This is a genomic window from Nocardia sp. NPDC051570, from assembly GCF_044454005.1.
Taxonomy (GTDB): Bacteria; Actinomycetota; Actinomycetes; order Mycobacteriales; family Mycobacteriaceae; genus Nocardia.
In genome coordinates this window covers 565,682-621,898 of record NZ_JBITDI010000004.1, presented here as the reverse complement: position 1 = coordinate 621,898, position 56,217 = coordinate 565,682, and the positions used below count along the sequence as shown (strand labels likewise).

Below are 56,217 nucleotides of genomic sequence, written 5' to 3'. Positions count from 1 at the left end.
CCCTCCGATTGCGGGTCTAGACTCGCCTCGACGGATGTGAACACCGACCACGGGGACGGAATCTCATGACCGACAATGAGGGGCGACCGCAGTTCGACCCCACCACAATGGATTTCGAGCGCGGCTATCGCGACGGCGTGCTGGTGGAGGGCCTCACCATGGAACGCATGCCCTGGGATACCGGGCAGCCGCAGCCGCTGTTGGTGAAATACGAGGCGGCAGGCCACATTTCGGGTGATGTCCTGGATGTGGGCTGCGGCCCGGGCGACAATGCCACCTATCTCGCCGACCACGGCTATCGGGTGACCGGGCTGGACGGCGCGCCGACGGCCATCGAGATGGCGCGTGCCCGCGCCGCCGAACGCGGCGTGCAGGTCGAATTCGGCGTCGCGGACGCCACCGAACTCACCGGCTACGACGGCCGCTTCGATACCGTGGTGAGCAGCAACCTCCTGCATTGCCTGGATCCCGAGGGGCGCCGGGCCAATGCCGCCGCGCTGCACCGGGTGCTGCGCCCGGGGGCGCGGCTGCTCCAGTTCTGCTTCCCCGAGGAATCGGTCGCCAAGGTGTTCTCGCCCTATCCGATCTCGGAAGCCGAACTACGCGAACTGTTCTCGGCGCCGCGGTGGAACCTGATCACGCTGGAGATCGATCGGGTCACGGCCATCATCCCGACCGCCGAGATGCTGGCGGCGTTGCGGGCCAACGGCTTCGAACCCGAACTGGACGATACGGGTGCGATGCTGTTGCCGACCTGGGTGCTAGAGGCGATTCGGAACTGACGCGGTCACGCCAGACCGGTCGGTTGTCCATATTCTTGGTTCATGAGCGTGCAGACCGACACCGAGGCCGGGCCGCTGCCGCGGGGCAGGCATCGGCTCAGCCGTGCGGAGGTGGAGTCGTCGCAGTATCGACGGCTGTGTGGGGCCGCGCTGGTCGCGGTGGGCGAAATCGGCTATGCCGCAACGACGGTCGCCGATATCGTGGCTCGCGCCCAGGTGGCCCGGCGCACGTTCTATGCGATGTTCGCCGGTAAGGATGAATGTTTCGCCGCCGCCTACGATTTCGGTGTCGAGCTGGGTCTGCGGCGGGTCGGGGAGGCGATCGGCGAGTGGGGCGGTGGCGATTTCGCCGCCCGCGTCCGCACCTCCTTCGAGGTCTACCTCGGCGTCCTCGCGGCGGCCCCGGCCGCCACGCGCGCGATCTATGTGGAATCACTGGTCGCGGGCGGTCCGCTGATCGCCCATCGCGCGCGGTTGCATCATCTGTTCGCCGAATACGTCCTGGGCAGCGCCCGCGCGGGCGTCGCGGCGGGCGATCTGCGGGCCGTCCCCGATCCGGGACTGATCGATATCCTCCTCGGCGGCATCGACGATCGAATCCGTGCCTGCCTCTACGACACCGGCGCCGCGGCCCTGCCGGCGCTGGCGCCGCTGTTCACCCGCACCGCCCTCGCCCTGTGCGATGCCCGGGCGTTGCCCACTTGATGGATCAGGACTCCATCACCGGGGCCGATTTGCGATAGGTCCGGGCGACCAGGGCCGCGCGCAGATACCAGAGCCCGCCGGGTTGGGTGGGGTCCATTCCGGTGAGCTGGCCGACGCGCTTGAGACGATAGTCGACCGTATTGGTGTGCACCTGCAGTTGGCGGGCGGTGCGCTGGCGAGACAGGCCCGTGGCCAGATGGCTGCGCAGCGTCTCGAGCAGATCGGGGTGGTCGTCGAGGGGATCGAGCAGGGCGCCGAGCCGGTCCAGACCGGGGCCGGGGCGGGTGAGCTGGTATTCCATCGCGAGATCGGCGAAGCGGTACAGGCCCGGATCGCTGCCCAGGCGCAGCACGGTGTCGAGCAGTTCGTGGGCGCGGTCGGCGCATTCGGGAATCTCGGCCGTGGGCGCGGCGACGACGGTCGCGGTGACGGGAACCTGTGCGGCCTCGGACAATCGGCCGATGAGCCGATCGAGTTCGTCCTCGGTGATCGAGTCGGCGGGGATGAGTACGGTGCCGCCGTCGACGCTCAGCAGCGACAGGGCGCGCCCGCCGCACCAGCGGGCCAGTTCGGTCTGTAACCGCCGAAGTTTGCGCCGCGCCACGACTTTGGTGTCCACGCCCGGATGGGTCTCGTCGCGATGGCGCGGCAGGCTCATGGCGAGTACCGCATAGGCCGAGGCGATCTCGATACCGCTCTCGCGGGCCATGGTCGAGGTGGGATGCCCGGACAGCAGCGCCGAGACCAGCGTGTGCACGGCAGTGTGATGTTCGCTCACCGCCGCCTGATGTTCGCGCACATAGGCCAGCGCGACCGCCGGGGTGATGGTGTCGAGCACGCGGAGCAGCAGCTGGGCCGGATCGGTGGGCCGCTCATGCGGTTCGGCCTGGGTCAGCAGCAGATCGAAGGCCAGCTTGAAACCCTCGTGCACGGCGTGGTGCACGGTATCGATCGGAATGCCCTCGCGCGCCCAGCCCGCCGCGGCCTGCTGCAGGAATTCGACCTTGTCGTCGGGCTGGCGGCCCTCGAGGACATCGATGGTCAGCTCCAGGCAGACCCGCGTGACCGCGGTGATATCGCCGCGTAGTGCGTCACCGGGCAGGGTGGCGCATGGCGCTACATGTGCGGCGAAGTGACCGACCAGTTGCCGCGACAGGTTCCGGACATCGTGCCTTGCGCGTCCGTTCATGGAGGGGCTCCGCACTCGCGTCTTCGGGGAACACGAACGTTCCCAGTAGCGGCCAACCCTATCGAGCACGCCCGCCGCTACGCAACCATCCGGCATGAAAGCGGCAGGGGTCCAGGGGTTTCGAGCTAGTCCGCGGAACCGTCCGAAATCGGATACGACCGATGGACGATCAGCGCCGCGGCCAGCAATCGTGAACCGTTCGGATCGGCCGGATCGAGCCCGGTCAGGTCCGCGATGCGGCGCATGCGATAGCTGAAGGTATTCGGGTGCACGTGGATCTCGGCGGCCGCGGCCTTGCGGTCGGCGCCGTGGCGCAGCTGCGCGTCCAGAGTCTCGATCAGGTGGGGGCTGCGCAGGAGCGGAGCGATGCGTTCGGCGAGGCGGTCGCGGGCGGGGCCGGGGCGGGTGAGCTGATACTCCAGCAGCAGGTCGTCGAGGCGGTACGTGCCGGTGGGGCGGCCGAGGGAGCGGGCCAGCTCGGCGAGCTCGGTGGCCTCGCGGGCGGCCTGTGGGAGGTATTCGCGTGCCGTGCCGGCGCTTTCGGCGGCGAATACCGGGACGCCGAACAGTTCGGCGAGTTCGGTGGGCAGCGTGGCGGATTCGATCGTGGACAGCGTGGTCCCTTCCGGCATCAGGGCGATTCCGGTGGTGCCGTCGAAGGTGTGCAGGGTGGTGGGACCCGTGAACCGATCCAGGATGGTTTGCAGCAGGCGGATTCGCCTGCGCGTGAGCAGGTCGGCCACCGGTGTGGGTCGTTCGTTGCGGTACAGGTGGATCACCAGGACCGTATAGCTCTGCGCCAGAGCGATATCCGCGCGGGCGGCCAGCTCCTCGGCGGGCAGGCCGTGCAGCAGCGCCGCGCACAGGGCGCGGCGGGCCTCGCGCTCGGCATGGTGGATCGACTGCTCGACCCCGGCATAGGACTCGACGGTGACCGTGGTGATGTGCATGAGCAGGTCCAGCAGCCGATCACCGAAGGCGACCAGTTCGTCGAATCCGTCCGGACCGGACGAGGCCACCGCTTCGTGGACGATCGTGCGCGCCGATCCGTGCACCGCCTCCAAGAGTAGACGTAACGGCAGCCGGTCCTCGGCATGCCGTTCCACCACGGGCGCAACGTATTTCGCCACCGCCTCGCGCGGGAACGGCTCGCCCCGCTCGACCGCGTGCAGGAAGGCGTGCGCGCAGCCGTGGATGGCCGGGAGCACCTCGACGAAGTGATTGTCCGGCAGATCCGCGGCCGGTGCGGTGGAGCCCAGGCCGGAGGCCAGGATGTGTTCGGCGAATTGGGGCAGCCGGTCGCGCAGGCGGGCGGCCAGGGCGGCCTCCCGGGGCGGCGGTGGGATTGCGGCCGTCATGGGGTGGATTGTGGTCGGAAACAGGACGACGGGCAACCCGGGTAGGGTTACCTCCCGGTGTGCTGTTCGATTGGGCAGCACCTTGTTTCCGGGCACAAACGCGACTGCCGAGAATGTGCGCGCGAGGGCAGTGACCGCGGCGGTGCGGCGGCTCTAGCGTCGGTATGGTGACGCACGCCGAAGTCGACGCCCGCCCGCTACGCCCCGATCGCGACCCGTTCTATCGCGCGCCCGAGGGTTTCGAGCGGCTGCCGCCGGGGGCGGTGCTGCGCAGCCGGGTGGTCGAGCTCGCGGCGTTCGGTGTTGTGCCGCTGCGAGTTTCGGCTTGGCAGGTGCTGTATCGGACTCGGGATGTGCACGGTGTGCCGGAGGCGGCGGTCACGACGGTGCTGTTGCCGCGTGGGGCGGCGGCGGGCGGTCCGCTGGTCTCGTTTCAATGCGCTATCGATGCCGTTGCGCCGCACTGCTTTCCGTCGTATGCGTTGCGGCGGGGCGCGCGGGCGCTCGGTGCGATTCCGCAGATCGAGTTGCCGTTGATCGCGGCCGCGCTGGCCCGGGGGTGGGCGGTGTCGGTGCCCGATCACGGGGGGAGCGATGGTCGGTTCGGGGTGCCGCGTGAACCGGGATATCGCGCGTTGGACGCGGTGCGGGCGGCACTGCGGTTTCCTCCACTGGCGCGCAATGCCGCGACATCCGTTGCGCTGTGGGGATATTCGGGTGGCGGACTGGCCACGGTGTGGGCGGCGGAACTCGCGGCGAGTTATGCGCCGGAACTGCGGATCGTCGGCGCGGTCGCGGGTTCGCCGGTGGGCGATCCGGGTGCGGCCTTCGTCCGCCTCGACGGCACCCTGTTCGCCGGATTCGCGATGGTATTCACCGCCGGGCTGCGCCGGGCCTATCCCGAACTGGACGCCGTGCTGCGCGCCCGGACGCGGCCGCGCTATCTGCACAGGCTCGCGAAAGCCGAAGCGGCGGCGACCTTTCCATTGCTGGCCCGGTTCGCGCTGCGGCGCGTCGACTGCCCGATCGGCATGGCGGCACTGGTCGCCCTGCCGGAGCTGCGGACCATCATCGACGATATCCGTCCCGGCGCCGTCGCACCGGCCATGCCGATGCTGGTGCTGCAGGGCGTCAACGACGAGGTGATCGCCGTCGGTGATGTGGACGCTCTGGTCGAGCGCTATGTGCGCGCGGGCGCCCGGGTGCGCTATCTGCGCGATCGCCTGAGCACCCATCTGCCCCTGCAGTTCCTCGGCCTTCCGGTGATGCTGGATTGGCTCGCGAACCGTTTCGCGGGTCTGCCCGCGACCGCCGGAACCGAGACGGTGTGGTCCGTCGCGACATCGCGGCGCGCACTCGCCGACCATGCGCGGCTGGCGGCGTTGAACCTGCGGATTATGACCGGCGGTGTGGTGGGGCGTGTTCCAGCCGTAGCGAAGGGTGGGGCAGGCCGCGGTAATCGGGCCGGGGAAATCCCGCGCGGGGCATGATGGGGCCATGACTGCGCACGACGAACTCATCGGCCTGGCCGAGAAGTATTGGGACACTGTGCTGGAGGCGTCGCCCAGCTCCGCGACGCTGCTGGGGGATCGGCGGTTCGACGATCGGATCGAGGATCTGTCGCTGGCGACCGAACAGCGGTTGATCGGGGTGTATCAGGATCTGCTGCAACAGGTTTCGGCCGTCGATCCGGCGACGCTGGCGGCCGAGGACCGCACCACCCGCAGCCTGTTGATCAACGAACTCGCCTCGACGGTCGACCATCTGTCCTGGCGCCCGGTGGAGATGGCGTCGGATCAGATGGACGGCGTGCATTCCATGGTGCTGACCCTGGCGCCGCAGACCAACGCGCCGACCCCGGAGAGCGCGCTGGCGCTGGTACAGCGCTTCCGGCAGTTCGACAGCCTGTTCGGCCAGGCGGCGGAGCGATTCCGGGCGGGTCTGGCCGCCGGGCGCACCCCGGCGCGGATCGTCATCGAGCGGTCGCTCAATCAGTTGGACGGATATCTGGCCTCCGATCCCGTGACCGACGCCTTCGCCACCTTCCCGGGACCGCCGGACTGGGACGGCGAAAAGCAGTGGCGCGCAACGCTGTCCGAGGTCGTGCGGGATGTGGTCCGCCCGGCGCTGCGCACCTATCGTGGAGTGCTGGCCGAGGAACTGCTGCCGGTCGCGCGGCCCGACGACAAGGCGGGCCTGTGCTGGCTGGGCGCCGACGGCGAGGATATCTACCGCCGCCTGCTGCGCCGCCACACCACCCTCGACGATCTGGGCGCGGACGAGATCCACGAGACCGGTCTGGCGGAGCTGGAGAAGCTGCGCGAGGAGCACTCCCGAATCGGCGCGAAGCTGTTCGGCCTCACCGATCAGGCCGAGATCTTCGCCCGGCTGCAGGGCGATCCGGAGCTGCACTACGTCAACGGCGAGGAGATCATGGTCGACGCGCGCGCCGCGCTGGCCGCCGCGAATGCCGAGATGGCCGACTGGTTCGGCCGCCTGCCGAAGGAATCGTGCGATATCGTCCCGATTCCGGAATTCCTCGCGGCGGACGCACCGGGCGCGTACTACTTCCCGCCCGCGGCCGACGGCTCCCGCCCGGGTACCTACTTCGTGAACCAGTACGATCCGGCCGGCCGCCCGCGCTATCAGACCGGCGCGATCGCCTACCACGAGGCCATTCCCGGTCATCACCTGCAGCTGACCATCGCCAATGAACTCGACCATCTGCCGCGCTTCCAGCGTCAGTCGTTCGCCAATACCGCCTTCGTCGAGGGCTGGGCGCTCTACACCGAACGCCTCGCCGACGAAATGGGTTTGTACGCGGACGATCTGGCGCGGATCGGCATGCTCGCGGCCGATTCGTTCCGGTCGTGCCGCCTGGTCGTCGACACCGGTCTGCACGCCAAGGGCTGGAGCCGTCAGCAGGCGATCGACTATATGGTCGCGAATGTGCCGATCGGCCGCACCGAGATCGAGAGCGAGATCGACCGCTATATCGCCATTCCCGGCCAGGCCGTCGGCTACAAGGTGGGGCAGCTCGAGATCCGCAGGCAGCGGGCGCAGGTGGCCGAGCGACTCGGGGATCGCTTCGATATCAAGGCATTCCACGACACCGTGCTCGGTGCGGGCTCGGTGAGCCTGCCGGTGCTGCGGGAGCTGGCGGCCACGCTCTAGCGCGACGAGAGTGGCTGCCACGTGAGCCGATCTCGTGGCAGCCACTCAGCGGTATTCGGCCAGCCTGGGCCGCACCCCCAGGAGCACGCCCGCCGCGATCAAGGCCGTCAGGCCGAACGGTATCCAGCCGGTCCAGCCGGTCAGCACGGATCCGCCCGCCCGGATCGCATCGTCGAAGCCGCGCTGGTTGATCGCGATGACCGCGTCCAATTCCTTGTTGTAGGCGGCGAAGTCGCTGTTGGAGCCGCCGGTGTCGAGCGAGATGGCCTGGCGCAGATCCGATATCGATCGCATGGCGCGGTCGTCGTGTTCGTAGGTCGCGAAGGCGGTGAGCGTGCGCCGGGCGGCGTCGCCCTCACCGGCGAAGGTGATGTTGCGCAACTCGTCACCGAACAGCCCACCGATACCGGAGTCGGTGGCGATCGCGCGATCCAGTGCCGGATAGTAGGTGGGGAGCGTGGTGGCCTTCAGATCCGCCAGCTCTTGGGATTTGGTCAGAAACGCCTGCGTGTACTGCGCGGCGCGGTCGGGATCGAGCAGATAGCGGCTCTCGTCGGCATTGGCGTCGTAGCCGATCGCGCGAGCCTGCTGCAGGGCGATCAGCGAGTCGAAGGCGTCCTGCTTGGCGACGCGCAGCTGGCCATCGGCGGCCGAATTCGTCACGGCGCCACCGAGGATCAGCCCCAGCGCCAGCGCGGTGGCCACCAGCAGCGGCGGGTTCAGGCGTCGGCGCACCGTGAGACGCAACATGATCTGCAAACCCGCCAGCGCGGCGAGCAGGCCGATGCCGAGGACCGCGAGCCAGATGAGTGCGGTTCGTGCGTCGCCGCGGGCGGCGGCGTAGGCGTCGCCGAGGACGTGATCGTTGGATTCGGTGAGTCGATGGGCCGTCGGCAGAATCGTGGCCATCAGGTCGGTGGCCTGCCGGTACAGATCCAGCACGGGGGGCGCGGGGCGGCCTGCCGGATCGTGTCCGTTGGCACTGAGCAGCATGACGTTCGCGGCCAGCGCCTCGTATCGGCCGAACTGATCGAGAACCGTGTCCAGGATGCGCTGCGCGTCGGGGTCCGCCCCGGCGAGCGCGGCGGCCTGGCGCAGATCGGCGTCGGCCTGGGTGCGGCGCTGATCGTAGGTGTTCAGCGCGTCCGCCCGCACCCGCGTCAGGCCCGAATCACCGCCAGCCAGAAGAACATTCGCCAGCTGTGCGTCCATATCGGCGAGCGCGAACGACAGATCCTCGGTAGCGGCGACTCCGGGCGCGATGCGCTGGCCGAGCAGGGTCGTGCCCGCGTGTACGCGATGCGCTCCGACCGCGACCACGATCGCGGTCGCCAGCGCGGCGAGGGCGGCGACGATCGCGAGCAGCCGGATCCAGCCCGGCCGGTCCGCGCGCGGCGGTAGCAGCGCGGCGGCATTGCCGAACGTGCGCGCTCGAGTCGCTGTGGCGGTCACCGTGATTCGCCTTCTATCAGACCCAGCTCAACGGGCGTATCGCATTGGCGCGATTGACCAGCTCCCGACGGGAGAGGTGATCGTCGGCCAGCCGAGCCAGGGCGCGGTAGTGGGTCTCCAGCGCATGCCGCAGCGGGCGCTCGTCGAATGGGCAGCCCAGAATCCGGGCATCGCCCGCGTCCGGCTCCGCGCCGGCGATCGTCAGGGCCGCCTCGAGGATCTGTATCGCGAAGCGCGCCTTGGTCTCCGGATCCGGATCCAGCGCGGTCAAGATCCGACCGGCCGCGACCAGATGCGGTCCGGATCCATGGCGCACCCGGATTCGAATCGCGGCCAGCCTGGCCTGCCGGTACTGTGCGGAGCTTTCCGGTACCGATTCGACGGCGGCGAGCGCGCCCTCGGTATCGCCGCGCGCCGATCGGGTGCGGGCCAGACCGAAAGCGGCACTGAGGTATCCGTGATCGGTCCGCCACACCAACTCGTACAGCGTTGCCGCGGCGTCGATCTCGCCCGCGCATTCACCGGCCGCCGCGAGCGCGAGCTTGGGAGCGGATTCGCCGGGCAGTGCGTCGTATACGGCGTCGAAGGATGCGCGGGCGGTCGCCGCGTCGTATGCCGCGAGGGCGGCCAGGCCGCGGTACCAGTCGCCGCGCCAGTCCCGTCCGATCTGCTCGTCGAGGGCATCGAGTTCGGCTGTGGCCGTGTCGATATCACCGATCTCGATGCGGGCCCGCACCCGGGCCAGCGTGACCTCGGTGGTCGCGGGCAGCGCGTCGCACGCGGAGATGACCCGGCGCGGATCGCCGCCGGCCAGACCGCCCAGCTGACCTGCGGCCGGATCCGCCGGATCCACCAGGGAAATCGGCAGGGCGGTCACCAACGCGGACGGATCGATGGCGACGGGCCAGTGCGGCATCTCGGCCCCGAATACCGTGCGCTCGGCGCCGAACAGCGTCGACAGCGCGGGCTTGGGTACGTCCTGTTCGGCCGCTACCACTTCGCGCAGCACACCGGTGAGCTGTTCGGCCATCTCGGCTGCGGAGCCGAAACGGTCCGAGGGTTCGGCCGCCGTGGCCCGGCGAAGCATTCGGTACAGCGACGGATGTCGTTGCAACACAGGGATGTCGGCGGCGGGTGGCAGGTCGTGCCGATAGCGTGTGCGGAAGTCGAAGTTGAAGGTCAGCACCGCCAGCGTGCGGCCCACGGTATAGAGATCGGATTCGATCGACGCGCCCTCGGTCTCCAGTTCGGGTGCGCAGTAGCCATCGGTCTTGAATCCGACGCTGTCCTCGTCCGCTATGTGCCGCACCGCGCCGAGATCGATGAGCTTCAGCTGCTCCTCGGACTGGATCACGTTGTCCGGCTTGAAATCACAGTAGAGCAGGCCCAGCGAATGCAGATGGCCCAGGGCGGGCAGGATCTCGAGCATATAGGCCAAACCCGCTGCGGGAGAAAGGGGTTCGAGCACACCCTCGTCGTTTCGCCGCGCCCGCAACTGTTTCAGCGAGACGCCACCGACGTACTCCATCACGATGTAGCCGGCGGGTTCGCCGGAGATCGGATCGGGATGTCGCACGAAGTTGTAGATGCGGACGATGGTGGGATGCTCCACGGTGGCCAGGAACTGCTGTTCGGCCAGTGCGGCCGCCAGTGCGTCGGCATCGCCGGTATCGAGCAGCCCCTTCAGCACCACCCAGCGGTCGCTGACATTGCGGTCGCGGGCCAGATAGATCCAGCCGAGGCCGCCGTGCGCGAGGCATCCGAGGATCTCGTACTGATCGGCGACCATATCGCCCGGGCGCAGTTTCGGAGTGAACGAGAACGCGGCGCCGCAGTGTGCGCAGAAACCCGCGTCGCGACCGGAGGCGCCGTCTCGGCCGCGGCCGACGGGACGATCGCAGCGGCTGCAGAACCGATCGTGTTCGGGCACCCGCGGATCGGCCAGGAGCGCCGTGGCCGGATCGCGGTAGGGCACCGGTGCGATTTCCACCAGCCCCGCGCCGAGGCGACCGCGAGTCGATCGCGCGGTACGGGTCGATCGGGTGCGAACGGTCCCGCGCCGCGACCGCCCGGTCGGACTCGAGCCCGCGGCGGCCGGTGTGGGAGCCAGCCCGCACACATCGCAATAACCGTCCTGAATGGTGCCGGTGCATTCCGGCTGATCGCAACGCGTCGTCATCCCTCATCCCACGAAAACCGGTGTGGGACTCGCACACCCAACCCGTACCGCACATGCTGCCAGAACCGGCCGTAAACAGGACGTAAGGATCGAGTCGGGCGTTCAGTTGTGATCCGGTGCCGACCGGGCGATTCGGTGCGGTGTGTCCGGCTGCGGCAAACAGCTGGCGTGCGGTTCAATAGAGCGGTACGACGAGTTCTGTCAGCATGCTCCGCCACAACAGCATCCGAGAGGACAACGAACGTGAGCATGGTTCTCGCCGCGGCGCACGACGTGTACACCACAGTGGTGGCCCAGGTCGGCAACCCGACCCCGGAGACGCCGCCGGCCGCCGACAAACTGCTCAAACTGGTCCGATACTTCACCTGGTTCGTCCTGCTCTCCGGCGTCACCGCGGTGACCTACGGCGGTGGCAAGTTCGCCTGGGAGAAGTGGAACGGTGGTGCTTTGGAATCGCCGAAGATGGTGGCCGGGGCCATGATCGGCGGCGCCACGGCCACCAGCGCCGGCACCATCATGAATGCGGTCATCGGCAGCTGAGCTCGGGCTCGCACCGGGATGACGAGCGGGGAGGCCGGAGCCTCCACTCACTCGTCATCCCGGCATGGGATCAGCCCTGGTTCAGCATGGTCCGCATCTGCTGGATCTCCGCCTGCTGGGCGGTAATGATCTGCTGTGCCAGCGTCTTCGCGTCCGGATTCGCGCCGCCCGAGAGTTCGGCGTTGGACATATCGATCGCGCCGCGGTGGTGATCGATCATCATCTGCATCCACAGGCGGTCGAATTCCGGGCCCGTGGAGTTCTGCAGGGTGGTCATCTGATCGTGCGACATCATGCCCGGCATATCGTGGCCCATCGTGGCGGCCGGGGCGGGTTTGCCGAAGGCGCGCAGCAGATCACTGATTCGCTGCATCTCGGGGGCTTGCGCCTTCTCGACATTCGCGGCCAGGGCGATCAGCTGCTGGTTCTGCGAGCGGGTCGGGACCAGATTCGCCATATCGACGGCCTGCGCGTGATGCGGATACATCATCTGCAGGAACGAGACGTCGGCGTCGTTGAAATCGCCGCGCGTCGCACTGGAACTCGTGCCGTGGTCCATACCCGACATGGGTGCGGTGGTCGTGGGGGCGGAATCGTTGCCGTTGGCACAGCCCGCGATCAGCAGTGCCGCGGCGATTCCGGTGCCCGCCAGGGTGATTCGGGTACGTGAGCCGAACATGGTTGTTCTCCTGGGGAATTGGTATCTGTCTGGATGAGGGCAGGGGAGAACCCGGCCCATCAGATCCGCAGGATCGACAACTCCGGTAGGGACAGCACGGTCCAGGGTGGTGGACGCGGGTGGCGGGCCAGCCGGGCGCGAGCGACCGGTCCGGCGGTATCGCCCGGATCGGCGCCGAGCCAGGCCAGCGCGACGAGCCCGAGGGCGAAAGCCAACGCCGACAGGACGAAGACGCAGGCATGCATGCCGGTGTGGCCCGCGCCGCAGCCGTCACAGGCCGGATCGGACGAGTGCGCGGCCGGCGGCATCGCCGCGTGGGCGGTCGACATCTGCGTCGTGGCCGCGTGCGAGACGGCCCCGGCGTGACCCGCGCCGAAGACCACCGCGTGCATGATCATGACCCCCGCGACCAGCACGAACAGCCCGAGAACTCTCAGTCGGCCGTAGGGCTGGGTCCGGTCTGTCACGCCGACAGTCTAGGGCCGTGCGCGGTAGATTTGCCGTCAGGTCGATTCGTCCGCTGTACCACCCGGAAGGGAGTCATCAGATGGTCAATCAACTCGATCCCGTGGTGTCGAGGTTCGTCGCCGCGGTGAATACCGGCGACAGCGCCGGATTCTCGGATCTGCTCACCCCGGACGTGACGATGTCGGATGACGGCAGCGATCGCGACGTGCGGGATTGGGTGGACAGCGAGATCTTCGGCAGTAATGCCCGGATGGATGTGGAGTCGGTGTCCGACGGCGGGCGTGCGCTGGTCGCGAATTACACCAACGATCGGTGGGGTGCGATGCGGACCGCGTGGCGGTTCACCGTAGCCGGGGACAAGATCGCCCGCTTCGAGACCGGGCAGGCATAGGGCCGGATCATCGTGTGCCGCCCGAACTTCGGGCATGCGCCTCACGGGGTAGCGATATCGATGACCAACCGGGCCGGATTGTCCGATGCGGTCACCGAGAACGCCGGGCGATCGGCATTCACGCCGATGAACGACTGGGTCGTGCCCTCGAAGACGTGGGTGTTGTACACGCCCGCGATCGAGGGCGCGCTCGGATCGGTCGCCGGATCCGGGCCCGCGTATTCGGTGACACCGCTGTCGAACGGATAGGCCGAGCCGAGGATCTGCACCTGCAGGATCGCGCGCCCGGCCACGGCGATCGGCTTACCGCTGCCGTCCTGTATCGCCCGATCGGTGTACCGCACGCGCCAGCCCGGGCCGCCGATACCGCCGAGTCGATAGACCACGCGATCGAATCCGGAATGATGGGCGATGCGGATATCGGTGACCGTCAGGCGCGCGTCCTGCGACGGCGTGCCCTGGACGGGCGTCGCCGCGGCGGGCGCGGATTCGGTGGTCACGGCCACCGACGTGCTGAGGGCGGGCTGCGACGAGCCGCTGGAGCAACCCGTCAGCAGCGCGAGCGCCGCGGTCATTGTCAAGACCAGCCTGTTACGCATGGGGCAGATGGTATGTGGTGTAACCAATGGGGTGGCCGCGACGACACGGCAACGATCTAGCACACTGTAGGCGTGGTGGAGGTCGACGACGTGCTGAGGCGATTGCGGCGCTATCCGGATGTGGAGGCGGTGAACCTCTACGCCGTCGATGCCGCCGATCGCCTGATCCTCGATGTCGCGGCCGAATCCCTGGCCACGGCGGGCAGCGGCCGTATCGCGGTCATCGACGACGGATACGGCGCGCTCACCCTCGGCGCGATCGCGGCGCACGAGCTGCGCGATGTCCGGGTACATCAGGACCTGTTGACGGGTGAACTGGCCCTGGCCAACAACGCCCGCGCGGTCGGACTGGCCGAGCGCTACGGCGCGCACGGGCTCGGGCCGCGGCTGCTCGAGGATGTCTCGGTGGTACTGCTGCGGCTGCCGCGCGCGCTGTCGGGATTGTCCGAGATCGCCGATGCGATAGCGCGTTACGCCGATCCGGACGTCGAGGTGTTCGCCGGGGCCCGCGACAAGTATCTGACGCCGGCCATGAACGAGGTGCTGTCCGAATCGTTCTCGTCGGTGCAGGCCAGCCGAGGCCGGCAGAAATCACGAACCCTGTTGGCGCAGCGGCCTAGACAGCTGGGCGAGCCGCCCTATCCGGTGCGCAAGTGGATCGATGAGCTGAACCTCGAGGTGGTCGCGCACGGCGCCGCGTTCTCCGGCTCCAAACTCGATATCGGCACCCGATTCCTGCTCGACCATCTGCGCCGGATGAAGCCCGATGCCCGCGACGGGATCGATCTGGGGTGCGGCACCGGCATTCTCGCGGTCACCCTCGCCAAGGCCCGCCCGCATCTGCGCGTGATCGGCACCGATCAGTCCGCGGCGGCGGTCGCCTCGGCCCGCGCCACCGCGGCCGCGAACGGGGTGGACGATCGCGTGACGGTGCTGCGCGACGACGCCATGTCCGAGATTCCCGACCACAGCGCCGATCTGGTGGTCTGCAATCCGCCCTTCCACATCGGCGCGGCCGTGCATACCGGTTCGGCGATCAAGATGTTCTCCGAGACCGGGCGGGTACTGCGGCCGGGCGGCGAGCTGTGGACGGTCTACAACTCCCATCTCAACTATCGCGGCGTGATGGAACGCATGGTCGGCCGGACCGAGGTAATCGGCCGCAACCGCAAGTTCACGGTGACGCGGTCGGTGCGCGGTCTGCGCGATGCGCGGGCGGAGTGAGTAAACAAATAATGCGACCGATCGTTTAGATTGTTAGCCTCGTGCTATGACATTTCGTTCTGGAGTTCTGATGGTCGGGCTCGCGGCCGCCGCTGTCGTACCGGTGCCCGCCGTGGCCGATGCGGGCCCGGTCCCGCAGGCCGATTACACCGCGTCGGCGACGCGCTGGATGTCGGCATGGAACATCACCGATCCCGATCGGCGGCTCGAGGTGCTGGCCTCGGTGTTCGCGCCGGACGGGCGGTATATCAATCCGCTGTTCACCGCGGTCGGGCCCGAGCAGATCAATGCGCGGATCGGAGAACAGCTGCGCATGAATCCGGGGTTCTACCAAAGCGTTTCGGGGCAGGTGTTCACCTATGGGCGGTCGGCGGCCTTCCGCTGGGAGATGGCATCGCCCAGCGTGCATCACGGCGGCTGGGACGGCGCGGCCTACGACGAGCACGGCATGGTGACCCAGATGGTCGGCGGTTTCGATCACTGAAGTCCCCCGGGGCAGGCGCGGTAGAGTCCTGATTGTCCGATTTCTGTCCGGTTCGGGAACTTGCTTCCTGGACTGGACGTTGGATACTCAGAACGGCCACGACGGACGTGGATCGCGAACCTCGGAAAGGCACGAGAACGGTGCGCACCTCAAGCAACCCGATCTTCAAGAACCTGCCGCGTCAGCAAGGCGGTGGATACGCGGGATTCGGTTCGGCGGCTGCGGGCGCCGGACAATACGCTCAGTACGGCCAGCAGCCGTACGGCTACGAGCAGCAGTATCAGCCCTCTCAGACGGCCCCGGCGACGCGGCCGATGACCATCGATGACGTCGTCACCAAGACCGGCATCACGCTCGGTGTGGTGACCGTCGCGGCCATCCTGTCCTACGGTCTGACCTCGGCCAACCACTCGCTCGCCCCGCTGTTCGTGGTGGTCGGCGGCCTGGTCGGCTTCGTGCTGGTGATGATCGCGACGTTCGGGCGCAAGCAGGACAATCCGGCGATCGTGCTGAGCTATGCGGCCGCCGAGGGTCTGTTCCTGGGTGCGTTGTCGTTCATGTTCACCAATGTCGCGTTCGGCGGTGTCGGCGGTTCGGGCCTGATCGCCCAGGCCGTGCTCGGCACCTTCGGTGTGTTCTTCGGCATGCTGGTGGTCTACAAGACCGGCGCGATCCGCGTGACACCGCGGTTCACCCGCATGATGTTCGGCGCCATGATCGGCGTGCTGGTGCTCATGCTGGGCAACCTGATCGCGGCGCTGTTCACCCCCGGCGGTTTCGGTCTGCGCAGCGGCGGCACGATTTCGATCATCTTCAGCCTGGTCGTCATCGCCATCGCGGCCTTCAGCTTCCTGCTCGACTTCGACGCCGCCGATCAGCTGATCCGCGCCCAGGCGCCGGAGAAGGCGGCCTGGGGTGTGGCACTGGGTCTGACCGTCACCCTGGTCTGGCTGTACCTCGAGATCCTGCGGCTGCTGAGTTATCTACAGAACGACTAGCAGCAGGACTGATAGACCGGCATACGGTGGCCATCGGGAATTCCCGGTGGCCACCGTCGTATTCGACGGGCAAGATGAAATGTCATGGGCGACACCGTGAATGGTTCCTGGCCGATCGGGCTGCCGCATTCCCTCGACTATCCCGATGTCGCCGTGGGCGCGGTGCTGGCGGGCTCGGCGCGACGCTTCGGCGACCGCATCGCCTTCCGGCATCGCGAACGATCCCTGAGCTTCGCCGAGCTGTGGCGCGCGGCCTGCCGGTTGGCGAACGGGCTGCGCGGCAAGGGTATCGGCCCCGGCGCGCGGGTGGCGGTCGCGATGCCGAACTGCCTGGAGTTCCCGATCGCCTACTACGGCATCGGGTTGGCGGGCGCCACCTTCGTGCCGATCAATCCCGCGCTGCCGGGTGACCGGATCGCCGCGCAGGTGCGCGATGCGAATGCGGTCCTGGTCGTGACCGCGGCGCAGGTCGCCGAATTATGTTCCGGCGCATCCGATCAGGCACCCCCGGTCGAGATCGATACCCGCCGCGATCTCGCGCATATCGCCTACACCGGCGGTACGACCGGCCTGCCCAAGGGGGTGGAGCTGACCCATCGCAATGTCGTGTGCAATATCGTGCAGCACGGCTGCTGGCATCACGGCGCGGTGCCCGCACTCGACGCGGACGGCGGCGTGATCCTCGATCAGATCGGCCCGCCCGAACAGTGGCCGGTCCGGCTCGGTACCGGCGTGGCCGTCGGCGTGGCGCCGTTCTTCCACGCGATGGGCACCCTGGCCGGAATGAGCGTTCCGGTGCTCGCGGGGATGACCACGATCCTGCACGACTCCTTCGACGCCGCCGCCTATCTCGCCGATGTCGAGCGGTACGGGGCGACCTACGTTCTCGGCGCGCCCGCCATGCATCACCGGCTGCTGCGCTGTCCGGATCTCGCCGTCCGTGATCTGTCCTCGGTGCGCGCCGTCGGATCCGGTGGCGCGCCGCTGCCCACGCCGACCTTCCAGGCGCTGCGGCAGGCGTTTCCGGAGGCGACGGTGGGCGAAGGGTACGGGCTGAGCGAAGTCAGCATGGGCGCGACGAATCAGCCCTCGCACCGGTCGGGGTTGCGCAAGTCCGGCACCGTGGGTGTGCCGATCTTCGATACCGAGATCAAGGTTGTCGCAGGCGATTCCGGTGCGGCGTTGCCGACGGGTGCGCGCGGCGAGGTCTGGATCCGCGGGCCGCAGGTCATGCGGGGATATCATCGTCAGCCCGAGGCGACTGCGGAAGTGTTGCGCGACGGCTGGTTTCGCACCGGTGATATCGGTGTCTTGGACGAGCATGGCTATCTGTCCATCGTCGACCGCATCAAGGATGTGCTGCTCTACAACGGCTACAACGTGTATCCGCGTGAGCTGGAGGAGCTGCTGTTGTCGCGGCCCGGGGTCGTCGCGGCGGCGGTGGTGGGCCGGGCGCATCCCGAATCCGGGGAGGTGCCGGTCGCTTTCGTGGTTCCGGTGCCGGAATCCATGCCGGATGCCGCGGCGTTGATGGCGGCGGTCAACGCCCGGGTGGCGCCCTATCAGCGCCTGCGCGAGGTGCGCTTCCTCGACGAGCTGCCGGTGTCCCCGGCCGGGAAGACGCTGAAGCGGGAGCTGCGAAACCTGCTGGGGTGACTCGATTCGCTCCTCGGGACGGATTGTCTTGTCGCCCAAGATGTTTCCATGCCCGAGGAGCGAAGTCGATTACCTGGCGGACAAGGCTCAGCTGAGGCGTTCGATGATCATGGCCATGCCCTGACCGCCGCCGACGCACATGGTCTCCACGCCGAACTGCTTATCGTGGGTCTGCAGGTTGTTGATCAGGGTGGCGGTGATGCGGGCGCCGGTCATGCCGAACGGATGGCCCAGGGCGATGGCGCCGCCGGAGACGTTCAGCTTGTCCAGATCCATGTTCAGCTCGCGCGCCGAAGCGAGTACCTGCACGGCGAAGGCCTCGTTGATCTCGTACAGATCGATATCGCCGATGGTCTTGCCCGCGATCTGCAATGCGTTGCGGGTGGCCTGGATCGGGCCCAGGCCCATGATCTCCGGCGACAGACCGGAGACGCCGGTGGATACGATGCGGGCCAGCGGGGTGAGGCCCAGCTCGCGAGCCTTGGTGTCGCTCATGATGACCAGCGCGGCGGCGCCGTCGTTGAGCGGACAGGCATTACCGGCGGTGATCGTGCCGTCGGGACGGAACACCGGCTTGAGCGTGGACACCTTCTCGTAGGTGGTGCCCGGGCGCGGGCCGTCGTCGAGGGACACCACACTGCCGTCGGGCAGCGTCACCGGCGTGATCTCCCGCTCGAAGAAGCCCGCCTTGAGGGCCTCCTCGGCGCGGTTCTGTGAGCGCACGCCCCAGCGGTCCTGCTCCTCGCGGCTGATGCCGGTGAGCTGGGCGACATTCTCGGCGGTCTGGCCCATGGCGATGTAGATATCGGGCAGCTGGTCGAGTTCGCGCGGATCCTGCCAGCCGTCCGAACCACCCTCGGCGCGCTTGGCCGTGCGGGCCTCGGCGTTGGTGAACTGGATGTTGTGCGTATCGGGCCAGCCGTCGGAGCTGCCCTTCCCGAATCGCGACACCGTCTCCACACCGGCGGAGATGAACACATCACCCTCGCCCGCCTTGATGGCGTGGAAGGCCATCCGGGTGGTCTGCAGCGAGGAGGCGCAGTAGCGGTTGACCGTGGTGCCGGGCATGTAGTCGTAACCCAGCTGGGTCGCCACCACCTTGGCCATGTTGAAGCCGCCCTCGCCGCCGGGCTGGCCGCAGCCGAGCATCAGATCGTCGATGTCGGCGGCCGCGAGCGCGGGCACCTTGTCCAGGGCGGCCTGCACCATCTGGGTGGCCAGATCGTCCGGGCGCATGCTCACCAGGGAGCCCTTGGCGGCTCGGCCGATCGGCGAGCGGGCGTAGGACACGATGACGGCCTCGGGCATGAGGGCGCTCCTTATGTCGTGTGGCGGTGACGAGAAGCCAAGCGGCTGCTCGGTACAGCGGTATGGAGTTCTCCTCCGAATTTACGTCGCGAGCATCGGATGCGGAACACCCGGTATGTCCCGATCGCTGGCGCGCAGTTCACGCAGGAGCGCGGGCAACAGATGACTCGCGGCCAGTTCGTAGCCCGCCGCCGAGGGGTGGAAACCGTCCGTGGAGAACAGGATTTCGGGCGTGCTGCGGAAATCGCGGCCGAGCAGATCGCCCATCGGAACGGGACAGCCGCCCGCGGCGAGCGTGCCGGCCGCCTGTGCCCGGGCCAATCGCACACTCCAGCCGTGCACCACGGTGCGCAGCGGCTGTGGAATCGCCGCCACCGTACCGAGATCCGGGCAGGTGCCGACCACGACCACACTGCCCGCCGCGCGCAGCCGGGCGACGGTGTGGCGCACCCGCTGCGCGGACCGCAGCACCGAATGCTTCTTGGTGACGTCGTTACCGCCGACCAGGATGACCGCGGCGTCCGGCGGCGGCCCGGCGACGAACATCGCGTCCACCTGGCCCGCAAGGCCTTTCGAGGTGGCACCCGAGATCGCCTTGGTGCTCAACCGGATTCGCTGCCCGGTCTGCTCGGCCAGCCCGCGCGCGATGCGCACCCCGGGCACCTCCTCGGCACTCACGCAGCCGACCCCCGCGGCGGTGGAATCGCCGAATACCATGAGATGCAGGGCGAATGGAACCCCTGTCCGCCACCGCTGCGGGGTATGGCAACCCGCCGTATAGATCCCGTCGGCCTCCGGCGGTTTGGAGATATCACGGCCGATGACGGTTCGCGCGGCCTGCGCCTGCGACATCAGCAACTTGTAGGTCGCCCACCATCCGGCGGTGGCTCCCGACCCGGCCACCACGGTCGCGGCTCCTGTCACCGCGAATGTCCGCCACGTTTTCACCACCGAAACCCTCCGCTACGGCCTCTCTCGACTCGACCACGCCTGCGTATATCGTGCCGGATGGATCGAATGTGAGCACCGAAGAGTGATTATTGCCCCGGCGGCGGGCCGGGGACGTCGAAGGCGGCGTGTACGGGGAGGTTGAGGGCGCCGGTGGAGACGACGACCTCGATATGGCCCGGGCCGGTGTCCTGGAACAGCGCGTAGAGCATGCTGCCGTAGATACCCGCGACCACGTCCACGTGGTATTGGCCCGCGGCGCCGGTGTTCACATTGCGCCAGGACACCGTGGTGTCGACATCGCAGAGCGGGGCGAGCGGATATTGGCCGGGGCCGATACCCGAAATCGGCAGCGCCTGCACGTTGATCACGGCGCGGCCGGGATAGTCCGGGCCGGTATCGGCCCAGGTACGGATGTTGCCCCAGCAGAGCCCGCCGTTGAACTGGCTTATCGTCTGGGGGAATTCGACGGTTTGAGCGTGCGCGGGCGCGACGATCGCTGCGGTCCCGAGCGATCCGAGCACGACAGCGCGGGCGGTCTTCGACATCCTCACCCGGGCGATGATAGGGGGGATTTGGTTCGGAAGGGTCATATGTGGTAAACGCCGCGCCGCAAAGCGGACATGCCGGACCATTCGCACCCGATCCGAGTATCCGGCCCGGTTCTGCGACGATAGATCCATGCGCATCGCGAACCATGTCGTCGACCTGATCGGCAACACCCCGCTCGTTCGGCTGCACTCCGTGGTGGGTCCGGATTCCGGTCTGGTGGCGGCGAAGATCGAATACCTCAACCCCGGCGGCAGCTCCAAGGACCGCATCGCGGTCAAGATGATCGACGCCGCCGAGGAGCAGGGACTGCTGAAGCCGGGCGGCACCATCGTCGAACCCACCTCCGGCAACACCGGCGTCGGACTGGCCCTGGTCGCGCAGCAGCGCGGCTACAAATGCGTCTTCGTCTGCCCGGACAAGGTCAGTGAGGACAAGCGAAATGTCTTGCGCGCCTACGGCGCCGAGGTGGTGGTGTGCCCGACCGCCGTGCCGCCGGAACATCCGGACAGCTACTACAACGTCTCCGATCGCCTGGTTCGCGAGATCGAGGGCGCGTGGAAGCCCGACCAGTACTCCAATCCGGGCGGCCCGGCCAGCCACTACGAGACCACCGGCCCGGAGATCTGGCGCGATACCGAGGGCAAGGTCACCCATTTCGTCGCGGGTGTCGGCACCGGCGGCACGATCACCGGCACCGGCCGTTACCTCAAGGAGGTGTCCGGCGGGAAGGTACAGGTGATCGGCGCCGATCCGGAGGGTTCGGTGTACTCCGGCGGCACCGGTCGCCCCTATCTGGTCGAGGGCGTGGGCGAGGACTTCTGGCCCACCGCCTACGACCCGAACATCCCCGACGAGATCATCGCGGTCTCCGATGCCGACTCCTTCGAGATGACCCGACGCCTGGCCCGCGAGGAGGGGCTGCTGGTCGGCGGCTCCTGCGGGATGGCCGTGGTCGCGGCCCTGCGGGTCGCCGAGCGGGATCCGGAGGCGGTAGTCGTGGTGCTGCTGCCCGATGGCGGCCGCGGCTATCTGTCGAAGATCTTCAACGACCGCTGGATGAGTTCCTACGGCTTCCTGCGCTCGCGCCTGGACGGGCGCACCGAGCCGCTGGTCGGGGATGTGCTGCGCGGAAAGTCCGGTGCGCTGCCCGATCTCGTGCACACTCATCCGTCCGAGACACTGCGCGATGCCATCGAGATCCTGCGCGAATACGGCGTCTCGCAGATGCCGGTGGTCGGCGCCGAGCCGCCGGTGATGGCCGGCGAGGTGGCGGGCAGCGTGAGCGAGCGGGATCTGCTCTCCGCGGTGTTCGAGGGCCGCGCGCATCTGACCGATCCGGTGTCCAAGCATATGAGCGAGTCGTTCCCGCTGATCGGTTCCGGTGAGCCGGTGTCCTCGGCGACCAAGGCGTTGGAGTCGACCGATGCGCTGATGGTGGTCGAGGACGGTAAGCCGATCGGCGTCATCACCCGTCACGATCTGCTCGGATTCCTCAGCGTCTACTGAGCCCGTCTCGCCCGAAAACGCACCCTCGCCCGAGGGTGCGTTTTTGTTTCCGTCAGGTAACAGCTGAGGGGTAACTGGTCGCTTGGTCGAATACTTCCAGGTGGGAGGGTATAACCGCGATTCTGACGAATACTCCTACTGCTATAGAGGAATCGCGGGATGAGTGCAGTATCACTCTCCCGAGTACGCTCGATAACTGGATCGTTACCGGAAGTTCATGGGCGATGGCAATGATGGGACCCAATGACTCGGGGACAAGCGTTTGTATGGGTGCTGTTGTCGGCCGCGGTGATCGTCGTCGCCGACATTCTCCGACGTGTCGGATTCCCGGCCCCCGAGATGATCGTGTCGCTCGTCGTCGGCGCGGGATTGGCGCTGAGCGGGCGGCTGCCCGCAGCGCTGCCGCGCTCGGTGAATACCGCCGTGCAGGGCATGCTGGGCGTGCTCATGGGCAGCTATCTCGAGATGACGCTGCTGCACTCGACCGGCTGGGCGCTGGTTCCGGTGCTGCTGGTCACGGTGGCCACCCTGGGGATCAGCGTGCTCGTGGCGATCGTCTTCGCGCGCGTCACCAAGATGGATATCGCGACGGCGACGCTGGGCATGATGGCCGGCGGTTCGGCGGCCGTGGTGGCCTGCGCCGACGAGTTGGGCGCCGATCCTCGCCGAGTGGCGTTCATGCAGTATCTGCGGGTCGCCTTCGTGGCCTTGAGCGCTCCCGTGATCGCGGCGGCGCTCGGTGAGGGGGACGGCTCGGGCGCGGGAATGGTCGGCCGGGTGACCAATCCGGACCTGCCCGGCTGGATGATCGTAGGGCGCGGCGATCAGGTGGCCGGACTGTCCATCGCGATCATGCTGTGCGTGATCGGAATTCGCGTGGGGCGCCGGCTGCGGCTGCCGAATGCCGCGCTGCTCGGGCCGATGCTGCTGGCGATGGCGCTCGCCGCGTCCGGGGTGAGCCACGGATATGCGCCCACCCATCTGTTCAAGCACCTGCTGTTCGTCTTCATCGGCTTCGAGGTGGGCACCCGATTCACCCGTGCGGTCGTGGTCGAGATGGCCCGGCTGCTCCCCGCGATGTTCGTCGCGGTCGTGGCGCTGTCCGGGCTGGTGGCCGCGGTCGCGCTGAGCCTGGCGCTGTTCCTGGATCTGCGGCCCACCGATCTGTATCTGGCCACCACGCCCGGCGGCATCAACGCCGTGCTGGCCACGGCCGAGACCATGAACGTCAACACCCCGCTGATCACGTGTGTGCAGAGCATCCGGCTGCTCGTGATGGTGCTGGTCCTGCCCCTGGTGATGCGCGTGCTGCGCAACCGGGTGTCGCCGGTCGTCGACGAGGCGGTGGATGTGCTCGAGGCGGATCGCCGCGCGCGGAATGCCGGGCTGATTCTGCGGACTTCCGGTCGCTAGCCTCCGTGATCTTGGACCGTTCGGAAACGGACAAAAGGTCTCGATCTCGCTCGGCGCGGTGACTTTCTTCGTGATCGATGACACCCGTAGGGGATCCATAAAGCGGCTGCTCAGCGCTTCGGCGGTGTCGCAATTGAGACAACCTACGGTTACGTAACATCTTTTGTTCATCTTTGGTTAAGTTTATGGCAACCTACCGCAACCATCCTGTGATCTCCGGTTGAAAACAGACCTCAGGTCTGAAAGTACGAGGAGTAGTCACACGCCAATGCGGGACACGACTTTCCGGCGAAGTGCATGCCGGAGTCATCGGTAGGGCGGTTCGGCCGCCCCAGAATCCGGGTCGTGTCAGTTGGGGAGCCAGTCTCTCCCCGCTCCCAGCGACAACAGCATCCAGCGCGTAGGTGAGCCCGAGAAACGGGGGCTGGCCTTGGTTCCGCGCTGCCTGTTGCAGGCCGTCAGGCCGACACAGAGTAGGAATCACGTCGAATGTCGAAGTCCCCGAAGAGCAGTAGAGCCAAGGCGGTCGCACGCACCGCCGGATCCGCCACCCTGGCCCTGACCGCCGTTGCCGCCCTCACCGGTGCGGCCGGATATCAGCCGGGCGTAGATCCGGTCGCGCTGGCGTCGACGATCGCCGACTCCGCTCCTCAGCTGGTTCCGGCCGCGATCCCGGCGCCCATGCCCGCGCCCGCGCCGCTGCCCGTGCTCCCGCCGCCTCCTCCGCTGGCGCCGAGCTATCCCGACACCCTCGACGGATGGATCCATCAGGCCCTCGACATCATGTCGGCGCACGGAATTCCCGGCAGTTACGACGGCATCATGCGCAATGTGCAGCGCGAGTCGTCGGGCAATCCGCGGGCCATCAACCTCTACGACTCCAATGCGGCCGCCGGCATCCCGTCCAAGGGCCTGCTTCAGGTCATCGATCCGACCTTTCGCGCCTATCACGTAGACGGCACGTCCTGGGACATCTACGATCCGGTTGCGAATATCACAGCCGCCTGCAATTACGCGGCATCGCGCTACGGGTCGATGGACAACGTCAGTTCCTCGTACTGACACTGTTTAACAATCTGGCAGCAATATCATCGCTAACTAGTGATTCCAGTGATCACGGCGGGGTATAACCGGCCTAGTAGTAGTTCTGGCAAACCATCGGGAATGGCAGATAGCGAAGGGATGGGTCGGTGCACACCTCCAGTTTGGCTATCGTATGGCAGCAGGGCCTCTCGAACGCGTGGACCTCGATCGCGACGTGGGTGCCCAAGTTCGTCGGATTCTTGGTGATCCTGCTCGCCGGGTGGATCGTCGCCACGGTCGTGGCGAAAGTCGCCGACCGGATTCTGCGCCGGATCGGCTTCGATCGATTGGTCGAGCGCGGCGGCATCAAGGACATGCTGTCGCGGAGCCGATACGACGCCACCGACATCCTGGTGAAGCTGGTTTACTACGCGATCATCCTGATCGCGCTGCAGATCGGTTTCGGGGCCTTCGGACCGAATCCGATCAGCGACATGCTCAACGGCGTCGTCGCCTGGCTGCCGCGGGCCTTCGTCGCGATCATCATCGTGTGTATCGCCGGCGCGATCGCGCGGGCCGTCATGGATCTGATCGCGAACATGCTCAGCGGCCTGTCCTACGGCCGCATGCTGGGCCGGATCGCCGCGGTGTTCATCTGGGGCGTGGGCATCATCGCCGCGCTGAACCAGATCGGGGTGGCCACCTCGGTCACCACGCCCATCCTGGTCACCGTGCTGGCGACCATCGGCGGTGTGCTGGTGGTCGGCGTGGGCGGTGGCCTGGTCCGGCCCATGCAGCAGCGCTGGGAGGGCTGGCTGGACACCGTCGAGGGCGAGATGCCGCAGCTGCGGGGTCATGCCGAGGCGTATCAGCGCGGGCGCGAGGATGCCGCGCGGCAGCGGCAGATCGTGCGCGATCAGTGGGCCCGGGGCGAACAACCGGGCGAGCGGTGGGCGCCGCAGATGGCCAATGCCGGATATGCCGACGATGACATGGACCAGCAGCAGATGGGCCAGCAGCAGGGCGATATGGGCTACGGCTCCGGCCCTGAGCGTCGTGGCAGCCAGTCCGGTTACGGCATGCAGCCGGGAATGCCGCAGGGCATGCCGTCCGGTGGCCAGGGCGGCGGGATGAATCGCCCGGGTATCGGTTACCCCACCCCGAACCGCGGGGACTCCGGTTACAACAACGGCCCGAATCGCGGGGACGGTGGATTCGGTGGTCGCGGGGACGGCGGGTTCGGCGGTCCGAACCGTGGCGATGCCGGGCCGGGCGGCCCGAGTCGCGGGGACGCGGGGTTCGGCGGTCCCGCTCGCGGGGATTCCGGACAGAACGGTCCGCACCGCGGGGATTCCGGATACGGCGATCAGCGCCGACGGGATTCGGGTTACGACGATCAGCGCGGCCAGGGGAATCCGCAGCAGCGTCATTGACAGGTGAATCCTCGCCGCCCGGTGCCCGAACGCGCCGGGCGGCGAGGATCAATCCAGTCGCTCAGGCCTTTTCGGTCGCCAAGAGGCAGACACCGGCCAAACGCAAATGCAGCCAATCGGCATCGGCCCAGCTGTCGTGATCATGCGGTACGCACAAGGACTCCCGGCCGCAATGTTCGAGCAGCCCGCGGGCATATCCGGCGAGCAGCACGCTGCCGGGCACCGCGGCCGAATTCTCCACTCCCAGTTCGAGAATGTCGCGGACGGCGGCCGCATGCTGGTCCAGGGCCGCCGAAACCGCCGGGACCTGACGGGCTGCCTCCTGCGCCGGAACTCCGTGCGTCCTGTGCAGGCGATTGAGGGTCTTGCGCGCCGACACTTCGAGCAACGCGGAGCCGAGCAAAAACACCAGGTCATACTAGCAATCCGGCGCATCGGCAGCACTGTGATGTTTCACAAGGTCAGCGGAATGCCTTGGATCCCGTGAGCGCCTCGCCGAGTACGAGCTGATGGACCTCGGCCGTGCCCTCGTAGGTCAGCACCGACTCCAGGTTGTTGGCGTGGCGCAGCACCGGATAATCCAGCGTGATGCCGTTGGCGCCGAGGATCGTCCGGCATTCGCGGGCGATGGCGATCGCCTCGCGGGTGCTGTTGAGCTTGCCCGCGCTGACCTGCTCGGGCCGCAGTCCGCCCTGATCCTTCAACCGGCCCAGATGCAGGGCCAGCAGCTGACCCTTACCCAGTTCGACGGCCATATCCGCGATCTTGGCCTGGGTCAGCTGATAGGCCGCGAGCGGCTTGTCGAATACCTGGCGGGTGCGGGCGTAGTCGATGGCCGCGCTCAGGCAGTCGCGCGCGGCGCCCAGTGCGCCGAAGACGATGCCGAACCGGGCCTCCGACAGACAGCCCAGCGGTGCGGCCAGGCCCTTGGCCTCCGGCAGCAATGCCTCCTCGGGCAGCCGCACCCCGTCCAGATCCAGCTCCGCGGTGATCGAGGCGCGCAGCGACAGCTTGTGATGCATCTCGCGGGTGGTGAAGCCGGGGGTGCCCGCGGGAACCAGGAAGCCGCGGATGCCCTCCTCGGTGCGGGCCCACACCACGGCCACATCGGCGACCGAGCCGTTGGTGATCCACATCTTGGATCCGTCGAGCACCCAATCCGTCCCGTCGCGCTTGGCGCGGGTGCGCATGCCGCCCGGATTCGAGCCGAAATCGGGTTCGGTCAGGCCGAAACAGCCCAGGGCGTTGCCCGCGGCCAGCTCGGGCAGCCACCGCTGCTTCTGCTCCTCGGAGCCGTACTTGTGGATCGCGGTCATCGCCAGCGAACCCTGCACCGAAACCATGCTGCGCACACCGGAATCCACGGCCTCGAGCTCCAGGCAGGCCAGCCCGTACTCGGTCGCGGACGTGCCCGCGCAGCCGTAACCCTCGAGATGCATGCCGAGCAGCCCGAGCTTGCCGAGCTCCGGCGCCAGTTCACGAGCCGGGAACGTCCCCGCCTCGAACCATTCGGCGACGTAGGGGCGCAGCCGCTGCTCCCCGAACAGCCGAACCGTGTCCCGGATCTGCCGCTCGGTATCGGTGAGCAGGGAATCGATGGCGAATAGCTCGTCAACCGTGGTCATGATGGCCACACTAATGGTCGGCTGACCGGCGCGCGGGAACAACGGGCGGGCCAACCCGGAGGCACGCTGCGGGACCACAGCCTTAGGCTGGCAACCATGACGGACGATCAGCTGGGTTTCTCCACACGGGCCGTGCACGCCGGGTTCGATCCCGATCCGCAGACCGGCGCGGTCAACGTGCCGATCTATGCGAGCTCGACCTTCGCCCAGGACGGGGTGGGCGGGCTGCGCGGCGGGTACGAATACGCGCGCACCGGTAATCCGACCCGAACCGCCCTGGAGGCGAATCTGGCCGCGCTCGAATCGGGGCGGCACGGGCGGGCATTCTCCTCGGGCATGGCGGCCACCGACTGTCTGCTGCGGTCGGTGCTGCGGCCCGGCGATCATCTGGTGATTCCGGACGATGCCTACGGCGGCACCTTCCGGCTCATCGATAAGGTGTTCACGCAGTGGGGTATCGAGTATTCGGTGGCCCCGGTGTCGGATCCGGACAAGGTGCGCGCGGCACTGCGGCCCACGACGAAACTGGTCTGGCTGGAGACGCCGACCAATCCGGTGCTCAATATCGGCGATATCGCGGCGCTGGCCGATATCGCCCACGGCGGCGGCGCGAAACTGGTGGTGGACAATACCTTCGCCTCGCCGTATCTGCAGCAGCCGCTGCTGCTGGGCGCGGATATCGTGCTGCATTCGACCACCAAGTACCTCGGCGGCCACTCCGATGTCGTGGGCGGCGCGCTGATCACCGACGATCCGGAACTGGACGCGGCCTTCGCCTTCCTGCAGAACGGCGCGGGCGCCGTGCCCGGCCCCACCGACGCCTTCCTGACCATGCGCGGGGTGAAAACCCTTGCGGTGCGGATGGATCGGCATTGCGATAACGCCGAGACGATCGCCGGGTTCCTGGCCGATCATCCCGCGATCTCGCGGGTGATCTATCCGGGCATGCCCGATCATCCCGGATATGCGGTGGCGCAGAAGCAGATGCGCCGCTTCGGCGGCATGCTCTCGGTGCGGCTGCACGCCGGGGAGCAGGCCGCGCGTGACTTCTGCGCGCGCACCCAGATCTTCACTCTCGCCGAATCACTGGGCGGGGTGGAATCTCTCATCGAGCATCCAGGGGCCATGACGCATGCGTCGACCGCGGGTTCGGAATTGGAAGTGCCCGCCGATCTGGTGCGGCTGTCGGTCGGCATCGAGGACATCGCCGATCTGCTCGCCGATGTGGAGCAGGCACTGAAGTGATAAGCGGTGCACTGAGATAAGGGGGCGGGCCCGGCAATGGTGCTGCAATCCATTGCCGGGCCCGCCGAAATCCCTGTATCAGCTGTGGTAAGGCTCCGCGCTGACCAGCGTCACCTTCATGGTCTTGCCATTGGGCAGCGTGTATTCGCGGGTCTCGCCGACCTTGGCGTCGATCAGCGCGCCACCGAGCGGCGATGCGGGCGAGTAGGTCTCCAGATCGGAGTTGCCCAGGCCCTCCTCGCGGGTGCCGATCAGAAACGTCTCGGTGTCACTCTCGTCGCCGTCGTAATACACCTTGACGACCGAACCCGGTAGGGCCACACCGGAAACCGAGGGGGCAACGCCCACCTTCGCATTGTTCAGCAGCTCCTGCAGCTGACGAATGCGGGCCTCCTGCTGGCCCTGCTCCTCGCGCGCGGCGTGGTAGCCGCCGTTCTCCTTGAGGTCGCCTTCTTCGCGGCGCTCGTTGATCTCGGCCGCGATGACCGGACGGTTGGCAATGAGCGCGTCGAGTTCGCCCTTGAGCCTGTCATGCGACTCCGGTGTCAGCCAGGTCACGTTCGTCTCAGTCATCTCGATCACTCCCTAGTAGTTGTTCCCGGCGAGCCGGGATTCCCTGTTTCCGCCGTCGCACACCCCCGGATCTGGAGATATGCGGCAGCAGTGGACGGCTAGAGCGATCCCTGGGGGACGTCCTCGGTCCCGACAGGCCTGGGCTCATCCCCGCATGCGAGGATGTGGGCACCATGTGCCCCGGAACCGACAGCGCTGGCCGCCAATGCAGCAAACACGGCTCCGAGGTTCCGGAACCGTGTATCGGGCTATTTTAGCACGATTTACAAAAACGCAGGTCGGAGCAGTCTTTACTGCGTGTTTTGCCCTGTTGGCCCGGCATTTCGGGGGTTGCGAAGGGCCGTTTTCTCAGGGAGCTTTCAGATACTCCGGCACCGTGCCGCCGCAGCCGTAGATGTTCCCGTTGGCGGGGCGGGCGGTGCTGCGGACGGTTGCGGTGAGTTCGACCGTGCCGCTGGTCGAGGGCGGGATCAGGACCTCGCGCCGGCCGACCTCGGAGCCGTCGGAGTCCATGGTCCGCACGAAGCAGACGACCGGCTGGTCGGGATGTTTGCGGGTGACCTTGAAATGGATGTCCATGGTCGAGTCGTTCACGAACGCGTAGCCGAGCTGATCGGGCTCGATGTCCTGCGGACCGAACTGGCGATAACCCAGATAGGCCACGCCCAGCCCGAGCAGCACCACCACCGCGCCGAGCGCGGGCACGATCCAGCGACGGTCGCGATGAGGTCGGGCGCCGTAGCGATCGGCTACCCGGTCGTCCGCCTCGCTCATGATCTGGTCGCTCCCGGGGGGTAGGTCGGAACAAACGAAGGTCGAATGGAACTATAGGGAGTGGAGATCGGCGCGGCCGGTCGGGCCCGTAGGGCCGGCCCCCGGCGGCGCGCCGCACGGACTCGGCACCCGCATGGGAAAGCGATAAGGTGAACACGGTGATCGACGAGGTGAATCAGGCGTGAGTGGACTTCGCCTCATGGCGGTGCATGCCCACCCGGACGACGAGTCCAGCAAGGGCGCCGCGACAACCGCGAAATACGCCGCGGAGGGCAATGACGTTCTGGTCGTGACCCTGACCGGTGGCGAACGCGGCTCGATCCTCAATCCGGCGATGGACGTCCCCGGCATCCTCGAGCGCATCAACGAGGTGCGTCGCGAGGAGATGGCCGAGGCCGCCCGGGCGCTGGGCGTGCGCCAGACCTGGCTGGGCTTCATGGATTCCGGTCTGCCCGAGGGTGATCCGCTGCCGCCGCTGCCCGAGGGCAGCTTCGCGTTGGTGCCGCTCGAGGAGGCCACCGAGGCGCTGGTGCGGGTCGTGCGCGAATTCCGGCCGCACGTCATCACGACCTATGACGAGAACGGCGGCTATCCGCATCCGGATCACATCATGTGCCACCAGATTTCGATGGCCGCGTTCGAGGCCGCGGGCGATCCGGAGCGCTTCCCGGACGCCGGACCGGCGTGGACACCGCTGAAGCTGTACTACGACCACGGTTTCAGCATTCAGCGGCTCGAGGTGTTCGCCGCGGAGTTCGAGCGGATCGGCGAGCCGTTCCCCATGCAGGACTGGCTCGATCGCATCCGCAAGGCCGCCGCCGAGCGCGGGGACAGCATGTCGCGGGTGACCACTCAGGTCGAATGCGCGAAGTACTTCCCGCAGCGCGACGACGCCCTGCGTGCGCACGCCACCCAGATCGACCCCAACGGCGCGTTCTTCGCGATTCCGCTGGAGATGCAGCAACGGCTGTGGCCCACCGAGGAATTCGAGCTGGCCCGCACCCGGGTGCGGACCGAACTGCCCGAGACCGATCTGTTCGCCGGGGTCCGCGAGGCCGAGGTCGAGGAGGATCCGGTCCGATGATCGTGACCCTGCTGGCGCAGAGCACCAATCCGACCGGCCCCGAATTCGGCAAGGCTTCCCCGCTGGGCCTGGTCATCATCCTGATCCTGCTGGTGGGCACGGTGTTGCTGATCCGCTCGATGAACAAGCACATCAAGCGCCTGCCCGCGGAGTTCTCCCCTGAGCATCCGGAACCGGATCAGGAGGCCGACGAGGGCACCGAAGCCGGTGTGGTGGAACACGATGAGGCCGAGTTGTCGGAGTCCGGGAACAAGCCCAAGGCCACACCCGACGCCTCCTGAGCCACCGCCAGCAGTGCCGCGGTATCGGTGAGTTTGATCCGCGGTCGGCCGACGGCCTGTCCGGCGCGGCGTTCGGCGGTGTCGATGGCGCGCCAGCCCGCGCGGTCGATGCGGTCCGGGCGGCGCTCGGTGAGAAGGTCGTGTAGTTCCGCTCGGCCGTATTCGGGTGTGCGCAGTCGTCCGGCGGTGAAATCGTCGAGCAGATGGGCGACCGTTTCCTCGGCGTCGGTGCGGTTGGTGCCGATCACGCCGCGCGGGCCGCGTTTGATCCAGCCGGTGACGTAGACGCCGTCGTGGCCGAGCACGCGGCCCCGGTCGTTCGGGATCACGCCGCGCGCCTCGTCGAACGGCAGATCCGCCATCGCCACGCCGCGGTAGCCGATCGCGCGCAGCACCAGCGTCGTGTCCAGGGTGGCGGTCCGGCCGGTCGGTACCGGCACCGATTCGCCGTCCACACACCGTATTTCGTTGCGCCCGTACTCGAGCCGCCGCACCCGATCGGCGCCGTGCAGTGCGATCGGAGAGGCCAGATAGCGCAGCACGATCCGCTTGTGACCGGGCGTCGGGCGGTTGCGGGAATACTCCTGCAGCAGGCGGTATTTCAGATCCGCCCCGGGATCGTCGGGCCCGGAGTCCTCGATCAGCACATCGACGCCGGGCAGCTGACCCAGCGCGAGGAATTCCCCGGCGGTGTAGGCGGCCTGGCGCGGAGCGCGCCGGCCGAGCACGACGACCTCGCGAACGGCGCTGTCCCGCAACGCCGTCAGGGCATGATCGGCGATATCGGTGCGGGCCAGCTCGGCCGGATCCAGGGTCAGCACGCGCGCCACGTCCAGTGCGACATTGCCGTTGCCGATCACCACCGCGCGCTCGCCGGACAGGTCGAAGACGCGATCGGCGTGCTCGGGATGGCCGTTGTACCAGGCGACGAACTCGGTGGCCGGATGGCTGCCGGGCAGATCCTCACCCGCAATGCCCAGGCGTCGATCGCCCGCGGCGCCTACCGCGTAGATCACCGCATGATGATGCCGCAGCAACTCGGCGAGCCGAATGTGCTGACCCACAGTGACATTCAGGTGATAGGCGAAAGCGTCGGTGACGAAACCGGATTCGAACACCTCGGCGATATCCTTGGTGCCGAGATGGTCGGGCGCCACTCCCGATCGGATCAAACCCCAAGGGGTGGGCAGTCTTTCGAACATATCGATCTCGACGCCCGGATTCGACAGCAGCGTCGCGGCCGCGTAGCAGGCCGAGGGGCCGGAGCCGATCACGGCCACCCGCAGCGGGTCGTGCCCGCGCGGCAGGCGTGCGGGGGCCGCCGGTTCCGCGGTGGTGTCGGCGCGCAGCGGATTCGTGTGGAAGTACTCGGCATTGATCTCGCCGTAGCGGCGCAGCGGCGCGGTCAGATCCTCCTCGGCGAAGATCGCGCCCACCGGACAGGCCGGAACGCAACTGCCGCAGTCGATACAGGTGGCCGGGTCGATGTAGAGCATCTCCGTGGTAGCGAATTCGGGCTGGCCCGGGGTCGGGCGGATGCAGTCGACGGGGCATTCGGCCACACAGCCGGCGTCGTTGCAACAGCGCTGGGTGATGACATAGGCCATCGTGTCCTCCTGGCGTGCTCAGGCGGTCCGCGCGACGAGGGCGTCGGCGAACCGGCGCAGCGCGGTGATCGCTTCGGGTGGGAACGGCGCCTTGTCGAGGGCGCGCTGCGCCCGCAGCCAACGCTCGCGAATCATCTGCTCCACCGGCTCGCGCGCCAGAACCGTGAGCAGATCTCGGCATTCGGCCGCGCCGTGGTCGTCCAGCCGCGGATCGCCGACCAGGCGACGCAGCCGTTCGGCCTGGCGCGGCGTCGCCCGGCCCAGCGCGAGGGCCAGCAGCGCGGTATGTTTCCCGCTGCGCAGATCCTCGAGATTGGACTTGCCCGTGCGGGCCGGATCGCCGTACACCCCGAACAGGTCGTCCTGCAGTTGGAAGGCCTCGCCGAGCGGTCGGGCATATAGCGAAAGTGCCGGTGCCACACCGTCATCCGCCTCGGCGAGGGCGGCGCCGAGCTGTAGTGGCCGCTCGACGGTGTAGGCGGAGGTCTTGTATCGGATGATCTCCAGGGCCCGATCCAGATCGGAGGTCGGGCGTCCGGTGGTGCGCAGATCGAGATACTGGCCGTAGTCGACCTCGCTGCGCATGGCATCGATCACCGGCAGCGCGGCATGCATCCGATCCGCGGAAAGTCCTGCGGTATGCAGCAATTCGTCCGACCAGGCCAGCGCGAAATCGCCGATCAGGATCGCCGCGCCGGTGCCGCATCGGCGGTGGACCGTCGGCTGATCGCGGCGGGTGTCGCTATCGTCGATGATGTCGTCGTGGATGAGCACCGAGGCGTGGAACATCTCCACCGCGGCCGCGGCGCGCGCGATTTCCAGTGGCAGGCCGTAGCCGCCCCCGGCATACCAGCCCAGGACGCAGAACATCGGCCGGATGCGTTTACCGCCGGAGAACAGGAACGTCCGCACGGCCTCGGTGATATCCGGCGGCAGCCGCCGCTCGGTCTCGGCGGATGCCTTGTCGCGCAGGAATTCTCGCAGCACCGCGTCGATCCGGGCGCGCACGGCCTCCGAATCCAGCAGCGGGGAGCTGGTGGTGGCGGTCATCGGATCACCTCGGAATCCTCGGTCAGGGCCACGGCTTCCTCCAGGAGCGCGTCGACGATCTGCTGTTCGGATACGGTGCGCACCACCTGGCCCTTGACGAAGATCTGCCCCTTGCCGTTACCGGAGGAGACGCCGAGATCGGCCTCCCGGGCCTCGCCGGGACCGTTGACCACGCAGCCCATGACGGCGACCCGCAGGGGATGCGGGAAGCCCTGGAACGCTGCCTCCACCCGGGCGGCGAGCTGGTGGATATCGACCTGGACCCGGCCGCAGCCGGGGCAGGAGACGATCTCGAGCGTGCGCGGCCGCAGCCCCAGCGATTGCAGAATGTGATTGCCCACCTTGACCTGTTCGGTCGGCGGCTCGGATACCGACACCCGGATCGTGTCGCCGATACCCTCGGCGAGCAGTATGCCCAGGGCCACCGCGGATTTGATCGTGCCCTGCAGCAGCGGCCCGGCCTCGGTGACGCCGAGATGGATCGGATAGTCGCAGCGCCGGGCCAGTAGCCGATTCGCGGCGATCATGGTGCGCGGATCGTGATGTTTGACCGCGATCTTCAGATCGCGGAAGCCGTGCTCCTCGAACAGCGCGGCCTCGTGCAGTGCGGAGTCCACCAGGGCCTCGGCGGTCGCGCCGCCGTGGCGGGCCAGCATCCGCGGATCGAGCGATCCGGCGTTGACGCCCACCCGGATCGGGGTTCCGGCGGCGGCCGCGGCGCGGGCGATCTCGCCGATCCGATCGTCGAATTCCTTGATGTTGCCGGGGTTCACGCGCACGGCGGCGCAGCCCGCGTCGATGGCGGCGAAGACGTAGCGCGGCTGGAAGTGGATATCGGCGATCACCGGCAGCGGCGATTTGGCGACGATGGTCGCCAGCGCGGCCGCGTCGTCGGGGGTGGGAACCGCGACGCGGACGATATCGCAGCCGGCCGCGGTCACCGCCGCGATCTGCTGCAGGGTGGCGTCGATATCGGCGGTGCGGGTGGTGGTCATGGTCTGCACCGAGATCGGCGCGTCGCCGCCGACGGCCACGGGACCGATATGGACCCGGCGGCATACGCGCCGCGGGAGTTGGTCGATGTTCACGAGGTCACCTCCTGCCGGTCCACGAGTTCGAGGTGGGCCTGGCGCACGGTGTCCGCGATACCCGTGCCGGTGAGGCCTGCCTCGGCGAGCAGATCGGCGCGGTTGCCGTGGCGCAGAAACTCCTGGGGCAGGCCGAGTCCGCGCACGGGGACCGGACTTCCGGCCTCGGTCAGCGCGCGGCCCAGTGCCGCCGCGACCGCCCCCGCGCCCGTATTGTCCTCGGCCACGACGACCAGCCGGTGCCGCAGGCACAGGCCGATCAGGGCATCGGGAATCGGTAGCACCCAGCGCGGGTCGACGACATCGGCCGCGATGCCCGATTCGGCGAGTCGGTGTGCGGCGTCCAGACATTCGGCGGCCAGGGGTCCGACGCCGATCAGCAGGACGTCGCGCCGCGGGGCACGGTACAGCAGATCCAGGCCGTTATGGCGTTCCACGGCCGGAATATCCTGTCCCACCGATGCTTTCGGAAATCGCACGGCCGTGGGACCGGCCTCGTGATCGACCGCCTCCCACAACAGTTCCCGCAATCGGGTGGCGTCGCGGGGTGCGGCCGCCCGCAGGCCGGGCACGGTCGCCAGCAGGGTGAGGTCCCACATGCCGTGGTGGCTCGGTCCGTCCGGCCCGGTGATTCCCGCGCGGTCCAGCACGAGGGTCACCGGCAGCCGATGCAGTCCGATATCGAGCAGCAGTTGGTCGAAGGCACGGTTGAGGAAGGTCGAGTAGACCGCCACCACCGGATGCAGCCCCGCGGTGGCCAGGCCCGCCGCGCTGGCCAGGGCATGCTGTTCGGCGATGCCGACGTCGTAGCACCGATCCGGGAAGTGCTCGGCGAAGCGGGCCAGCCCGGTCGGGCCCGGCATGGCGGCCGTGGTGGCCACGATATCGCCTCGGCGATAAGAGATTTCGACGAGCTCCTCGCCGAAGACGGCGGTCCAGGCCGGTTTTCCGCCGGAGTTGGCGTGTGGGCCGACGGTGTGCAGGCGTTCGGCATCGGCGCAGGCCGGTCCGTAGCCGCGGCCCTTATCCGTGACGGTGTGCACGATCACCGGGCGCGCCGCGTCGCGGGCCCGGCGCAGAACGGTTTCCACGGCGGCGATGTCGTGACCGTCGATCGGGCCGAGATAGCTCAGGCCGAGCTGGTCGAAGACGGTCGGCGTGGTGTCGTCCGGATCGCGCTCACGTAGTAGGCCCAGATGCGCGGCGATGGCTCCGGCGGTCGGGGAGTAGGAGTGTCCGTTGTCGTTGAGCACGATGATCACCGAGCGTGCGGCCGCGCCGATGTTGTTCAGCGCCTCGTAGGCCATGCCGCCGGTGAGCGCGCCGTCGCCGACCACCGCCACCACCGAGCGATCGGAATCACCCTGCAGCGCACGGGCCTTGGCGATGCCATCGGCGTAGCCGAGGGCGGTGGAGGCGTGGCTGTTCTCGATCACGTCGTGCACCGACTCCGTGCGGCTGGGATAGCCGGACAGGCCGCCGGGCCGGCGCAGGTCGCGGGCGAAATCCGCCCGCCTGCCGGTGAGGATCTTATGCACGTAGGATTGATGACCGGTGTCGAAAAGTATTGTGTCGCGGGGCGATTCGAAGACCCGATGCAGGGCGATCGTCAGTTCGACGACGCCGAGATTCGGGCCCAGATGTCCGCCCGTGCCCAGTACGGTCTCGAGGATCAACTCGCGAATCTGCTGAGCGAGCCGGGGTAGTTGTCGTCGCGGTAGTCGCCGGAGGTCCTCCGGGCAGGTGATGTGGTCCAGTACGGTCATGATCGACGCCTCAGGGCTGATGGTGCGGCGAACGAGATGTTCTCCGTTGCGGTCACGATTTCTTCGACGGTGATCGGGCCGCGTCGGCGCAGCTCCTCGATCACCGCATCCACCAGAACCGAGGGGGCGGATGCGCCGGCGGACAGACCGATGACCTGTGCCGACTCGATCCACTCCGTGCGGATCCGGGCGGCATCATCGATGAGATAGGCCGGAATTCCTTGGCGGCGAGCGACTTCCACCATGCGCTTCGAATTCGACGAATTCTCGGAGCCGATCACCAGGAAGACATCGCTGCGGGCCGCGACCGTCTCCACCGCATGCTGGCGATTGGTGCTGGCGTAGCAGATATCGGCGCTCGGCGGCTCGCGCAGCTGCGGAAAGCGTTGTCGCAGTGCGGTGATCGTGGCCTCGGCCTCCTCGATCGAGAGCGTCGTCTGGGTGAGATAGGAGACCCGGGACTCGTCGGGCACCCGCAGGGCCGCGGCCTCGGCGGGGGTATCGATGATCACCGTCGCCTCCGGCGCCTCACCGTAGGTACCCTCGACCTCCTCGTGCTCGGCATGCCCGATGAGCACGACCGTATCGCCGCGGTCGGCGAATCGGCGGGCCTCGGTATGGACCTTCGTCACCAGCGGACAGGTGGCATCGATGACGGTCAGGCGGCGCGCACGGGCCTGCTCCCGCACCGCGGGCGAGACGCCGTGCGCGGCGAGGACGACGGTCGAATCCGTTGGTACCTCATCCAATTCGTCGACGAAGATCGCACCGCGCGCCGCGAGGCCGGTCACCACATGGCTGTTGTGCACGATCTGTTTGCGGACATAGATCGGGCCCTCGCGATCGGGAGCGTCGAGCAGTCGCTCGACGGTCTCGATGGCACGCTCCACCCCCGCGCAGAACGAGCGCGGCGCGGCCAGCAATACGGTGCGGTTCATCGGGGTGCCGCCTCAGCCGCGCGGTCCGGCGACGTCGACGTGTTCCATGATTCCGATCGCGTCCGGAACCAGGACCGCCACCGAGTAGTAGGCGGTGACCAGATACGACATGATCGCGTGTTCGTCGACGCTCATGAAGCGCGCGTTCAGGCCGGGTTCGATCTCATCGGGAATCGCCTTGGGCCGCAGGCCGATCACGCCCTCGTCGTCCTCGCCGGTGCGCATGCCGATGATCGAGGAGGTCTGATGGTCGCTGACCGGGATCTTCGACAGCGGATAGAGCGGGACGCCACGCCAGGTGACGATCCGCTTGCCGCCGACCGCCTCCACGGTCTCGGGAACCAGTCCGCGATGGTTACATTCGCGCAGGAACGCCGCGATCGCCTTCGGATGTGCGAACAGCAGGTTGGTGCCGCGCCGCATGGTCAGCAGTTCATCCATATCGTCGGGGGTGGGCGGTCCGGCATGGGTGGCGAAACGCTGGTCGTATTCGGTGTTGTAGAGCAGGCCGAAGTCGCGGTTGTTGACCATCTCCCACTCCTGCTGCTCCTTCATCTCCTCGATCGTGAGGTGCAACTGCTGTTCGACCTGGTTCATCGGGTCGTTGAACAGATCGGCGACCCGGGTGTGCACCCGCAGTACCGTTTGGGCCAGCGAGAGTTCGTATTCGCGCGGGGCGAGTTCGTAATCGACGAACGTGCCGGGGATCTGGGGTTCGCCCTGATGTCCGGAGGACAGGTCGATGACGGCCTCACCCTTGGAGTTGACCCGGCGGTCGGCGTTGCTCATGAAGGTCTCGATCTGCGTGCGCAGGCTGGCGGACTGCTGCATCAAATGGGTGAACTCCGGCCACTGCAGCACCATGATCGTGCCCGCGGTGACGGCCTTGACCGTGGCGGTCCACAGCGGATCGGTCTGCTGGAGTGCCTCGTCGCCGAGGTGGTCGCCGTCGGTCAGCACGCCGAGCAGTTCGCGGTCGCCGTAGGTGCCTGTGGTAATCCGCTCCAGTCGGCCGTGCGCGAGGATGAATGCCTCCTGCACCCGCTGCCCCTCCTCGACGATCGTGTCGCCGACGCCGAATTCGCGCGGGATGAACAGGCGGGCCAGCCGCTCCAGCACCTCGACGTCCTGATAGCCGCGCAGGACGGGGATCTCGACCAGCGTCTCGGGGACGATATCGACGTTCGCCCCGGTCTGCACGAACGAGACCCGCCCGCGCCCGCGGCGCAGCGATAGTCGGCGGTTGACCCGGAAGGTACCGCTGGACAGCGATACCCACGGCAACTGGCGCAGCAGCCAGCGTGAGGTGATGCCGGCCATCTGCGGCGCGGTCTTGGTGGTGGTGGCCAGATTACGGGCGGCGGATGTGCTCAGCGACAGCTGCTGCATCGGTTCGGCGGCGAGATCGGCTGCGCCGGCGGCAGTTTCGGGCTGTGCGGTCATGGTGCTACCTCTCTGTATCGAGTAAAGCTCCGGCAATTCGAACGGTTACGCCGCGACGCGATCGGCGACAATGAGCAGGTATTGGAAACTGCCCTCCCGATACGACGTCAGGAATGCCTGCTCGATACCGGTTGCGACCGACGACTTCTCACGCAATTCCCAGTACGGAATCGTGGCCGCGGTGAGATCGGTGACTGCGATGGGAACCAGGCCGTGATCCGCCATCGCGCGGAAGTAGTCACTGCGGGAATGGATATTGCAGATGTAGTGCTGATCGATCTGGCTGACCGCGCGCGACCGCCCGCCGGTGAGATCGTTGTAACAGCCTGTGATGCACACATAGCGGGCGCCGGGGGCGAGCAGGCGTGCGAATTCGGCGAACAGCGGCGCCAGGTCCACATACATGGTGGTCTCGTTGGACCAGATCGCTCGCATCGAGCCGGAGGGGAATCCGGTGTCGAGCATATTGCGGAAGTGGAAGCGCACCCTGTCGTCGACCTTGCGTTGCGCCGCTTGGCCATTGGCGAATTCGACCTGCGATTCGGAGATGGTCACGCCGTCGACCTGGCAGCCGAAGCGCGCGTTCGTCATGAAACTTGTGCCACCCCGGCCCGATCCGGCATCCATGACGCGATCGGCCGCGGTGAGCGGGCCCAGATGGTCGAGCAGGAGTTCCGCCTGCGCCGTCTCGAGGCGATGCATTTCGGCGATGACGGCCGAATCCCGCTCGCTCTCGGGCACTTCGAGCACGGCGGGGGAGTAGTCGCCGATGCCGTAGTGATGGTGATAGATGCCGTCCACCTCGCCGAGGCGGATATTCACCGGATCCTTCTCCCTGTCCCAGTAGTCGGCGATGGAGCGTTGGAAGTCGTTGCGCAGGACGGGGGTGGTCGCCTCGGTCGGCTGGGTACTGGTCATCGTGCACTCCTCGGTGTCGGGATGGGAAAGGGATGGGTGAGGCGCTGCGCCAGCAGGCGTAACGCCGCTACGGCAGGCGACGGCATCGGCGCCCGGTCCAGGGCCAGCAGCGCCTGGTTGCGCCGCTGGGTCACCATGCGTGCGACCTCGGACTGGGCGCCGGTGGCGGTGAGGATGTCCCGGCAGCGCTGTGCGCCGCCCTCGTCCAGCGCGGGATCGCCGAGCAGCCGGCGCAATTCGCATTGCCGCAGCGAATCCGCGCGCTGCAGAGCGAGGCCGACCACCATGGTGTGGCGGCCGCGCCGCAGATCCTCGAAGGCCCCGGACAGGTCCCGGTTCAGCTGGAACGCCTCCCCGAGCAGGCGGGCGTAGGACACCAGGGCGCCGCGGGTCTCGGCGGAGGCGCCGGCCATGCTGGCGCCGAGTTCCAGCGGTCGCTCGCAGGTGTAGGCGACCACCTTGTACCGGATGATCCGCAGCGCCTCGGCGAGGTCGACCTCGGAACGGGCGACGGCGCGCAGGTCCAGGAACTGTCCGTAGATCACGTCGGCGCGCATCGTGGACACGATCGAGACCGCCGCGGCGCGCTGCCGCGCGGTCAGATGCGCCGTATTCAACAGCTCGTCCGACCAGTTCAGCGCGAGATTCCCGAGCAGCGTCGCGGCGTGCCGTCCGAAGCGATCCGCGTCGGGTCGCTCGGCGTAGCGCGCCGACATCGCCCGATACAGCGGCAGATTGCCGCGGCGCAGTTCGGCGTCGTCGATGATGTCGCTGTGGATCAGCACCGCGGCGTGATACAGCTCCAGCGAGCTCGCGGCCCGCACGATCGCGGTCGGAATCCGTTCGCTGCCGCCCGCGGCGAACCAGCCCAGCACGCACAGCAGCGGCCGGGTGCGTTTGCCGCCGGTGAAGACGAACGAGTGCAGGGCATCCATGTAATCCGAGGGCAGCCGGGCCTTATCGGCCTCGCGGGCCTTCGTGGACAGGAAGGTCTCCAGCACCGCGTCGATTCGATCGCGCAGTGCGAGCAGCTGATCCGGTAGCTCCGGATCATCGTAGGTCGTCTGGGCGGACACGGGGGTCACCGGTAGCGCGGATTGGTGTTGTGCCATTCGAACGAGCCGGCCATCCAGGAGCGCAGCCCGCGCAGATACAGCTGCAGCTCCGGCGGTGATCCGGCCATCCGCATCGCCAGCCGTTCGGCCTCGAAGTCGCGGACCACGCGATTGTGCAGATCGACGACGATCTCGGTGGCCTCGGACAGCGAACAGCCGCGTTCCGCCGCGACCTGCAGCACCATATTGCAGACCGGGATCTCGTCGGCGGCATCCCTGTCCACCGACATCAGGTCGTTGACCAGCACCGCGGCCGTGCCCGCGCGAAATGCCTCGTGCCGCACCCGGGTTCGGTAGAAGATCTCGTCGGGCAGCCGGTATCCGGCGACCGGATCGATGAGGGTCATCGAGGTGTAGAAGCTGTCGTTCTGACGCGCGGCGAGGTATTGCCAGGCGGGTATCGTCCGCTCGGACTGCCGCCATGAGCTGTAGGCGTTCCACGAGACGAACATCGCGGCGGTGGCATAGCAGGCGCGGTGGGTCTGCGCGGGCGTGGCGTGGCGATTCAGATGTGCGACAGCCGATTCGAACGCCCGGAACACCAGATGTCCGGCCAGGGCGTCGTCCAGGGGCGGACTGAACTCGCCCATCTCCGGCTGAGGGTCCATGGCCGCCATCACCAGCGACAGCCGCGGCCCGAGCTCCTCCGGGATCGCCCCGCGCGCGGTGTCGTCGGCGAACAGGTCATCGGCCATCCACCAGGCCGTATCCATCTGGGCGGCCAGCAGCAGGCGGTCGGGATCGTCGCAATCGGTGTGGGTCAGCATGATCAGTCGCCCGAATCCGATGCGCCGCAGGTCCTCCGCGTCCTGTTCGGTCAGGCCCAGACCGCTCGCCCAGGCGATGAGGCGGTCGTCGACCTCGGCGGCGAGACGGTCGTCGTCGCGGTCCGGCGGTGGGCAATACAGCGGCGACGCCGATCCGTCGCCCCATTCTCTGTTCAGACAGGGAGGCTCGGCGTACTGGGGCACCATGCGAGGTCTGCATGTATTTCCGCTGTCGCACAGCGTATTCGGATCGTCGACGACCGAACCGGACTGGGATCGGGCGGAATACGACTCTCTGGACGAGAATCGTTCCGGCAGAGTGAAAGCCGAGGAGCCCAGCCCTTTCGGGACGGTGAGGGCGGATGAGAGTGCAGATGCACTCTCAATGGAATTCGGTGGCTGCTGCTCGGCGATGCTGGTCATGAGCGGCTCGTACTTTCTCGTGGGTTCGCGCGATGCGAGTACAATTCAGCGCACGGCTGTGTCGACCATCGGCCGTGTATCAGTCGAAAGCATGAATCGAATCGCCGGAGCCCCGGGTCACCAGCCGGCTGTGTCGATATTCGTGTACGTCGTGCCTGTCGTATCGATGACGCGTATTCCGCAGTCCGATTCGAAGCTATATGAAGCTCGATCGACGAGCTGAAGCACTTTGACCCGTTCTCAATTGTATTTCGGGTTTCATGTGACGTAAAGTGTTAATTCGCAGCAACTTTGATACCCCGGGGCTGGCGAGACCGTCGAGCGCGGGTTGCCCGGGTGAAACTGGTTGCACCGCCCGCGGGCAGCTACCGGCGTGCGAATGAGACTGTGTGGCATACGACTTCGTATCGCGCCACGGGCCGCCCCGCCGCCGCGTTCAGAAGCGGGGATCGTGGGTGCGGTGCCGGCAGATGTCGCAGTCACAGTCGAAGTAGCCGATGCCCGCGCTGCCGTGTGCGCCGCGTCGTTCGGCATCCTCCAGATCGGCGAACCAAGGCCGCCGGATGGGCCGGGGAGTTGCGGTGTCGTTCATGCCTGAGGAATACCCAGTTGCGCGGGTGAGCAGTGGTCACGGTTGGGGTGTGCGGCGGCGGGCCGCCCTGGGCCACCGTGGTATCCCGCTGTCCACCGAAAGCTGTTGCAACGCTTATCCTTTCCGGGGTCCCCCGGTATGGATCGACTTCGTTCCATCTGGTATGGTTCTCGTCATGCAACAGCTGCTGTTCCTCTGATAGGACTCTCCGACCGGCCCGCCTCTCGCCTCTGCTGAGACTGCGGGTTGTTCGACGTACTCACCGGCCGTTCATGGCCGTTCGATGAGTTTCGACGCGCGCCCTTCCGACCCCTTTTCCGGGGGAGAAGTGCGCCTCCGTTCGGAGGAACAATGACTGTATCCATAACTCTGCCCGCACGATCGCGGGCACAACTCACCGCGTCCGGTATCCATATCGCCCGGGGCGGCAAGACCGTGCTCGCCGGTGTCGGTATGACCGTGTCGCCGCGGTCGAGATGGGGCATCGTCGGGGAGAACGGGCGCGGTAAATCCACGCTGCTGCATATCCTCGCGGGCACACTCGCCCCGGACGCCGGGACCGTGCAGCGGCTCGGCTCGCTCGGCGTCGCGGAACAGGAGATGTCCGCGACCGACGACCGCACCGTCGGCGACGTGATCGATATCGAACTCGCCGACGCCCGCGCCGCACTGCGGGCGCTCGACGAGGGCGCCGCGGCGCTCGCGGACGAACTCCCCGGCGCGGCCGAGGACTACGCCGCCGCCCTGGACGCCGCGGAGACGCTGGACGCGTGGGACGCCGACCGGCGCGTCGACCTGGCACTCGATCATCTGGGCGCGGTCACCGACCGGTCCAGGAGACTCGCCGAACTGTCGGTCGGCCAGCGCTATCGAGTGCGGCTGGCGTGTCTGCTCGGCGCCGAGCACGACTTCCTGCTCCTGGACGAGCCGACCAACCATCTCGATCTGGCCGGACTCGACTTCCTCACCTCCCGGCTCCGCGGTTATCGGGGCGGTGTGGTGCTGGTCAGTCATGACCGCGCCCTGCTGTCGGATGTGGCGACGACGATGCTCGACCTCGACCCGAGCCGAGACGGCGAACCGCGCGTCTACGGCGGCGGATTCGCCGGATATCAGGAGGGCCGCCGGGCCGAACGCGAACGTTGGGCGGCGGAATACGAACAGCAGCAGACCGAACACGCCCGCCTCACCCGGGACCTGTCCACCGCGCAGAACCGCCTGGTGAGTGGCTGGCGACCGGAGAAGGGCCACGGCAAGCACGAACGGGCCACTCGCGCACCGGCTCTCGTCCGATCGGTGCATCGGCGGCGCGACGAGCTGGAACAGCATGCCGTCACCATGCCGTCGCCGCCGCAACGATTCCGGATGCCCGAACTGCCGACCCGGCCGGGGACGGTGCTGTTGCGGGCCGAAGAGGTGGCGGTCGAGGGCCGGCTGAACGAACCGGTCGAGGTGAGCCTCGAATCCGGATCACGGCTGGTCGTCACCGGACCCAACGGCGCGGGCAAATCGACGCTGCTGTCGGTGCTGGCCGGTCGCCTCGAACCCACCACCGGCGCGGTGCACACCGCCCGCGCGGCCCGGGTGCAGCTGCTGGGACAGGAGTCCCCGCAGGCGGGCAGCCGACGGGCGCGCGATGTGTTCAACGCCCATATGAATCATCTTGTCCGCGAAGGCATCAGCGACGGCGGAACGGTCTCGCTGTCCTCGCTCGGCCTGCTTCCCTCCGGCGATGTCAACAGGCCCGTGCGGGATCTGTCGATGGGGCAGCAGCGCAGGCTCGACCTGGCCATCGCGCTGGCGTCGCGTCCGCACGTGCTGCTGATGGACGAACCGACGAACCATCTGTCGATCACCCTCGTCGGCGAACTCACCGAGGCCCTCCAGGCCACCGACGCGGCCGTGGTGATCGCGACACACGACCGGCAACTCCAGCGCGACGTTGCCTCCTGGCCCCACTTGTCTCTGACCGGTAGCGCGTCCGCCGCGGCATACCGGATCACCGAAGGAACGCATTCATGACAACCTCGACCGCCGAAACCTCCTCGCCGCGGGCTGATCCCCGTCATCTTCGCGATCATCGCCATGATCGCCGGAGATATGCGCCGCGACGAGATCAACCACTCCCTCGACGTCCCCGCGGAGGAGCCCCCTCCTCGGACACCTCATCCGCCGATCCGGAACTCGCCCGTATCGGCCTCGGCCGCGTTGGTATTCCACGCGTGCACATAGTCTGCGACCCATTTCCGCACCTGCTGTTCGGTGATCATCCTGGTCAGCCCTGCGCCGTGGGTCGAACGACGATTTCGTTGACGTCGACCTCGGGTGGCTGGGTGATGGCGTATTCGATCGCGGCGGCGGGGATCGCGGCCGCCATGCTCTCCCGGACTGCCGCGCGAATGTCGTTGTCGCCGATGCCATCTGTCAGTTCACTGCGGGTCAGGCCTGGACTGATGACGGTGACCCGGATATCGCGGCTCTCCTGCCGCAGGCCCTCGGAGATCGCCCGTACGGCGAACTTGGTGGCGCTGTAGACCGCCGCGGTCGGGTCCACGCGATGCCCGGATACCGACGCGAGGTTGACGATGTGCCCTTGCCCGCGTGCACGCATCATCGGCAGCACCGCGGCGATACCGTGCAGCACCCCACGGATATTGACATCGATCATCCGGTCCCAGTCCTGTACAGCCAGCGCGTCCAGCCTCGACAGCGGCATCACGCCCGCGTTGTTGACCAGCACATCGATCCGGCCGTGCAGCTCATGTGCCTGCCCGGCGAACGATCGCATCTCCTCCAGGCTGGTGACGTCGAGTGCGTGGTGTTCGGCGCTACCGCCGTCGGCACGAATCTGCTCGGCGATGGCCGCGATGCGATCTGTTCGCCGTGCGCCCAGGACGACCCGATGGCCCGCGGCGGCCAGCGTTCGTGCGGTCGCCTCGCCGATCCCGCTGCTCGCACCGGTGATCAGGACAACCTTGTTGGACGCGCCGGTCACGATGGACTCCTTTGCTCGACGATCGGCGATGGTGCTCCACCGCCGAGCCCGAGCATGCCGTCGATCACTCCGTACGCCCAGGTCGTGGCTTCCTGGGTGCGTGGCACCCAGGACCGGCCGACGTAGGCTGTCGTGATGACCGGCAATGAACTCGGCGAGTTTCTGCGCGTATGCCGCTCCCGGCTGACGCCGGCGGAGGTCGGTATGGCGGCCACTGGTGTACGTCGAGTCGCCGGACTGCGCCGGGAAGAGGTTGCCGTGCTCGCCGGGGTCAGCGCCGACTACTACACCCGGCTCGAACAGGGCCGGGAAACCAAGCCGTCCGGACAGGTGATCGATGCCATAGCACGGGCATTGCGCCTGGATGCCGACGCGCACTGGCATATCTTCCGGCTCGCTGGTTTGCTGCCCAGCTCCGAACCTCCCGCCCTCGACGAGGTCGCCCCCGAATTGCGCCGTCTCATGGACGCCTTTCCCACCGCGGTCGCCTACATCGTCAACCGGCGACTCGACATACTCGCCACCAATGCCCTCGCCGACGCGTTGCTCGCACCACTGGCCGACCCGCACCGCATGATCTTCTCGCTGTTCCACGATCCCGCCGCCCGGACCCTGTTCGCGGATTGGCCGACGGTCGCCCGCGACGCGGTGCACGCACTGCGTCTGGCGGCCGGACACCACGACGACGTCCAGACCATCGCCGTGGTCCGCCAACTCCTCACGACCAGTACCGAATTCGCGGCGCTATGGCGCGATAACGACGTCGCCGGGCTCGGCCGCAAGACCAAGGTCTTCGATCATCCGCAAGTCGGTCGGCTCGAACTGATCTACCAAGCCTTCGATGTGCAACAAGCGCCAGGCCAGCAACTCCTTGTCGGCACGGCCACACCGGGCAGTGTCGATACCCTCGAGAGGCTGGCTCGCAGCGCCGAAGCCGGGGACCGGTTCCGTCCGCATCGAGAACCGAGGCGAATCCTCATCGAACCGAGTCGGCCACCGGCACGGTGAGCGCGGGGCACGGTGCGGTGCAAAGCCTTTCGCCGCTCACTCGCTCAGGTGGGCCATCGCCTGGTAGAGCTGCTCCTCGGTGAGGGGCGGCTCGGGAAGTTCGCGTCGGCCAGCCGCCTGGAATCCGTCGATCATCAGGTGGAGGTGGCGCCTCCAGGCCTGTGGTGCGGCATGGCTCGTGGCCTCGATGATCCGGCTGTTGGCCCAGATGAGGCTGATGATGTCGGCTTCGGTCACGTCCGGCCGGACGACGCCGGCAGTCTGAGCTCGGGCCAGGACGTCCGTGGTGAGCTCGCATAAGCGGTTGTGCAGGGACTCGGTCCGCTCGTCGGCGGGGAAACGCATCGAGATGAAGTCGTTGAAGCCGCGGTCGCCGGCCTGAGTGCGGCACAGCACTTCGAGGAAGGTGCAGAAACCTTCCCACGGATCGTCCATGGCCAGAGCGTCTTCGGCCGAATCGAGGAATTCGCGCAGTTTCGGCTCGAACGCGGCCACGAGCAGATCCACCCGGGTGGGGAAATGCCGGTACAGGGTGCCGATGGCCAGTCCGGCGTCACGAGCGATCTGCTCGAGTGAGGCGTCGACTCCCAGTTCGGCGAACGCGGCCTGTGCGTACTCGATGAACAGATCACGGTTGCGGCGGGCGTCGCGCCGGGTCGGGAAGGGCGGATCCGCGGCGGAAGGCATACCCGGACCATACCAAAGTGAGACAACCCTCAGCATAAAGCGAGGCATGCCTCATCTTGTGCTACGCTCGGCAACGTACCTGAGGGCTGCCTCATCAACGGAGCGGCGATCGAAATGTCCTGAGCCGAAAGGCATATCGCGTCGAAGCTCCCGTACGCAAGCGCCCGGAATCCCTGCCGTGCACGAGGCACTGGCGGCGGTCCGGCACCACCTACCTCGAAGGGTCACCGAATCATGACCTCACGCCCTATTCGCGTCGGTTTATCCCTGTTCGGACAAGGCTCGGTGGCAAGTCTCACCGAGGACGCGCGCCGTGCCGAACAGATCGGCGTCGATGTCGTCCTGCTGCCCGACCATCTCGGTTTCACCGCCCCGTTGCCGCCGCTGGTCGCGATCGCCCAGGCCGCTCCGACGCTGCGGGTGAGCAATCTGGTCCTCAACGCGGCGTTCTACCGTCCCGCGCTGCTCGCTCGCGATCTGGCGAGCGTCGACTCCGCGACCAACGGCCGACTCGAGATCGGGCTGGGCACAGGCTATGTCGAAGAAGAATTCACTGCCGCGGGCCTTCCCTTCCCCCGAGCGGGAGAACGCGTGGACCTGCTGACCGAGCATGTCACCGAGATCAAGCGACTCCTGTCCAGCCCTGACCACATCCCCGCCCCCGTCCAGACGCCGCCGCCGATCATGGTCGCCGGGGTCGGTGACCGCGTGCTGGCGATGGCGGCGGAGCACGCGGATATCGTCGCCATCGCCACCATGGGCAACAGAGACGACCTCGCCGAGCGGATCGAGTACGTCGAGACCAAAGCAGGTGACCGGTTCGACGAGATCGAACTCGCGTTCAGCTTCTTCCAGGCGTCCATCGACGATCCCGACGATCTGTCGATATTGCGGATGCTCGCTCCCGGCCGCAGCGACGCCGACCTCCGCCGGACGGCGACCTTCCTCGGCGATTCCATCGCCGAAGCGGCCGACCGGATCCGTTCCCTGCGAGAGGAGTTGGGTATCAGCTACTTCACCTTCAGCCTCGCACCGGGTCTTTCCTGGGACACGCTCGAGAAACTGGTTGCCGAGCTGAAGTAGCCAGGACCCTGGCCACAGCGCCTGGGCACGATGTCAATATGGGGCCGGGTGTCGAATTGTGCTGTGCCGGTGGAGGAAATCGACGGTGGTGCGGAAGAATGCGGTGGCCTGAGGAAGGTGGAAGCGGTACTGATATTCGTGATCCAGGCCCGCATTCTCGTAGAAGACGGGGGTGGTCGGAACGGACCGGCGGTCGAGGGCTGATACCAATTCGTGGGACTGGCTTGCGAATTGGTCGCGATCGCCGACTGTGATGAGCGTGGGCGGGTAGTCGGCCGTTACGTGCTTCACAGTGGAGAGTTGGTCCAGTTGGGGATAGTCCAGCCAATGTCGTTGTCCGACATAGGCTGCCATGAATGTATTCAGCGCGAAGAAACCGGATGTCGCCACGCTGGTCATATCGTACGGTCCGCAGCACAGAATGGTGCCGCGGAGAGCCCGAGGGCCGACCGCGGCGGTCAGGCTCATGATATGGGCGAGAGCGGGATTCGTCTCGACGGCGGCGGTCTGGCTGGCAATTTGGGCTCCGGCGGAATCACCGCCGATGAAGATCCGGCTCGGGTCGCCACCGAATTCGGCCGCATGGTCGCGCAGGTAGCGCAGTGCGGCATTGGCCTGGCGCACCGGCACCGGATAGCGCTCGCTGGGGGCGAGTGAATACTCCAGGCTTGCGACCACGAAACCCTGGGCGGCGAGCATGGTCGCGTACGGGCCGACCGTGCGACTGTTTCCGGCGATGAATCCGCCGCCGTGGATCCACAGCACGATGGGTCGCCGGTCGGTGGCCGAGCCCTTCGGGCGATGGATGTCGACGGATGCGGCCGGTGCATCCGCGACCGGGAAGCTCCGCCCCTCGAGTACATCGACTCGCGCGGCGTATTCGGCCAGATTGTCGGGCGGGGTGAACGGTTCGAGTTCGAATGAGCGCTTGACGACCGCCACCCGGGTGGAGAACGGCAACAGCTCGAGTACCAGCTCGACCATCCGGAGCGCGGCGGTGGTGAGGTTCAGTCGGTTCGACCCGATCATGAGCGGCTCCGGTGTCGCGAAGCGGTCAGATAGCGGCGAGTGATCGTGGTCAGGGCTTGAAAGCCGAGCGATCCGGCGGCCAGGCCGTCGTAGAAGTGGTTGGCGAACGGCACTGTCACCAGAGTGATGTCCATACCGTTCCGCTCGGCCCGAGTCACGAAGTCGTACACCGACTCCGGCGGTACGAGACTGTCTCGGGTGCCCTGCAGGATGAGTGTCGGCGGTGCCTGCGGTGTGAGGTAGGACGTGCAGTCGACGTCGGCGTAGCGCTCCGGGAACTGCTCCGGTGACCCGCCGATGTACTGTTCGACACCCTGGTCGATATGCAGAAGGTGAGTTGTCAGAGCCGCTCGCGGGCTCACCATCGGATAGTTGGCGACGACCGCGAGTGGGGGCGGAAGGTGCTCTGCCGCACCATCTTTCCCGGACGCTATCCGGTAGGCGAGGATCAGTGCGAGGTTCCCACCGGCCGATTCACCCATGATGATCATTCGTCCGCTGTCTCCGCCGAGCATGCCGGCATTCTCGGCGGCCCACGCGTACGCGCGAGTCGCATCGGCCGACGCCTGGTCCCAGGTCGGCCGATCCGGCCGGGCTAGACGGTATTCCGGGCAGATCACCAGCCAGCCGTTGTCGGCGAACCACCGCATGGTGGCCGGTAGGCGCGTATCGCCGGTGAACCCGCCGCCGTGGATGTAGAACAGCATCGGGGCGGAATCGTCAGCGGGCCGGTAGATTTCGAGGTTCAGATCCTGCCCGCCGACGGTCGCGTATGTCACTGTGCTGTCCGCCTTGCCGGTCATAGGTCCGATTGCCAAGGCCCGCAACAGATTCACCGAGCCACCGGCGGCCCACGCGGTGCGTATCAGTACCGCTGTCACCACCGCCGATCCCACCGCGCCCGCACCGCCGAGCGTCAGCAGCACCACACCGATGTCGGGATGCCGGGTGTGCGACCACCATCCGATACCCGCGACGAAAACCCCCGCAAGCACGAAATGCGGTGCGAACGTGGGCATTACGAGGACTGCCGCCGCACCCAGAAGGCCCGACCGACGGATGAAGGCGCCCAGGCAGAGCAGCACGACGATCGTCGCAACGACCAACGCGAGTCCGAGACCGACGCCGATCAGCGCGTTCACGGCCGGAAGCTGTCGACCGTCGGATCGTAGATCGCCACGGCCAACGTGGTATCGCTCTGCCCGTAGTAGGCGAACCATATGCCCCGGAAGTGGACCAGCCCTTCGACGAAGGTGACATTGGCGACCATCCCGTGGGTGTCCTCGAACGATTCCGGGCGCAGCCACGGCTGGGTGGTCTTGGCGATCACCCGGGTCGGGTCGTTGGGTGCGATGGCGATCTGACCGCAGCGGTAGTCGACGTCTTGCGGCGAGGTCGCGGCGGCCGAGTTGGTGAGGAACACCAGGAGCCCGTCGGCCGTGGTGACCGGCGGCGCGCCGATCTCCACCAGGGTGCCGTCCCAATTGCCCGGCGTCGGTGTGTGAATCGGCTCATCCTGCGGGCACGGCGTCCAGTGCAGCAGGTCTTCGGAGGTGGCGTAGTAGATGCAGCCCTCACCGAAGTACATGTAGTACTTGCCGTCGATCGGTTCGGAGTGGATGACACCGGCCTTGTTCCACGGGATTTCGGGCCCGTAGGGCAGCGTGCCCCAGGTGTTGAAGTCCGGGAACAGCGGGCCGTGCTTGGTCCAGTTCCGCAGGTCGGTCGAAGTCGCCAGGCACAGCAACGAACTCGGTCCGGTGGGGCCACCGGTGTAGTCGCCGGCGTGGCCGGTGTAGGTGAGGTAGTAGGTGTCGCCGATCCGGGTGATGCGCGGATCCTCACAGCCGTGGCGCTCGTAGTCGAATTCCGGTGAGAGCAGCGGTTCGTCCTCGCGTTCGAAGTGAATTCCGTCGTCGCTGAAGGCGATTCCGATATGCGACACCTTGTCCGCGGCGTGCCCGCGGTAGAGCAGCGCCACTCGGTCGTCGATCACAATGGCTGCCGGGTTGTAGAGATTGGCCGACTGCCAGCCGTCGCCGGTCGGTTGCAGGATCGGATTGCCGGTGTAGGGCGTGAACGGGCCGAGCGGGAAACTCGCCGGCGGATAAGCGCGCGGCCGGGACACCCTCGCATCGACGGTACCCAGTGCCGCGACGATCGCCCGCAACAGGACCTGCTGACCCGCCTCGGACGGATGCGTGCCGTCCTTCGACCAGTAACCCGGGCCGATCTCCAGATCGGAGAAGACGTCCAGCGCACCCGGAATCGCGGCCAGCACCGCCCGGCGGCTCGCCACCAGATCTTCCGGGTACCAGAAGTCGCCCTCGCCCCGCTTGGCCTCGACGGACGCGGGATCGACGACCGGGAAGGACGGGATCACGATCACCTTCGCCCGAGACTGTTCCGCCGCCATGCGTTCCAGCTCGGCCAGGTTGCGTGCGGTCTCGCCCACGGAGGTCATCCGCACGGCGGCCGTAATCCCTTCGCGCCGTGAGTCGTTCGCGCCCAGCATGATGATCACCCAGTCCGGGTCGAGCGCGAGCGCGGCCTTGAACGCGGGAATGGATTCGGTGGTGGTACGCCCGCTCACCGCGCGGTTCACCAGGCGCACGCCACGCTCGGCCAGGATGGTCCCGAGGAGGTTCGCCCAGCTGTACGCGGCCGCGGTCAGTGAGTCACCGGCGACGATCACGGTCTGGCCGCTGGTGAATGGCAGCCGGTCCAGGGCTGCGGCGAACTCGGGCTCGGCGGCCAGCGCGGCCGCGGTGGTCCGCATCCCGTCCCGCAGGGCCGCGCGAATCGTCTCGAGCTGCTCCCCGGACAGGCCGAGGGTCTGCGCGATCAGACCGGACTCGGCGTCCGGGCCGACGCCCAGGTTCTCGAGCAGCAGACCGGGGGTGAGCCCGGCGGCGGCCACGAGTTCGACGACACGGGGTGGGAGGCCCTCCAGCGGGCCGGTCTGAATCGCAACCGAATTGGTCATGGCGTGCCCTCACTCGAAAGTCGGGACGGGCTGTGGAACCCGTCGGTGCGGAGGTGACGGTTCTGGCAAGACCTGCTCTGCTTCGGAGCCTACGCCCGAAAACTAAGTGACACTAGGTTTTCATTGTGTCCGACCGCGCCGACCTGCATCGACGCCCGGTCGAACGCCGGATCCATGCTTCCGGGTGAAATGCTTCACACCTCTTGACGGCATCTCGAGCCCGCGTTTTCGCGGCGACCGTACTGCTAGCCGTCGCTGGGGGCCCGGCCGTCGTCCGGGTTCGACGCATCCGCTGAGCGGCCTGGGATCAGGGCCTGCGCGAGCCGTTGCATATCCGCCAGGATGTCGATACTCGGATCGCGCAGCCACCGCAGCTGCAGGCCCTCGATCGCCGCCACGAGAATGCGTGGCAGCCAATCGTCCTCGTCGTCGCCCTGCCCCAGCACCACGCGGAGCACGTCGCGCAGGGCGGCGTCGCGGCGCATCAGAAAGGCATGCGCGGGGTGATTCGGGTCGGCGGCCGCGACCAACATGTCGACGAAAAGCTTGACCTCGCCGGGGGTTTCGTAGGTGCGCTGGATGGCGGCGAAGATCCCGTCCCAGGTCGCCAGGTCGAAGGATTGCCGCGCGACCTCGTCGCGCGCCTCCAGCACGGACACCAGCATGTGGTCCTTGCTATCGAAGTAGTGCAGGACACCGGCCTCGGTCATACCGAGCGATTCGGCGATCTGCTTCAGCGAGGGCTGCTGATTGTCCGCCGCGCCGTAGGCTGCCAGCGCCGCCCGCAGAATCTCCGCGCGCCGTGCGAGTCCTTTGGCGTAGGGGCCGCGTCGTGCTCCAGGTGGCATGGATGGAAACCTCGCACTCTGTGGTTTTGGCGGCCGGACTCACCAGTCGCTCGTCGTGATTACCTTGCGGAAGGTTTCCACCGCGTCGGTCGGGACGCGCCGCAGGGTGGGGTCGCCCGCGACGTCCACCGAGTACAGCCCGAAACGCGGTCGGTAGCTGCCCCATTCGTAGTTGTCGGTGAGGCTCCAGTACAGCAGGCCGACGATGGGGACGCCGCGGTCACGCGCCCGGCCGATGGAGTCCACGACATTGAGCAACTGCTGGCTGCGGGTCAGCCCGTCGGCACGCGGCGCACCGTTATCGGTAGGCATGCCCGATTCGATGACGAAGATGGGGAGTTCGGGGTACTTCTCCGCGTAATAGCCTGTGACGGAACCGATCCCGTCCGGTGGCTGCGGGATGTTCCACGGTGTGCCCAGCGTCAGCTGCCGCATGCCCTCGGCATCGATGTCCGGGTAGTAGATGTCCAGCCCCAGGAAATCGAGATATCCGTCCGCCACCTGGTCCAGGAAGGCGGCATCGGCCGAAACCCGCAGGTTTTCAGGCAGATTGCCGGTGGCCTCGTTACTCGACACCGCGGCGTCCGGATGAGCGGACTTGATCACCGCGTAGGCCCGCTTGTGCGCCGCAACGATATTGGCGGCCATGGCCGCGCTCTGCTCCGATGTCAGCGCGCGCATCCGGGTATCCATGAGAACGTTCACCGCGGGCTCGTTGAACACCAACCACCAAGGGCATGAGCCGAGTTCGCGAACCGCGGTGCCGACATAGGCCAGGAAGTGATCGACCGTGGCGGCCGCCACCCAGCCGCCGTCGTCGAGAATCCATGCGGGATAGGCGAAGTGGTCCAGGGTCGGCATCGGCTCCATCCCGGCCTCGCGGATCGCGGCGACTACGTCACGGTAGTACGCCCAGCCCTGCTCGGATCGCCGCCCGCGTTCGGGCTCCACCCGGGCCCAGTTCACCCCGAACCGGAAGACCTGCGCGCCGAGGTCCCGCGCGAGCGCGATGTCTTCGCGGTAGCGGTGCCGGAAGTCGACGGCCTCGTGATAGGGCTCGAGATCCGGATGTTTGCCATCGGCCAGGTAGATCTGCCAGTTGCAGGGCGGCATGTCGCCCTCGGACTGGAAGGCCGAACCGGCCACTCCCCACCGAAAACCCCGGTGCCATTGCATAGGTCGCCATCCTTTCGCTACCGATCCCGTATCCAGGCCGATCCTCCAGGCGCTTGCGCCGAACCCATCACTCAAAACCGAAGAGTACTAGGTTTTCGAGATTCCCGCTCGATCCGGCCACCGGAGACTTGGATGGTGGGGTCTGACGTGGGTTTGTGAGTGGTGTGCAAGCGGCCGCGTGGGGCTGGTTGTGTGCTCGTCGGGTGTGGAAGGCTGGCGGTATGAACCGATTGGGCAGTGCGACATCGCCTTATCTGCGTCAACATGCTGACAACCCGGTCGACTGGCGTGAGTGGGATGCGGATGCTTTGGCGGAGGCGGCGGCGCGGGATGTGCCGATTCTGCTGTCGATCGGGTACGCGAGTTGCCACTGGTGTCATGTGATGGCGCATGAGTCGTTCGAGGACGAGGCCACCGCGGCGGTGATGAACGAGAACTTCGTCTGTGTGAAGGTCGATCGGGAGGAGCGGCCGGATCTGGATGCGGTGTACATGAATGCCACCGTGGCGATGACCGGTCAGGGTGGTTGGCCCATGACCTGTTTTCTGACGCCCGGCGGGGAACCGTTCTATTGCGGGACGTACTACCCGAAGACGCCGCGGCACGGGATGCCGGCGTTCACGCAGGTGCTGGCCGCGGTGACCGAGACCTGGCGGAATCGGCGCGGGGAGGTCGATACCGCTGCCGCGCAGGTGGCCGAGGCCATGCGGGAGCAGGCCGGGGGGCTGCCGGACGCGCGGGTGAGCATCGGGGCGGATCTGCTCGATCATGCGGTGAACGTGGTTCTGAAGGATGTGGATCCGCAGCACGGCGGGTTCGGGGGTGCGCCCAAGTTCCCGCCCTCGGCGTTGCTGGAGGGGCTGTTGCGCAGCTTTGAGCGCAGCGGGGATGACGGTGTGCTGCAGGTGGTTTCGGTCACCGCGGCGGCGATGGCGCGGGGCGGCATCTATGACCAGCTGGGGGGTGGATTCGCCCGCTATTCGGTGGACGCCGCCTGGGTGGTGCCGCATTTCGAGAAGATGCTCTACGACAACGCGCAGTTGCTGCGGGTGTAC

At 67.4% G+C, this 56,217-nt stretch carries 52 protein-coding genes (1 of these 52 running past the window's edge); 21 read left to right on the top strand and 31 right to left on the bottom strand.

What is annotated here, in order from left to right:
• Positions 1 to 65 precede the first annotated feature (65 nt).
• Positions 66 to 782: a class I SAM-dependent methyltransferase gene (locus ACIA76_RS13040; protein ID WP_397151796.1), complete on the top strand. Its 717-nt coding sequence runs from the start codon at positions 66 to 68 to the stop codon at positions 780 to 782.
• A 42-nt stretch (positions 783 to 824) separates the two neighbouring features.
• Positions 825 to 1,487 (top strand): TetR/AcrR family transcriptional regulator, encoded by a 663-nt coding sequence (locus ACIA76_RS13035; protein ID WP_397151793.1) that lies wholly within the window; start codon positions 825 to 827, stop codon positions 1,485 to 1,487.
• Between the two features lie 4 nt (positions 1,488 to 1,491).
• Here ACIA76_RS13035 and ACIA76_RS13030 read toward each other — a convergent pair whose 3' ends face one another.
• Together ACIA76_RS13030 and ACIA76_RS13025 are read right to left on the bottom strand one after the other, a co-directional pair.
• Complete coding sequence (locus ACIA76_RS13030; RefSeq protein WP_397151791.1) at positions 1,492 to 2,676, bottom strand: PucR family transcriptional regulator; 1,185 nt, start codon at positions 2,674 to 2,676, stop codon at positions 1,492 to 1,494.
• Positions 2,677 to 2,801: 125 nt separating this feature from the next.
• The gene (locus ACIA76_RS13025) at positions 2,802 to 4,034 is read right to left on the bottom strand and encodes a PucR family transcriptional regulator (RefSeq protein ID WP_397151789.1); all 1,233 of its coding nucleotides are present in this window, start codon (positions 4,032 to 4,034) and stop codon (positions 2,802 to 2,804) included.
• A gap of 167 nt (positions 4,035 to 4,201) precedes the next feature.
• On the opposite strand from ACIA76_RS13025, the gene ACIA76_RS13020 reads away from it, so the two are divergent.
• Together ACIA76_RS13020 and ACIA76_RS13015 are read left to right on the top strand one after the other, a co-directional pair.
• A complete protein-coding gene (locus tag ACIA76_RS13020; protein WP_397151787.1) occupies positions 4,202 to 5,524 on the top strand; it encodes a lipase family protein in 1,323 nt (440 codons plus the stop codon).
• A 7-nt stretch (positions 5,525 to 5,531) separates the two neighbouring features.
• Entirely contained in the window at positions 5,532 to 7,208 is a 1,677-nt protein-coding gene (locus tag ACIA76_RS13015) for a DUF885 domain-containing protein (protein ID WP_397151785.1), read from the top strand.
• 45 nt (positions 7,209 to 7,253) lie between these two features.
• Here ACIA76_RS13015 and ACIA76_RS13010 read toward each other — a convergent pair whose 3' ends face one another.
• Entirely contained in the window at positions 7,254 to 8,660 is a 1,407-nt protein-coding gene (locus ACIA76_RS13010; protein ID WP_397151783.1) for a hypothetical protein, read from the bottom strand.
• A gap of 16 nt (positions 8,661 to 8,676) precedes the next feature.
• Positions 8,677 to 10,839 carry a tetratricopeptide repeat protein gene (locus ACIA76_RS13005; protein ID WP_397151781.1) on the bottom strand — a complete coding sequence of 721 codons (2,163 nt, stop codon included), beginning with the start codon at positions 10,837 to 10,839 and terminating at the stop codon, positions 8,677 to 8,679.
• Positions 10,840 to 11,088: 249 nt separating this feature from the next.
• On the opposite strand from ACIA76_RS13005, the gene ACIA76_RS13000 reads away from it, so the two are divergent.
• A complete protein-coding gene (locus tag ACIA76_RS13000) occupies positions 11,089 to 11,379 on the top strand; it encodes a hypothetical protein (RefSeq protein WP_397151984.1) in 291 nt (96 codons plus the stop codon).
• A 70-nt stretch (positions 11,380 to 11,449) separates the two neighbouring features.
• Here ACIA76_RS13000 and ACIA76_RS12995 read toward each other — a convergent pair whose 3' ends face one another.
• A complete protein-coding gene (locus tag ACIA76_RS12995) occupies positions 11,450 to 12,058 on the bottom strand; it encodes a DUF305 domain-containing protein (RefSeq protein ID WP_397151779.1) in 609 nt (202 codons plus the stop codon).
• A 59-nt stretch (positions 12,059 to 12,117) separates the two neighbouring features.
• A complete protein-coding gene (locus ACIA76_RS12990; protein ID WP_397151777.1) occupies positions 12,118 to 12,525 on the bottom strand; it encodes a DUF6153 family protein in 408 nt (135 codons plus the stop codon).
• 80 nt (positions 12,526 to 12,605) lie between these two features.
• Between ACIA76_RS12990 and ACIA76_RS12985 the strand changes: the two genes are divergently transcribed.
• Positions 12,606 to 12,917, top strand: a complete 312-nt coding sequence (locus tag ACIA76_RS12985) for a nuclear transport factor 2 family protein (protein ID WP_397151775.1) — start codon at positions 12,606 to 12,608, stop codon at positions 12,915 to 12,917.
• A 41-nt stretch (positions 12,918 to 12,958) separates the two neighbouring features.
• Here the strand turns inward: ACIA76_RS12985 and ACIA76_RS12980 are convergent, their stop codons facing one another.
• Positions 12,959 to 13,516 carry a hypothetical protein gene (locus ACIA76_RS12980; protein ID WP_397151773.1) on the bottom strand — a complete coding sequence of 186 codons (558 nt, stop codon included), beginning with the start codon at positions 13,514 to 13,516 and terminating at the stop codon, positions 12,959 to 12,961.
• A 72-nt stretch (positions 13,517 to 13,588) separates the two neighbouring features.
• On the opposite strand from ACIA76_RS12980, the gene ACIA76_RS12975 reads away from it, so the two are divergent.
• The 4 genes from ACIA76_RS12975 (at position 13,589) to ACIA76_RS12960 (ending at position 17,878) form a co-directional block, all read left to right on the top strand.
• Positions 13,589 to 14,740, top strand: coding sequence for a class I SAM-dependent methyltransferase (locus ACIA76_RS12975; protein WP_397151771.1), 1,152 nt, complete (start codon positions 13,589 to 13,591; stop codon positions 14,738 to 14,740).
• A 46-nt stretch (positions 14,741 to 14,786) separates the two neighbouring features.
• Positions 14,787 to 15,224 (top strand): nuclear transport factor 2 family protein, encoded by a 438-nt coding sequence (locus tag ACIA76_RS12970; protein WP_397151769.1) that lies wholly within the window; start codon positions 14,787 to 14,789, stop codon positions 15,222 to 15,224.
• A gap of 140 nt (positions 15,225 to 15,364) precedes the next feature.
• A complete protein-coding gene (locus ACIA76_RS12965; RefSeq protein WP_397151767.1) occupies positions 15,365 to 16,222 on the top strand; it encodes a Bax inhibitor-1/YccA family protein in 858 nt (285 codons plus the stop codon).
• A gap of 84 nt (positions 16,223 to 16,306) precedes the next feature.
• Positions 16,307 to 17,878: a class I adenylate-forming enzyme family protein gene (locus ACIA76_RS12960; RefSeq protein WP_397151765.1), complete on the top strand. Its 1,572-nt coding sequence runs from the start codon at positions 16,307 to 16,309 to the stop codon at positions 17,876 to 17,878.
• An 87-nt stretch (positions 17,879 to 17,965) separates the two neighbouring features.
• Here the strand turns inward: ACIA76_RS12960 and ACIA76_RS12955 are convergent, their stop codons facing one another.
• From ACIA76_RS12955 to ACIA76_RS12945, 3 genes are all read right to left on the bottom strand, one after another.
• Positions 17,966 to 19,186, bottom strand: coding sequence for an acetyl-CoA C-acetyltransferase (locus ACIA76_RS12955; protein ID WP_397151763.1), 1,221 nt, complete (start codon positions 19,184 to 19,186; stop codon positions 17,966 to 17,968).
• 81 nt (positions 19,187 to 19,267) lie between these two features.
• Entirely contained in the window at positions 19,268 to 20,137 is an 870-nt protein-coding gene (locus ACIA76_RS12950) for an SGNH/GDSL hydrolase family protein (protein ID WP_397151761.1), read from the bottom strand.
• 86 nt (positions 20,138 to 20,223) lie between these two features.
• Positions 20,224 to 20,682 carry a hypothetical protein gene (locus tag ACIA76_RS12945; protein WP_397151982.1) on the bottom strand — a complete coding sequence of 153 codons (459 nt, stop codon included), beginning with the start codon at positions 20,680 to 20,682 and terminating at the stop codon, positions 20,224 to 20,226.
• Positions 20,683 to 20,815: 133 nt separating this feature from the next.
• Between ACIA76_RS12945 and ACIA76_RS12940 the strand changes: the two genes are divergently transcribed.
• The 4 genes from ACIA76_RS12940 to ACIA76_RS12925 all read left to right on the top strand — a co-directional run bounded on the left by ACIA76_RS12940 (position 20,816) and on the right by ACIA76_RS12925 (position 26,061).
• Positions 20,816 to 22,192 carry a cystathionine beta-synthase gene (locus tag ACIA76_RS12940; protein ID WP_397151759.1) on the top strand — a complete coding sequence of 459 codons (1,377 nt, stop codon included), beginning with the start codon at positions 20,816 to 20,818 and terminating at the stop codon, positions 22,190 to 22,192.
• A gap of 243 nt (positions 22,193 to 22,435) precedes the next feature.
• Positions 22,436 to 23,605 carry an AbrB family transcriptional regulator gene (locus ACIA76_RS12935; protein ID WP_397151757.1) on the top strand — a complete coding sequence of 390 codons (1,170 nt, stop codon included), beginning with the start codon at positions 22,436 to 22,438 and terminating at the stop codon, positions 23,603 to 23,605.
• 489 nt (positions 23,606 to 24,094) lie between these two features.
• Positions 24,095 to 24,667 (top strand): transglycosylase SLT domain-containing protein, encoded by a 573-nt coding sequence (locus ACIA76_RS12930; RefSeq protein ID WP_397151755.1) that lies wholly within the window; start codon positions 24,095 to 24,097, stop codon positions 24,665 to 24,667.
• 128 nt (positions 24,668 to 24,795) lie between these two features.
• Entirely contained in the window at positions 24,796 to 26,061 is a 1,266-nt protein-coding gene (locus ACIA76_RS12925; RefSeq protein WP_397151753.1) for a hypothetical protein, read from the top strand.
• Positions 26,062 to 26,122: 61 nt separating this feature from the next.
• Here the strand turns inward: ACIA76_RS12925 and ACIA76_RS12920 are convergent, their stop codons facing one another.
• Entirely contained in the window at positions 26,123 to 26,470 is a 348-nt protein-coding gene (locus ACIA76_RS12920; protein ID WP_397151751.1) for a DUF6401 family natural product biosynthesis protein, read from the bottom strand.
• A 52-nt stretch (positions 26,471 to 26,522) separates the two neighbouring features.
• Entirely contained in the window at positions 26,523 to 27,686 is a 1,164-nt protein-coding gene (locus ACIA76_RS12915; RefSeq protein WP_397151749.1) for an acyl-CoA dehydrogenase family protein, read from the bottom strand.
• 96 nt (positions 27,687 to 27,782) lie between these two features.
• Here ACIA76_RS12915 and ACIA76_RS12910 point away from each other — a divergent pair, with 96 nt between their 5' ends.
• A complete protein-coding gene (locus ACIA76_RS12910; RefSeq protein ID WP_397151747.1) occupies positions 27,783 to 28,931 on the top strand; it encodes a cystathionine gamma-synthase in 1,149 nt (382 codons plus the stop codon).
• A 78-nt stretch (positions 28,932 to 29,009) separates the two neighbouring features.
• Here the strand turns inward: ACIA76_RS12910 and greA are convergent, their stop codons facing one another.
• On the bottom strand, positions 29,010 to 29,504 hold the full coding sequence (gene greA / locus ACIA76_RS12905) for a transcription elongation factor GreA (protein WP_397151745.1): 495 nt from the start codon (positions 29,502 to 29,504) through the stop codon (positions 29,010 to 29,012).
• A gap of 348 nt (positions 29,505 to 29,852) precedes the next feature.
• Positions 29,853 to 30,278, bottom strand: a complete 426-nt coding sequence (locus tag ACIA76_RS12900) for a DUF4307 domain-containing protein (protein ID WP_397151742.1) — start codon at positions 30,276 to 30,278, stop codon at positions 29,853 to 29,855.
• Between the two features lie 199 nt (positions 30,279 to 30,477).
• On the opposite strand from ACIA76_RS12900, the gene mca reads away from it, so the two are divergent.
• Together mca and ACIA76_RS12890 are read left to right on the top strand one after the other, a co-directional pair.
• Positions 30,478 to 31,362, top strand: a complete 885-nt coding sequence (gene mca / locus ACIA76_RS12895; protein ID WP_397151980.1) for a mycothiol conjugate amidase Mca — start codon at positions 30,478 to 30,480, stop codon at positions 31,360 to 31,362.
• Positions 31,359 to 31,643, top strand: a complete 285-nt coding sequence (locus tag ACIA76_RS12890; protein ID WP_397151740.1) for a hypothetical protein — start codon at positions 31,359 to 31,361, stop codon at positions 31,641 to 31,643. Before mca ends, ACIA76_RS12890 begins: the two co-directional genes overlap by 4 nt.
• Here ACIA76_RS12890 and ACIA76_RS12885 read toward each other — a convergent pair.
• The 10 genes from ACIA76_RS12885 to ACIA76_RS12840 all read right to left on the bottom strand — a co-directional run bounded on the left by ACIA76_RS12885 (position 31,541) and on the right by ACIA76_RS12840 (position 43,350).
• The gene (locus tag ACIA76_RS12885) at positions 31,541 to 33,250 is read right to left on the bottom strand and encodes an FAD-dependent oxidoreductase (RefSeq protein WP_397151738.1); all 1,710 of its coding nucleotides are present in this window, start codon (positions 33,248 to 33,250) and stop codon (positions 31,541 to 31,543) included. The genes ACIA76_RS12890 and ACIA76_RS12885 overlap by 103 nt on opposite strands.
• Before the next feature lie 18 nt (positions 33,251 to 33,268).
• Positions 33,269 to 34,300 carry a polyprenyl synthetase family protein gene (locus tag ACIA76_RS12880; protein WP_397151736.1) on the bottom strand — a complete coding sequence of 344 codons (1,032 nt, stop codon included), beginning with the start codon at positions 34,298 to 34,300 and terminating at the stop codon, positions 33,269 to 33,271.
• Complete coding sequence (ispG, locus tag ACIA76_RS12875; RefSeq protein WP_397151734.1) at positions 34,297 to 35,388, bottom strand: flavodoxin-dependent (E)-4-hydroxy-3-methylbut-2-enyl-diphosphate synthase; 1,092 nt, start codon at positions 35,386 to 35,388, stop codon at positions 34,297 to 34,299. Before ispG ends, ACIA76_RS12880 begins: the two co-directional genes overlap by 4 nt.
• Entirely contained in the window at positions 35,385 to 37,154 is a 1,770-nt protein-coding gene (locus ACIA76_RS12870) for a 1-deoxy-D-xylulose-5-phosphate synthase (RefSeq protein WP_397151732.1), read from the bottom strand. Before ACIA76_RS12870 ends, ispG begins: the two co-directional genes overlap by 4 nt.
• Positions 37,151 to 38,092 carry a 4-hydroxy-3-methylbut-2-enyl diphosphate reductase gene (gene ispH, locus ACIA76_RS12865; protein WP_397151729.1) on the bottom strand — a complete coding sequence of 314 codons (942 nt, stop codon included), beginning with the start codon at positions 38,090 to 38,092 and terminating at the stop codon, positions 37,151 to 37,153. The genes ACIA76_RS12870 and ispH overlap by 4 nt, the downstream gene beginning before the upstream one ends.
• 12 nt (positions 38,093 to 38,104) lie before the next feature.
• On the bottom strand, positions 38,105 to 39,535 hold the full coding sequence (locus ACIA76_RS12860) for a family 2B encapsulin nanocompartment shell protein (protein WP_397151727.1): 1,431 nt from the start codon (positions 39,533 to 39,535) through the stop codon (positions 38,105 to 38,107).
• A 45-nt stretch (positions 39,536 to 39,580) separates the two neighbouring features.
• Positions 39,581 to 40,453: a geranyl diphosphate 2-C-methyltransferase gene (locus ACIA76_RS12855; RefSeq protein ID WP_397151725.1), complete on the bottom strand. Its 873-nt coding sequence runs from the start codon at positions 40,451 to 40,453 to the stop codon at positions 39,581 to 39,583.
• Complete coding sequence (locus ACIA76_RS12850; RefSeq protein WP_397151723.1) at positions 40,450 to 41,529, bottom strand: polyprenyl synthetase family protein; 1,080 nt, start codon at positions 41,527 to 41,529, stop codon at positions 40,450 to 40,452. Before ACIA76_RS12850 ends, ACIA76_RS12855 begins: the two co-directional genes overlap by 4 nt.
• Before the next feature lie 5 nt (positions 41,530 to 41,534).
• Positions 41,535 to 42,758, bottom strand: a complete 1,224-nt coding sequence (locus ACIA76_RS12845; protein WP_397151721.1) for a family 2 encapsulin nanocompartment cargo protein terpene cyclase — start codon at positions 42,756 to 42,758, stop codon at positions 41,535 to 41,537.
• A 436-nt stretch (positions 42,759 to 43,194) separates the two neighbouring features.
• Positions 43,195 to 43,350 carry a hypothetical protein gene (locus tag ACIA76_RS12840; protein ID WP_397151719.1) on the bottom strand — a complete coding sequence of 52 codons (156 nt, stop codon included), beginning with the start codon at positions 43,348 to 43,350 and terminating at the stop codon, positions 43,195 to 43,197.
• A 351-nt stretch (positions 43,351 to 43,701) separates the two neighbouring features.
• On the opposite strand from ACIA76_RS12840, the gene ACIA76_RS12835 reads away from it, so the two are divergent.
• Positions 43,702 to 45,372: an ABC-F family ATP-binding cassette domain-containing protein gene (locus tag ACIA76_RS12835; protein ID WP_397151717.1), complete on the top strand. Its 1,671-nt coding sequence runs from the start codon at positions 43,702 to 43,704 to the stop codon at positions 45,370 to 45,372.
• Between the two features lie 253 nt (positions 45,373 to 45,625).
• On the opposite strand, the gene ACIA76_RS12830 is transcribed toward ACIA76_RS12835, so the two are convergent.
• On the bottom strand, positions 45,626 to 46,345 hold the full coding sequence (locus ACIA76_RS12830; protein ID WP_397151714.1) for an SDR family oxidoreductase: 720 nt from the start codon (positions 46,343 to 46,345) through the stop codon (positions 45,626 to 45,628).
• A gap of 135 nt (positions 46,346 to 46,480) precedes the next feature.
• Between ACIA76_RS12830 and ACIA76_RS12825 the strand changes: the two genes are divergently transcribed.
• Positions 46,481 to 47,353: a helix-turn-helix domain-containing protein gene (locus ACIA76_RS12825; protein WP_397151712.1), complete on the top strand. Its 873-nt coding sequence runs from the start codon at positions 46,481 to 46,483 to the stop codon at positions 47,351 to 47,353.
• A 36-nt stretch (positions 47,354 to 47,389) separates the two neighbouring features.
• Here the strand turns inward: ACIA76_RS12825 and ACIA76_RS12820 are convergent, their stop codons facing one another.
• On the bottom strand, positions 47,390 to 48,040 hold the full coding sequence (locus ACIA76_RS12820; RefSeq protein ID WP_397151710.1) for a TetR/AcrR family transcriptional regulator: 651 nt from the start codon (positions 48,038 to 48,040) through the stop codon (positions 47,390 to 47,392).
• A gap of 234 nt (positions 48,041 to 48,274) precedes the next feature.
• Between ACIA76_RS12820 and ACIA76_RS12815 the strand changes: the two genes are divergently transcribed.
• Complete coding sequence (locus ACIA76_RS12815; protein WP_397151708.1) at positions 48,275 to 49,123, top strand: TIGR03621 family F420-dependent LLM class oxidoreductase; 849 nt, start codon at positions 48,275 to 48,277, stop codon at positions 49,121 to 49,123.
• A 33-nt stretch (positions 49,124 to 49,156) separates the two neighbouring features.
• Here ACIA76_RS12815 and ACIA76_RS12810 read toward each other — a convergent pair whose 3' ends face one another.
• From ACIA76_RS12810 to ACIA76_RS12790, 5 genes are all read right to left on the bottom strand, one after another.
• Positions 49,157 to 50,152: an alpha/beta hydrolase gene (locus tag ACIA76_RS12810; RefSeq protein WP_397151706.1), complete on the bottom strand. Its 996-nt coding sequence runs from the start codon at positions 50,150 to 50,152 to the stop codon at positions 49,157 to 49,159.
• Positions 50,149 to 51,294 carry an alpha/beta hydrolase gene (locus tag ACIA76_RS12805; RefSeq protein ID WP_397151704.1) on the bottom strand — a complete coding sequence of 382 codons (1,146 nt, stop codon included), beginning with the start codon at positions 51,292 to 51,294 and terminating at the stop codon, positions 50,149 to 50,151. The genes ACIA76_RS12810 and ACIA76_RS12805 overlap by 4 nt, the downstream gene beginning before the upstream one ends.
• Entirely contained in the window at positions 51,291 to 53,138 is a 1,848-nt protein-coding gene (locus ACIA76_RS12800) for a GDSL-type esterase/lipase family protein (RefSeq protein WP_397151702.1), read from the bottom strand. Before ACIA76_RS12800 ends, ACIA76_RS12805 begins: the two co-directional genes overlap by 4 nt.
• A 245-nt stretch (positions 53,139 to 53,383) precedes the next feature.
• Entirely contained in the window at positions 53,384 to 53,986 is a 603-nt protein-coding gene (locus tag ACIA76_RS12795; protein ID WP_397151700.1) for a TetR/AcrR family transcriptional regulator, read from the bottom strand.
• Between the two features lie 39 nt (positions 53,987 to 54,025).
• Complete coding sequence (locus tag ACIA76_RS12790; protein WP_397151698.1) at positions 54,026 to 55,162, bottom strand: family 1 glycosylhydrolase; 1,137 nt, start codon at positions 55,160 to 55,162, stop codon at positions 54,026 to 54,028.
• A 221-nt stretch (positions 55,163 to 55,383) separates the two neighbouring features.
• Between ACIA76_RS12790 and ACIA76_RS12785 the strand changes: the two genes are divergently transcribed.
• Positions 55,384 to 56,217, top strand: partial view of a thioredoxin domain-containing protein gene (locus ACIA76_RS12785; protein ID WP_397151696.1) — the 5' portion only. 1,209 nt of this gene lie beyond the right edge of the window; 834 of the gene's 2,043 nt are visible here — the first part of the coding sequence; the start codon lies at positions 55,384 to 55,386; the stop codon falls past the right edge of the window.

What these genes read in the sequence shown, in the direction of transcription:
- ACIA76_RS12890 (WP_397151740.1), top strand. Translation starts at nt 31,359, where the DNA reads ATGATCGTGACCCTGCTGGCGCAGAGCACCAATCCGACCGGCCCCGAA.
- ACIA76_RS12885 (WP_397151738.1), bottom strand. Translation starts at nt 33,250, where the DNA reads ATGGCCTATGTCATCACCCAGCGCTGTTGCAACGACGCCGGCTGTGTG.
- ACIA76_RS12940 (WP_397151759.1), top strand. Translation starts at nt 20,816, where the DNA reads ATGCGCATCGCGAACCATGTCGTCGACCTGATCGGCAACACCCCGCTC.
- ACIA76_RS13015 (WP_397151785.1), top strand. Translation starts at nt 5,532, where the DNA reads ATGACTGCGCACGACGAACTCATCGGCCTGGCCGAGAAGTATTGGGAC.
- ACIA76_RS12910 (WP_397151747.1), top strand. Translation starts at nt 27,783, where the DNA reads ATGACGGACGATCAGCTGGGTTTCTCCACACGGGCCGTGCACGCCGGG.
- ACIA76_RS12825 (WP_397151712.1), top strand. Translation starts at nt 46,481, where the DNA reads ATGACCGGCAATGAACTCGGCGAGTTTCTGCGCGTATGCCGCTCCCGG.
- ACIA76_RS12795 (WP_397151700.1), bottom strand. Translation starts at nt 53,986, where the DNA reads ATGCCACCTGGAGCACGACGCGGCCCCTACGCCAAAGGACTCGCACGG.
- ACIA76_RS12915 (WP_397151749.1), bottom strand. Translation starts at nt 27,686, where the DNA reads ATGACCACGGTTGACGAGCTATTCGCCATCGATTCCCTGCTCACCGAT.
- ACIA76_RS12980 (WP_397151773.1), bottom strand. Translation starts at nt 13,516, where the DNA reads ATGCGTAACAGGCTGGTCTTGACAATGACCGCGGCGCTCGCGCTGCTG.
- ACIA76_RS13000 (WP_397151984.1), top strand. Translation starts at nt 11,089, where the DNA reads ATGGTTCTCGCCGCGGCGCACGACGTGTACACCACAGTGGTGGCCCAG.
- ACIA76_RS12810 (WP_397151706.1), bottom strand. Translation starts at nt 50,152, where the DNA reads ATGATCGGGTCGAACCGACTGAACCTCACCACCGCCGCGCTCCGGATG.
- ACIA76_RS13025 (WP_397151789.1), bottom strand. Translation starts at nt 4,034, where the DNA reads ATGACGGCCGCAATCCCACCGCCGCCCCGGGAGGCCGCCCTGGCCGCC.
- ACIA76_RS12935 (WP_397151757.1), top strand. Translation starts at nt 22,436, where the DNA reads ATGACTCGGGGACAAGCGTTTGTATGGGTGCTGTTGTCGGCCGCGGTG.
- ACIA76_RS12985 (WP_397151775.1), top strand. Translation starts at nt 12,606, where the DNA reads ATGGTCAATCAACTCGATCCCGTGGTGTCGAGGTTCGTCGCCGCGGTG.
- ACIA76_RS12820 (WP_397151710.1), bottom strand. Translation starts at nt 48,040, where the DNA reads ATGCCTTCCGCCGCGGATCCGCCCTTCCCGACCCGGCGCGACGCCCGC.
- ACIA76_RS12870 (WP_397151732.1), bottom strand. Translation starts at nt 37,154, where the DNA reads ATGACCGTACTGGACCACATCACCTGCCCGGAGGACCTCCGGCGACTA.
- greA (WP_397151745.1), bottom strand. Translation starts at nt 29,504, where the DNA reads ATGACTGAGACGAACGTGACCTGGCTGACACCGGAGTCGCATGACAGG.
- ACIA76_RS12840 (WP_397151719.1), bottom strand. Translation starts at nt 43,350, where the DNA reads ATGAACGACACCGCAACTCCCCGGCCCATCCGGCGGCCTTGGTTCGCC.
- ACIA76_RS12945 (WP_397151982.1), bottom strand. Translation starts at nt 20,682, where the DNA reads ATGTCGAAGACCGCCCGCGCTGTCGTGCTCGGATCGCTCGGGACCGCA.
- ACIA76_RS12930 (WP_397151755.1), top strand. Translation starts at nt 24,095, where the DNA reads ATGTCGAAGTCCCCGAAGAGCAGTAGAGCCAAGGCGGTCGCACGCACC.
- ACIA76_RS12800 (WP_397151702.1), bottom strand. Translation starts at nt 53,138, where the DNA reads ATGACCAATTCGGTTGCGATTCAGACCGGCCCGCTGGAGGGCCTCCCA.
- ACIA76_RS12995 (WP_397151779.1), bottom strand. Translation starts at nt 12,058, where the DNA reads ATGTTCGGCTCACGTACCCGAATCACCCTGGCGGGCACCGGAATCGCC.
- ACIA76_RS12790 (WP_397151698.1), bottom strand. Translation starts at nt 55,162, where the DNA reads ATGCAATGGCACCGGGGTTTTCGGTGGGGAGTGGCCGGTTCGGCCTTC.
- ACIA76_RS12835 (WP_397151717.1), top strand. Translation starts at nt 43,702, where the DNA reads ATGACTGTATCCATAACTCTGCCCGCACGATCGCGGGCACAACTCACC.
- mca (WP_397151980.1), top strand. Translation starts at nt 30,478, where the DNA reads ATGGCGGTGCATGCCCACCCGGACGACGAGTCCAGCAAGGGCGCCGCG.
- ACIA76_RS12855 (WP_397151725.1), bottom strand. Translation starts at nt 40,453, where the DNA reads ATGACCAGTACCCAGCCGACCGAGGCGACCACCCCCGTCCTGCGCAAC.
- ispH (WP_397151729.1), bottom strand. Translation starts at nt 38,092, where the DNA reads ATGAACCGCACCGTATTGCTGGCCGCGCCGCGCTCGTTCTGCGCGGGG.
- ACIA76_RS13005 (WP_397151781.1), bottom strand. Translation starts at nt 10,839, where the DNA reads ATGACGACGCGTTGCGATCAGCCGGAATGCACCGGCACCATTCAGGAC.
- ACIA76_RS12815 (WP_397151708.1), top strand. Translation starts at nt 48,275, where the DNA reads ATGACCTCACGCCCTATTCGCGTCGGTTTATCCCTGTTCGGACAAGGC.
- ACIA76_RS12970 (WP_397151769.1), top strand. Translation starts at nt 14,787, where the DNA reads ATGACATTTCGTTCTGGAGTTCTGATGGTCGGGCTCGCGGCCGCCGCT.
- ACIA76_RS12960 (WP_397151765.1), top strand. Translation starts at nt 16,307, where the DNA reads ATGGGCGACACCGTGAATGGTTCCTGGCCGATCGGGCTGCCGCATTCC.
- ACIA76_RS12860 (WP_397151727.1), bottom strand. Translation starts at nt 39,535, where the DNA reads ATGACCGCACAGCCCGAAACTGCCGCCGGCGCAGCCGATCTCGCCGCC.
- ACIA76_RS13030 (WP_397151791.1), bottom strand. Translation starts at nt 2,676, where the DNA reads ATGAACGGACGCGCAAGGCACGATGTCCGGAACCTGTCGCGGCAACTG.
- ACIA76_RS13035 (WP_397151793.1), top strand. Translation starts at nt 825, where the DNA reads ATGAGCGTGCAGACCGACACCGAGGCCGGGCCGCTGCCGCGGGGCAGG.
- ACIA76_RS12900 (WP_397151742.1), bottom strand. Translation starts at nt 30,278, where the DNA reads ATGAGCGAGGCGGACGACCGGGTAGCCGATCGCTACGGCGCCCGACCT.
- ACIA76_RS12955 (WP_397151763.1), bottom strand. Translation starts at nt 19,186, where the DNA reads ATGCCCGAGGCCGTCATCGTGTCCTACGCCCGCTCGCCGATCGGCCGA.
- ACIA76_RS13040 (WP_397151796.1), top strand. Translation starts at nt 66, where the DNA reads ATGACCGACAATGAGGGGCGACCGCAGTTCGACCCCACCACAATGGAT.
- ACIA76_RS12845 (WP_397151721.1), bottom strand. Translation starts at nt 42,758, where the DNA reads ATGACCAGCATCGCCGAGCAGCAGCCACCGAATTCCATTGAGAGTGCA.
- ACIA76_RS12880 (WP_397151736.1), bottom strand. Translation starts at nt 34,300, where the DNA reads ATGACCGCCACCACCAGCTCCCCGCTGCTGGATTCGGAGGCCGTGCGC.